At 39.9% G+C, this 57,671-nt stretch carries 48 protein-coding genes, 4 tRNA genes, 1 other RNA gene and 6 pseudogenes (2 of these 59 cut by a window edge); 25 read left to right on the top strand and 34 right to left on the bottom strand.

What is annotated here, in order from left to right:
- Window positions 1-716, bottom strand: partial view of a signal peptide peptidase SppA gene (sppA, locus tag AMD27_RS05080; RefSeq protein ID WP_067657201.1) — the 5' portion only. Its footprint begins 301 nt before the window's first position; 716 of the gene's 1,017 nt are visible here — the first part of the coding sequence; it begins with the start codon at window positions 714-716; its stop codon lies beyond the left edge, outside the window.
- A gap of 135 nt (window positions 717-851) precedes the next feature.
- Here sppA and AMD27_RS05075 point away from each other — a divergent pair, with 135 nt between their 5' ends.
- Window positions 852-1,817, top strand: a complete 966-nt coding sequence (locus tag AMD27_RS05075) for a lysophospholipid acyltransferase family protein (protein ID WP_067657198.1) — start codon at window positions 852-854, stop codon at window positions 1,815-1,817.
- Here the strand turns inward: AMD27_RS05075 and AMD27_RS05070 are convergent.
- Window positions 1,806-4,301, bottom strand: coding sequence for a DNA internalization-related competence protein ComEC/Rec2 (locus AMD27_RS05070; RefSeq protein WP_081405924.1), 2,496 nt, complete (start codon window positions 4,299-4,301; stop codon window positions 1,806-1,808). The two genes, AMD27_RS05075 and AMD27_RS05070, sit on opposite strands and share 12 nt — an antisense overlap.
- 240 nt (window positions 4,302-4,541) lie before the next feature.
- On the opposite strand from AMD27_RS05070, the pseudogene AMD27_RS18410 reads away from it, so the two are divergent.
- From AMD27_RS18410 to AMD27_RS05040, 7 genes and pseudogenes are all read left to right on the top strand, one after another.
- Window positions 4,542-4,706: pseudogene (locus AMD27_RS18410) on the top strand (type III restriction endonuclease subunit R); the annotation flags it as partial.
- A 132-nt stretch (window positions 4,707-4,838) separates the two neighbouring features.
- On the top strand, window positions 4,839-7,679 hold the full coding sequence (locus AMD27_RS05065) for a type VI secretion system Vgr family protein (RefSeq protein ID WP_067657195.1): 2,841 nt from the start codon (window positions 4,839-4,841) through the stop codon (window positions 7,677-7,679).
- A gap of 8 nt (window positions 7,680-7,687) precedes the next feature.
- Window positions 7,688-9,190 carry a hypothetical protein gene (locus AMD27_RS05060; RefSeq protein WP_067657192.1) on the top strand — a complete coding sequence of 501 codons (1,503 nt, stop codon included), beginning with the start codon at window positions 7,688-7,690 and terminating at the stop codon, window positions 9,188-9,190.
- A complete protein-coding gene (locus AMD27_RS05055) occupies window positions 9,187-10,341 on the top strand; it encodes a hypothetical protein (protein ID WP_067657189.1) in 1,155 nt (384 codons plus the stop codon). The genes AMD27_RS05060 and AMD27_RS05055 overlap by 4 nt, the downstream gene beginning before the upstream one ends.
- Before the next feature lie 142 nt (window positions 10,342-10,483).
- Window positions 10,484-11,194 carry a hypothetical protein gene (locus AMD27_RS05050; protein ID WP_067657186.1) on the top strand — a complete coding sequence of 237 codons (711 nt, stop codon included), beginning with the start codon at window positions 10,484-10,486 and terminating at the stop codon, window positions 11,192-11,194.
- Between the two features lie 7 nt (window positions 11,195-11,201).
- The gene (locus AMD27_RS05045; RefSeq protein ID WP_067657183.1) at window positions 11,202-12,149 is read left to right on the top strand and encodes an IS5 family transposase; all 948 of its coding nucleotides are present in this window, start codon (window positions 11,202-11,204) and stop codon (window positions 12,147-12,149) included.
- Between the two features lie 39 nt (window positions 12,150-12,188).
- Window positions 12,189-12,701: a hypothetical protein gene (locus AMD27_RS05040; RefSeq protein ID WP_067657180.1), complete on the top strand. Its 513-nt coding sequence runs from the start codon at window positions 12,189-12,191 to the stop codon at window positions 12,699-12,701.
- A 147-nt stretch (window positions 12,702-12,848) separates the two neighbouring features.
- Here AMD27_RS05040 and AMD27_RS18010 read toward each other — a convergent pair.
- The 5 genes and pseudogenes from AMD27_RS18010 to AMD27_RS05015 form a co-directional block, all read right to left on the bottom strand.
- Window positions 12,849-12,974 (bottom strand): annotated as a pseudogene (locus AMD27_RS18010) (transposase); the annotation flags it as partial.
- A 163-nt stretch (window positions 12,975-13,137) separates the two neighbouring features.
- A pseudogene (locus tag AMD27_RS05030) lies at window positions 13,138-14,084 on the bottom strand (IS5 family transposase).
- Window positions 14,085-14,151: 67 nt separating this feature from the next.
- Window positions 14,152-14,903, bottom strand: a protein-coding gene (locus AMD27_RS05025) for an IS5 family transposase (RefSeq protein WP_416202805.1) whose coding sequence is annotated in 2 segments (ribosomal slippage) — window positions 14,152-14,690 and window positions 14,690-14,903 — 753 coding nt in all. Because the reading frame shifts where the segments join, the coding sequence is not laid out codon by codon here.
- Between the two features lie 234 nt (window positions 14,904-15,137).
- On the bottom strand, window positions 15,138-15,815 hold the full coding sequence (gene lolD / locus AMD27_RS05020) for a lipoprotein-releasing ABC transporter ATP-binding protein LolD (RefSeq protein ID WP_067657174.1): 678 nt from the start codon (window positions 15,813-15,815) through the stop codon (window positions 15,138-15,140).
- On the bottom strand, window positions 15,808-17,043 hold the full coding sequence (locus AMD27_RS05015) for a lipoprotein-releasing ABC transporter permease subunit (RefSeq protein ID WP_067657171.1): 1,236 nt from the start codon (window positions 17,041-17,043) through the stop codon (window positions 15,808-15,810). The genes lolD and AMD27_RS05015 overlap by 8 nt, the downstream gene beginning before the upstream one ends.
- A 23-nt stretch (window positions 17,044-17,066) precedes the next feature.
- Here AMD27_RS05015 and AMD27_RS05010 point away from each other — a divergent pair, with 23 nt between their 5' ends.
- Both AMD27_RS05010 and AMD27_RS05005 read left to right on the top strand, forming a co-directional pair.
- Window positions 17,067-17,648: a PilZ domain-containing protein gene (locus tag AMD27_RS05010; protein ID WP_067657168.1), complete on the top strand. Its 582-nt coding sequence runs from the start codon at window positions 17,067-17,069 to the stop codon at window positions 17,646-17,648.
- Between the two features lie 179 nt (window positions 17,649-17,827).
- Complete coding sequence (locus tag AMD27_RS05005) at window positions 17,828-18,775, top strand: IS30 family transposase (RefSeq protein ID WP_067656902.1); 948 nt, start codon at window positions 17,828-17,830, stop codon at window positions 18,773-18,775.
- Here the strand turns inward: AMD27_RS05005 and AMD27_RS05000 are convergent.
- Both AMD27_RS05000 and AMD27_RS04995 read right to left on the bottom strand, forming a co-directional pair.
- Window positions 18,772-19,638 carry a DMT family transporter gene (locus AMD27_RS05000; RefSeq protein ID WP_067657165.1) on the bottom strand — a complete coding sequence of 289 codons (867 nt, stop codon included), beginning with the start codon at window positions 19,636-19,638 and terminating at the stop codon, window positions 18,772-18,774. The genes AMD27_RS05005 and AMD27_RS05000 overlap by 4 nt on opposite strands.
- Window positions 19,639-19,655: 17 nt before the next feature.
- Entirely contained in the window at window positions 19,656-20,123 is a 468-nt protein-coding gene (locus tag AMD27_RS04995) for a YaiI/YqxD family protein (protein WP_067657162.1), read from the bottom strand.
- A 539-nt stretch (window positions 20,124-20,662) separates the two neighbouring features.
- Here AMD27_RS04995 and AMD27_RS04990 point away from each other — a divergent pair.
- The 6 genes from AMD27_RS04990 to AMD27_RS04965 all read left to right on the top strand — a co-directional run bounded on the left by AMD27_RS04990 (window position 20,663) and on the right by AMD27_RS04965 (window position 24,929).
- Window positions 20,663-20,738, top strand: a tRNA-Glu gene (locus tag AMD27_RS04990).
- A 110-nt stretch (window positions 20,739-20,848) separates the two neighbouring features.
- Window positions 20,849-22,261 (top strand): amino acid permease, encoded by a 1,413-nt coding sequence (locus AMD27_RS04985; RefSeq protein WP_067657159.1) that lies wholly within the window; start codon window positions 20,849-20,851, stop codon window positions 22,259-22,261.
- A 593-nt stretch (window positions 22,262-22,854) separates the two neighbouring features.
- Window positions 22,855-22,930: transfer RNA gene (locus tag AMD27_RS04980), tRNA-Glu, on the top strand.
- Window positions 22,931-22,956: 26 nt separating this feature from the next.
- Window positions 22,957-23,032 (top strand) — tRNA-Glu (locus tag AMD27_RS04975).
- A gap of 47 nt (window positions 23,033-23,079) precedes the next feature.
- Window positions 23,080-23,155 (top strand) — tRNA-Glu (locus tag AMD27_RS04970).
- A 505-nt stretch (window positions 23,156-23,660) separates the two neighbouring features.
- Complete coding sequence (locus tag AMD27_RS04965; protein WP_171254776.1) at window positions 23,661-24,929, top strand: iron-containing redox enzyme family protein; 1,269 nt, start codon at window positions 23,661-23,663, stop codon at window positions 24,927-24,929.
- 91 nt (window positions 24,930-25,020) lie between these two features.
- Here AMD27_RS04965 and AMD27_RS04960 read toward each other — a convergent pair whose 3' ends face one another.
- The 7 genes from AMD27_RS04960 to AMD27_RS04930 all read right to left on the bottom strand — a co-directional run bounded on the left by AMD27_RS04960 (window position 25,021) and on the right by AMD27_RS04930 (window position 36,024).
- Entirely contained in the window at window positions 25,021-25,617 is a 597-nt protein-coding gene (locus tag AMD27_RS04960) for a YiiX family permuted papain-like enzyme (RefSeq protein ID WP_067657157.1), read from the bottom strand.
- A gap of 121 nt (window positions 25,618-25,738) precedes the next feature.
- The gene (locus tag AMD27_RS04955; RefSeq protein WP_067657155.1) at window positions 25,739-26,983 is read right to left on the bottom strand and encodes an NADH:flavin oxidoreductase/NADH oxidase family protein; all 1,245 of its coding nucleotides are present in this window, start codon (window positions 26,981-26,983) and stop codon (window positions 25,739-25,741) included.
- Window positions 26,984-27,090: 107 nt separating this feature from the next.
- Window positions 27,091-28,704: an ABC transporter ATP-binding protein gene (locus tag AMD27_RS04950; RefSeq protein WP_067657152.1), complete on the bottom strand. Its 1,614-nt coding sequence runs from the start codon at window positions 28,702-28,704 to the stop codon at window positions 27,091-27,093.
- Window positions 28,679-29,692 carry an ABC transporter permease gene (locus AMD27_RS04945; RefSeq protein WP_067657149.1) on the bottom strand — a complete coding sequence of 338 codons (1,014 nt, stop codon included), beginning with the start codon at window positions 29,690-29,692 and terminating at the stop codon, window positions 28,679-28,681. The genes AMD27_RS04950 and AMD27_RS04945 overlap by 26 nt, the downstream gene beginning before the upstream one ends.
- Window positions 29,692-30,771: a microcin C ABC transporter permease YejB gene (locus AMD27_RS04940; protein WP_067657146.1), complete on the bottom strand. Its 1,080-nt coding sequence runs from the start codon at window positions 30,769-30,771 to the stop codon at window positions 29,692-29,694. The genes AMD27_RS04945 and AMD27_RS04940 overlap by 1 nt, the downstream gene beginning before the upstream one ends.
- 66 nt (window positions 30,772-30,837) lie before the next feature.
- Window positions 30,838-32,676 (bottom strand): extracellular solute-binding protein, encoded by a 1,839-nt coding sequence (locus tag AMD27_RS04935; RefSeq protein ID WP_067657143.1) that lies wholly within the window; start codon window positions 32,674-32,676, stop codon window positions 30,838-30,840.
- Window positions 32,677-32,709: 33 nt separating this feature from the next.
- Entirely contained in the window at window positions 32,710-36,024 is a 3,315-nt protein-coding gene (locus AMD27_RS04930) for a LysM peptidoglycan-binding domain-containing protein (protein ID WP_067657140.1), read from the bottom strand.
- Between the two features lie 216 nt (window positions 36,025-36,240).
- Here AMD27_RS04930 and dnaQ point away from each other — a divergent pair, with 216 nt between their 5' ends.
- The 3 genes from dnaQ to nudC all read left to right on the top strand — a co-directional run bounded on the left by dnaQ (window position 36,241) and on the right by nudC (window position 40,285).
- Complete coding sequence (dnaQ, locus tag AMD27_RS04925; protein ID WP_067657137.1) at window positions 36,241-37,758, top strand: DNA polymerase III subunit epsilon; 1,518 nt, start codon at window positions 36,241-36,243, stop codon at window positions 37,756-37,758.
- Between the two features lie 128 nt (window positions 37,759-37,886).
- Window positions 37,887-39,530: a chemotaxis protein gene (locus AMD27_RS04920; RefSeq protein ID WP_067657134.1), complete on the top strand. Its 1,644-nt coding sequence runs from the start codon at window positions 37,887-37,889 to the stop codon at window positions 39,528-39,530.
- Window positions 39,530-40,285, top strand: a complete 756-nt coding sequence (gene nudC, locus AMD27_RS04915) for an NAD(+) diphosphatase (protein ID WP_067657131.1) — start codon at window positions 39,530-39,532, stop codon at window positions 40,283-40,285. Before AMD27_RS04920 ends, nudC begins: the two co-directional genes overlap by 1 nt.
- A gap of 49 nt (window positions 40,286-40,334) precedes the next feature.
- Here the strand turns inward: nudC and AMD27_RS04910 are convergent, their stop codons facing one another.
- From AMD27_RS04910 to AMD27_RS04895, 4 genes are all read right to left on the bottom strand, one after another.
- The gene (locus tag AMD27_RS04910) at window positions 40,335-41,225 is read right to left on the bottom strand and encodes an alpha/beta hydrolase (RefSeq protein ID WP_067657128.1); all 891 of its coding nucleotides are present in this window, start codon (window positions 41,223-41,225) and stop codon (window positions 40,335-40,337) included.
- A complete protein-coding gene (locus AMD27_RS04905; protein WP_067657125.1) occupies window positions 41,206-41,925 on the bottom strand; it encodes a BON domain-containing protein in 720 nt (239 codons plus the stop codon). Before AMD27_RS04905 ends, AMD27_RS04910 begins: the two co-directional genes overlap by 20 nt.
- A 60-nt stretch (window positions 41,926-41,985) precedes the next feature.
- Complete coding sequence (locus tag AMD27_RS04900; protein WP_067657122.1) at window positions 41,986-42,414, bottom strand: YraN family protein; 429 nt, start codon at window positions 42,412-42,414, stop codon at window positions 41,986-41,988.
- Between the two features lie 126 nt (window positions 42,415-42,540).
- Window positions 42,541-43,470, bottom strand: a complete 930-nt coding sequence (locus AMD27_RS04895) for a penicillin-binding protein activator (RefSeq protein ID WP_416202804.1) — start codon at window positions 43,468-43,470, stop codon at window positions 42,541-42,543.
- A 23-nt stretch (window positions 43,471-43,493) separates the two neighbouring features.
- Between AMD27_RS04895 and rsmI the strand changes: the two genes are divergently transcribed.
- On the top strand, window positions 43,494-44,333 hold the full coding sequence (gene rsmI / locus AMD27_RS04890) for a 16S rRNA (cytidine(1402)-2'-O)-methyltransferase (protein WP_067657119.1): 840 nt from the start codon (window positions 43,494-43,496) through the stop codon (window positions 44,331-44,333).
- Between the two features lie 113 nt (window positions 44,334-44,446).
- On the opposite strand, the gene AMD27_RS04885 is transcribed toward rsmI, so the two are convergent.
- The 8 genes and pseudogenes from AMD27_RS04885 to AMD27_RS04855 all read right to left on the bottom strand — a co-directional run bounded on the left by AMD27_RS04885 (window position 44,447) and on the right by AMD27_RS04855 (window position 49,665).
- The gene (locus AMD27_RS04885; protein ID WP_067657116.1) at window positions 44,447-44,695 is read right to left on the bottom strand and encodes a hypothetical protein; all 249 of its coding nucleotides are present in this window, start codon (window positions 44,693-44,695) and stop codon (window positions 44,447-44,449) included.
- Between the two features lie 170 nt (window positions 44,696-44,865).
- Window positions 44,866-46,095, bottom strand: a complete 1,230-nt coding sequence (locus tag AMD27_RS04880; RefSeq protein WP_416202812.1) for an FAD-dependent monooxygenase — start codon at window positions 46,093-46,095, stop codon at window positions 44,866-44,868.
- Window positions 46,096-46,112: 17 nt separating this feature from the next.
- The gene (gene ubiH, locus AMD27_RS04875; protein WP_067657109.1) at window positions 46,113-47,321 is read right to left on the bottom strand and encodes a 2-octaprenyl-6-methoxyphenyl hydroxylase; all 1,209 of its coding nucleotides are present in this window, start codon (window positions 47,319-47,321) and stop codon (window positions 46,113-46,115) included.
- A 444-nt stretch (window positions 47,322-47,765) separates the two neighbouring features.
- Window positions 47,766-47,930: pseudogene (locus tag AMD27_RS18005) on the bottom strand (hydroxyisourate hydrolase); the annotation flags it as partial.
- A gap of 18 nt (window positions 47,931-47,948) precedes the next feature.
- Window positions 47,949-48,497: an IS630 family transposase gene (locus tag AMD27_RS18000; RefSeq protein WP_081405914.1), complete on the bottom strand. Its 549-nt coding sequence runs from the start codon at window positions 48,495-48,497 to the stop codon at window positions 47,949-47,951.
- Window positions 48,494-48,868: an IS630 transposase-related protein gene (locus tag AMD27_RS04865; protein WP_067655598.1), complete on the bottom strand. Its 375-nt coding sequence runs from the start codon at window positions 48,866-48,868 to the stop codon at window positions 48,494-48,496. Before AMD27_RS04865 ends, AMD27_RS18000 begins: the two co-directional genes overlap by 4 nt.
- A 50-nt stretch (window positions 48,869-48,918) precedes the next feature.
- Window positions 48,919-49,110: pseudogene (locus tag AMD27_RS19270) on the bottom strand (hydroxyisourate hydrolase); the annotation flags it as partial.
- Between the two features lie 75 nt (window positions 49,111-49,185).
- Complete coding sequence (locus AMD27_RS04855; RefSeq protein WP_067657106.1) at window positions 49,186-49,665, bottom strand: GlcG/HbpS family heme-binding protein; 480 nt, start codon at window positions 49,663-49,665, stop codon at window positions 49,186-49,188.
- Window positions 49,666-49,784: 119 nt separating this feature from the next.
- On the opposite strand from AMD27_RS04855, the gene AMD27_RS04850 reads away from it, so the two are divergent.
- Window positions 49,785-50,456: a heavy metal response regulator transcription factor gene (locus tag AMD27_RS04850; RefSeq protein WP_067662786.1), complete on the top strand. Its 672-nt coding sequence runs from the start codon at window positions 49,785-49,787 to the stop codon at window positions 50,454-50,456.
- Entirely contained in the window at window positions 50,453-51,847 is a 1,395-nt protein-coding gene (locus AMD27_RS04845) for a heavy metal sensor histidine kinase (RefSeq protein WP_067657104.1), read from the top strand. The genes AMD27_RS04850 and AMD27_RS04845 overlap by 4 nt, the downstream gene beginning before the upstream one ends.
- Before the next feature lie 548 nt (window positions 51,848-52,395).
- On the opposite strand, the gene pepP is transcribed toward AMD27_RS04845, so the two are convergent.
- Window positions 52,396-53,712: a Xaa-Pro aminopeptidase gene (gene pepP, locus AMD27_RS04840; protein ID WP_067657101.1), complete on the bottom strand. Its 1,317-nt coding sequence runs from the start codon at window positions 53,710-53,712 to the stop codon at window positions 52,396-52,398.
- Window positions 53,713-53,795: 83 nt separating this feature from the next.
- Window positions 53,796-54,416: a UPF0149 family protein gene (locus tag AMD27_RS04835; RefSeq protein ID WP_067657097.1), complete on the bottom strand. Its 621-nt coding sequence runs from the start codon at window positions 54,414-54,416 to the stop codon at window positions 53,796-53,798.
- Window positions 54,417-54,481: 65 nt separating this feature from the next.
- Between AMD27_RS04835 and AMD27_RS04830 the strand changes: the two genes are divergently transcribed.
- The 3 genes from AMD27_RS04830 (at window position 54,482) to ssrS (ending at window position 55,605) form a co-directional block, all read left to right on the top strand.
- Window positions 54,482-55,033: a hypothetical protein gene (locus AMD27_RS04830; RefSeq protein ID WP_067657094.1), complete on the top strand. Its 552-nt coding sequence runs from the start codon at window positions 54,482-54,484 to the stop codon at window positions 55,031-55,033.
- Between the two features lie 2 nt (window positions 55,034-55,035).
- Window positions 55,036-55,320, top strand: coding sequence for a cell division protein ZapA (locus AMD27_RS04825; RefSeq protein ID WP_067657091.1), 285 nt, complete (start codon window positions 55,036-55,038; stop codon window positions 55,318-55,320).
- Window positions 55,321-55,421: 101 nt separating this feature from the next.
- Window positions 55,422-55,605, top strand: a non-coding RNA gene (ssrS, locus tag AMD27_RS04820) — 6S RNA.
- 61 nt (window positions 55,606-55,666) lie between these two features.
- Here the strand turns inward: ssrS and AMD27_RS19050 are convergent.
- The 4 genes and pseudogenes from AMD27_RS19050 to AMD27_RS17995 all read right to left on the bottom strand — a co-directional run.
- Window positions 55,667-55,915: a hypothetical protein gene (locus AMD27_RS19050; RefSeq protein ID WP_228140710.1), complete on the bottom strand. Its 249-nt coding sequence runs from the start codon at window positions 55,913-55,915 to the stop codon at window positions 55,667-55,669.
- A 69-nt stretch (window positions 55,916-55,984) separates the two neighbouring features.
- Window positions 55,985-56,242, bottom strand: coding sequence for a 3-hydroxyacyl-CoA dehydrogenase NAD-binding domain-containing protein (locus AMD27_RS19045; protein WP_228140709.1), 258 nt, complete (start codon window positions 56,240-56,242; stop codon window positions 55,985-55,987).
- A gap of 439 nt (window positions 56,243-56,681) precedes the next feature.
- Window positions 56,682-57,467, bottom strand: coding sequence for a 3-hydroxybutyrate dehydrogenase (locus AMD27_RS04810; RefSeq protein WP_067657088.1), 786 nt, complete (start codon window positions 57,465-57,467; stop codon window positions 56,682-56,684).
- Window positions 57,468-57,482: 15 nt separating this feature from the next.
- Window positions 57,483-57,671, bottom strand: a pseudogene (locus AMD27_RS17995) (GntP family permease) (its annotated part continues 6 nt past the right edge of the window); the annotation flags it as partial.

Genomic DNA, 57,671 nt, shown 5'->3' with positions numbered 1-57,671 from the left:
TGCACATTATCAAGCACACCTTGTACATGCGCTTGTTGCGCCGCATCAACCGGTTGCGTCATAGACAGTAAGGCTTTGTTATCGCCTGAGGTCATGGTGCGATCTTCAACCCCGAGTTTTTGCATCAAACCATTGACGCCATAGTTCGGCATAATCACTCCAATTGAGCCCACAAGGCTTGATGGATTGACAATGATTTCATCGGCCGCCGAGGCGATATAATAGGCCCCTGATGCACCTGTATCGCCAATCACCGCATAGAGCTTTTTATCGGTGTGGGCTTTTTTTAAATATTGAATTTCTTGCCAAATTTCATCTGACTGCACCGGTGAACCGCCGGGTGAGTTAATGTTGAGTACCACAGCCTTACTTTGTTTATTTTCAAAAGCTTTTTTCAAAGACTTGATGGTGTCAGCACTATTCACACTTTGCTCATCTGCAGCAATGGTCCCTACAATATCAACCATTGCCAAATGCGAACCTGACGTTGAACTTGTATCTACAGCAGTGCTTTGACAGCCTTTATACATCATGATGATGATAAATAATAAATAGCCGAAGGTTAAAAATTTAAAAAAGATACCCCAGCGACGGGCACGGCGTTGCTCATCAACTGAAGCGAGTACCGCTTTTTCTAAAATCTGCCATTCTTGACCAGAAGGCTTTTGATTTTGATTGGTGTTTTCATTTTGTGGTTGAGGTGGCCAATCGGACATACATACCATCCAAATTAATTTTTAAGGGGTCATTATATACAGGGAAATGCATGAAACTGTCTAATCTAAACGATTTAACATATAATATTTTAACATGAGCACTTACTTTGAACTGACTAAAGATTTTGACTGAAGATGCCTGAAAATCAAAACTCAACAACAACTAAACTTCTAAATTTCTTTAGTCGACGCCCGATTCGCTTTTCTCGCTTCTTTGCGCGTGCGCTTGCGGTCGTCATTAATACGTTAAAAATAACTAAAACTTCTCAAAATATGAGCTTGAATGTGGACATTTGTTTACCGCATTTAAATCAAACCCAAAAACACGCGATCGTTCAGGCTGCTGTGCGTAACGAACTTCAATCCTATATGGAGTTTTTTAGTATTTGGGGCAGCTCAAATGAGCAAAATATTGGTCGTGTAAAACACGTGTTTGGCGCGGAACATTTCCATCAAGCAATGAATGAGAATAAAGGGATTATTCTGCTTGCACCGCATTTTGGTACGTGGGAAATCATGAATGCATGGTTTTCCCAGTACACCAAAATGACCATTATGTATAAGCCAATTAAAAATCCTGAGGCAGATCAGTTTGTCCGTCAAGCGCGTAGCCGCGAACAAGCCACTTTAGTGCCTACAGATGAGTCCGGTATACGTCAGATTTTTAAAGCGTTAAAAATGGGTGGAACGACGGTTATTTTACCCGATCACACCCCCAAACACACAAGCGAACTAATTGATTATTTTGGACTGCCTTTGGCGTCAAGTAATCTGAGCGCAAAATTGATCCAAAAAACCAAAGCCAAAGCACTTTTGATCTATGCAATTCGCAATGAAACAGAAGACTTTAACATCCATATTAAAGCTGTAGATGATACTATTTATAACGGCACAGCTACAGAGGGAACTTTGGTCATTCACCGTGCCATTGAAGATTTAATTCAGCGCTATCCACAGCATGCGCACTGGAGTTATAAGCGCTTTAGAGCCCATCCAGATTTACATGATATTTATGATATTCCCAAAGACCTAGCTTTGGATAAAATTCAAATGGTACGTGAAAACTCGCTTCACTTAGCCACGTCTGCTTCAGCGCCTTAACCACTGCCGAGTTTCACGAAAAACTCTGTGCCTCATTTCACGGTCCTGACCCATTTCGAATAAAATACTGCCCTGATCAATAGTCGTTTCAAGCGGAATCGAAAGTGCTTTTAAACGCTCAATGACAATCGGATGTGGATGATGATAGCGGTTTTCATAGCCTGCTGATGCAATCGCAAGTTTAGGCTGTAAGCGCTTTAAAAAGCCAAACGATGAGCTGTGTTGACTGCCATGATGCCCCAATATAAGCACATCGACTTTTAAGTCTGGATAACGCTGTAGCAATTGAAACTCTGTTTCCCAGCCAGCATCGCCCATAATCAGAAAATTCTGATAATCCTTGGCTTTAGGCACTTGAATATACAGCACACAAGACCGTTCATTTTGTTGACCTTCGACAAAATTCAGATCATCTTTCTGTGGTGATAAAACCTCAATTTTAATGCCATCCTCTTGCCATGTTTGCCCTGCATAACAATACTCAAAAGGTGTGCTGTTAAATTTTTGATCTTGCTCATTGGAATATACCTGTTGAATGGCAATGTCCTGCTGCACAGCCTCAAATGCGCCTGCATGATCTTGATCCAAATGGGTCAAATAAATGCGATCTAACCGTGATATGCCCTGCCCAAATAAATACGGCAAAATAATTTGTCGCCCCACACTAAACTTGGTTTCATCATAATATCCACCGACATCAATCATGATATTTTGACTGGGCAATTGCATGAATATGGCTTGACCCTGCCCCACATCCAAAACCGTGAAGCGAAACTCAGGTTGTTTTTGCAAACCCAAAATCACCGCGACAATACAGATAACAGCCCAACTCTTTGGGAAAACACCACGAGGTAAAAAGACAATAACGATTGCAATGGCGATCAAAGCAATCATCATTGGACTCAGTGCAAGCCAAGATAATTGAGGATTAAATACAGTCTGCAAGAATCCTAGACAGCCGAGCAAGAAACTAAGCACAGCGTCTGCCGAATGAAAGAAAATTAGCCCCAGCGGGTCAGTGAATACACTCAAACATGCACCCAGCACTTCCAAGGGTACAATGACTACACCAATCAAAGGAATGGCGATGAGATTGACCAGTGGTGAGATCCATGAAACTTGTTGAAAAATCAATGCGACTAAAGGAAAGAGCGCGATAAAAATTTTCCACTGTGAATCAAACAGTACTTTCAAAAACACAATAGTTTTCGATTTCCAAGTGACAATGCCAGATTGATCCGAATCTGGATCTGAGATTTGCGCTGTTTTCTGAGTTTGGGTAGGGTTCTGGGTTTGAATCGTTTGATATACCCGAATCAAAATAAAACACGCCCCATAAGACAGCCAAAATGCCGCGGACAGAATGCTAAACGGATCTAGCCAGAGCAATAAACTTGCACTCAAAAGTAAGAGCTTTAAAGCATGAACTTTCTGCTTCAGCAGAATTACAGCACTGATGATCAGCACTGTTAAGCATGTACGCATTGCTGGGATTTCAAAACCCACAAAAGCGGTATAAGACATAACACAAAGTAGAAATGGCATAACCAAAAAATAAGGTCGTGGAATTTTTAGAAAAACATGAGGAATCAATTTTGTAACGAGTATATTCAACACAAAACAGAAAAGTAGTGCAAAAATTAAAACATGCGGTCCTGAAATGGCAAGCAAATGCGATATGCCCAATATTTTAAATTGTTCTTTGATCGTATCTGAAAGTAGACTTTCATCTCCAGTCAATAGTGCCAAGAGTAAGCCTTTATGCTTTAGCGGTTGACGTTCAATGTACTGTCTAAAGCCCAAACGTTTTTTTTCAGCATACAGTTTTAAACGTGCAGTCCAACCAGATTGTTGTTGAATAAAGGACTGCAATCCCAGTTCCTGAACTTCAAACGCAGACACGACTTGCAGTGACTGCACTTGGACAGTGCCCATAATATTGTGTTGTAATAGCCACTTTTCTTGATCAAATACACTTTTTACCGCATAACTATGCGCAGGTTTAATCACACCTGTGAGCTGGTAATAGTGACCCAATTTGAGAAATTCAGACTGCATCTCAGGTTTTAAATAAAGTATGACATCATAAGGCACAGCACCTGCCTTAATAATGGTCGCTCTTTGCTTGGTCAGCGAATTTGCATCTGATGAATTACTTTCATCTAAACGGTCTATGTAAACTACCGCAGACACATCTGCTCGCGCCATAATTCTTTGCGCTAAGCGTTGATCTAGAGCATTTTGTGCAAAATATTGCCCCATATAAAACGTGCTTAAGCCCAACAGCGTTAAACGAAAAAATCTGAAAAAGAGGTTTTGAGTGAATTTGATGTTAAATCTAAAATGACTCAATAAGGTAAAAACTAGAAAAATAAGTGTAAATGCCTCAATCCACGGCGCAATATTAAGAAGTGTGGTTGGAATCACTTTACCCAGTGTACTGATTCCAATGATCCATCCCATAAGAAGGACATATGCATTCATAACGTTCTTATTTTTTTATTCTTATCAAAACAATTAAAGCCCATTTTATTTAGTGAAAAACATATAAAACATCAAAATTATAGACTTTAATTATTCTTATCAGAGGTTTATAGGAATGTAGTTGTTTTATAAGTATATAAAATAGCTTAAAAAGCTGATTGTAACAACTGCAATCCGCTATATTCACTTAAAGCTCTGATAGAACTTTTTGAATTGCTGCAATGAAATCAGACTGAAATGATGTTAATTGATCACCTCACTCAAAATGATGTGTTAGCTGCTGCGCAGTTATATGAACCACCATTTAATCAGATCCACTATGAAGGAATTGATGGCGTGTTTAATGATGGAGATGCGGACAACATATTTGGGGTTATTGAAATGTTTAACCAAAATGTAGCTTAATTGCATGGATCAATCCAATTTTAAAATCTAAAGAAAGTCACAGGGTGTCGCATGTATACAATTATCCATAGTGACTTAAAACCGTGTTTGATATAATTAAATACAGATTGAATAATCACTACAAAGAATAATATGGCTATAAATATTTATGATGCCCTTGAGCAATTTGGATTGACCGCACAAAAACGTGCGATCCATGTCCAATTTTCAAATTCAGCGCTAAATGATAAAGTCTATTTACAGCGCATTGATGGTACACATCAGCTGAATGATGGTGTTCATTTACAACTGATTTGCCTTGCAACCGATGCCACCATTTCTTTAAAAAATTTCATTGGCTCGCAAGTTGCCGTTGATATCGTCACAGATAAATCACAACTGACACGTACCACAGGCATCGTGACCAAAGCTGATGTAGGTGCAAGCGATGGCTCACTTACTATTTACAGATTAACTGTAGAAGACCCAACTACTCTGTTTAAGCACCGCCGCAACAGCCGTGTCTTCATGAGTAAGACTTCCATTGAAGTTGTGGAAATATTATTTAAAGAATGGGTATCCAAAAGCCCATTGCTTGCCTCTAGCCTAACTTTAGACAAAAGTGGATTAAGCAAGACTTATGATGTGCGTCCTTTCATTATGCAAAGTAATGAAACTGACTACGAGTTTATAAAACGTCTGTTAGCTTCCGAAGGCATAACTACCCTGATTGATGAAGCGAATAAATTTGTTTCAAGTTCTTCTGAACAAATACAAGCGCAAAAGCTACGCTTGATTGATAACAATGCCCAATACCAAGCATTAGACCGTAGAAGCATTCGTTTTCATCGTAGCAGTGCTACAGAACGACAAGACAGCGTTACGGCTTTTACAGCTTTACGTTCTATACAACCGACTGCTGTACATGTACAAAGATGGCAAGCAGATGTTTTAGAGCAAGATGAAGGTGCAGGATCAGTAGTCACTAAACATCAGCATTCAAATAACCAAGATGTTGCGAGTTTAGGCCTAGAACAAGCCTTTCATGTCAGCCCTGCATGGATACAAGACCTTAAAGGTGAAGATGGTGCAACTAAATCTAGTAAAAACCAAATTGAAAAGCTGAATGAAAACTTAAGTCTTTATTTTAATTCTCAAGCCAAACACTTTAAAGCGACGTCAACGGTACGTGATGCGCATGTGGGTTATTGGTTTGAACTTATTGAACATCCAGAAATTGATCAACATTCTGGTTCAGATAAAGAATTCTTAATCACCTCAAAAATATTTTATAACCAGAACAATTTACCTAAAGATTTGACGGATCAAGTCACAGCATTGCTTCAACACAGTCATTGGCAGTTAAATCACATCACCACGAATAACACGGACGAACGACAAGCCAATCAACTGGTTTTACAGCGTCGCAGTATTGATATTTTACCGTCATATAACCCATTGCAAGACCGCCCGATGACTCACCCTCAACGTGCCAAAGTGGTTGGGGTTGATGGAGAAGAAATCCATGTGGATGAATGGGGACGCATTAAAGTTCGATTTCTCTTCACACGCAATGAAGACCACAGCCATGATGGTGGTGCAGGTTCTAATAACAACGATACCGACTCAGCTTGGGTAGATGTACTCACCCCTTGGGCTGGTGAAGGTTATGGCGCACGATTCTTGCCACGTATAGGTGAGATTGTCGTGATTGACTTCTTTGATGGAAATATTGACCGACCATACGTCGTTGGTCGGATTCATGAAGCGCATCGTAGTCCAACGAAGTTTGATAAAAAAGGACAACTGCCTGATACCAAGAAGCTGTCAGGGATTCGCTCAAAAGAAGTCCAAGGCGAAGGTTTTGGGCAACTTCGTTTTGATGATACAACTGGACAAATCTCAACCCAACTGCAAAGTAGTCATGCTACAACTCAGCTGAATCTAGGTAACCTTAGCCATCCTAAAGAAACAGACAGCAGTGATGGTCGTGGTGAAGGTTTTGAGTTGCGTACTGATCAATGGGGCGCACTCAGAGCGAAACAAGGGTTACTGCTTTCGACTTATAAACAAGACAATGCATCAGGTAACCATTTAGATGCACCTGAAACCAAATCGCAACTTGAATCCAGTTTAAATAATTCAAAAGCACTCAGTGAAGTGGCGAAGAACCAACAGACTGACCCTTTAGAAGTACTGGATAACCTGAAGCAATTCATTGAGCAGATTGAGCAAACCAGTAAAACCAAAGCAAAAGCTTTTAAACAAGCGATTATGGTTTTAGCATCATCGCATTCGATTGCACTTACAACCAATGAAGATGTACATCTATCCGCAGATGGTCATATCAGCCATAGTGCTGGTGATAGCATTAATTTGAGTACACAAAAGAGTTTCGTTGCTCATGCGCAAAGTAAAATCAGTTTATTTGCAGCGCAGGAAGGTGCAAGGCTGTTTGCTGGTAAAGGTAAGATTGAAATACAGGCTCAAAGCGATGGTGCTGATTTAATTGCTCAAAAAGGGATTCAGATCATTTCGACGGAAGATACGGTTTATATTACCAGCCCTAAAGAAATTATTTTGACTGCTGATGGCTCCCAATTAAAGATCAATGGATCTGGTATTTTTCCTACCACGGGTGGGAAGTTTGAAAGTAAGGCGGGCCAGCATAAGTTTGTAGGTGGATGTAAAACAAATTATGTTTTACCACATTTACCTATTACTGAAATCAAAAAAGACGATTTAGTTCTAGAATATTTACATAGTGATGGCTCACCTGTAAAAGGCGCTGATTTTGAAGTTTTGCTTTCAGATGGAAGTCGAAGAAAAGGTAAATTGGACGATAAAGGTAAAGCTGTTGTTAAAGCGGTTCCAGCTGGTAGAGCCAAAATTCAATATGGAGAAGATCAGTCTGTAGATGATTTTCCTCCTCATGAAATTGATGATTGGTTTCACCAAAAAGAATTAGAAACATCCAAAAAAAATGAAAATTAGAGAATAAAATGTCAACAGAAAATCAAGCCTTTTGGAACAAAATTGCTAGCAGATCTAATGATGTCCAACAGCAATTTTGGTATGGCGCAGAAAAACTAGCACAGCATATTCAAGATAGTCCTGCCAACTATCTTACATACAGAGAGTACAATACTAGTAAGCCTGACCCAAACATGCCTTGGTGGGAAAAAATATTCTTTTACCAAGGTCAGGCTGCGATTGATAAGAGTGTATCTCAACACAATATGGTTGTAGCTGTAATTGATAAAAGTAGCTGGATATGGGGAATGTTAAAGGGTGATTTCAATAAAAATCCTACGATGTCACAAATCATTGTAAGTGGCTTAATCAGTATGATTCCTGTGGTTGATCAAGTTTGTGATGTTAGAGACTTGATAGCTAACCTAATAAATTTGTCAAAAGAAAATGGGAAAACACCGGACAAGTATGAAGCTCTCGCTCTCACTGCATTTGGAGTTATTCCTGAAATTGGTTCTGCAGTTAAAACAATTGTCAAAGCCGTAAGATCAAAGGAAGTAAATAAATTAAAAATTTTTAAACTGATGGAAGGCTTCGAGAGTGCCTTCAAAAAGCTAAAAATAAAAAGCCCTTGGAACAATGCCCCAGAAGCATGGCTCAGATCTAAACCATGGCAAAAAATGGGTCAAACTGCACTAAATGCCTTAAATAAATGTATTGACCAGTTAGTCGGAGCTATTAATCGTTTCATCAATAAAGTTCGCGGTAGTTTGAAATCGGCTTTGGAAAAATTCAAAACTGAGATTACCAACGTAAAGAATGCGATAAAGAAATACGTTAGCGATATCTGCAATGATATTCAGAGAAAATTTCAGGAATTACTACCTCAGCCTCAATTGGGTATGGCTGGTGCGAATGGCTCAAATATTCCTACTGGTAGATATGATGTAAATGTTCAATCTGGAAAGTCTACGTCAACGACTCATAACCAAAAAGAAAAGACACCCGAAAAAGACAAACCGCCCAAAGATAAGAAAGATCATGATCCATGTAAGCTTACTCCTTATGGTTGGAATGTATGCAATCCATTAGGTAAAGCAGGTCATCATGTTGTACCTGATAGAGCTTTTAGACTTGGTAAAAGGAAAAATGATAGAAAACCTATTCCAAATACTATTACTGAGGCGGAAGGATTAGCGATATGTGCATCAAAAACGGGCTCTCCAAGTGAACATAAAAGAATACATAATTATTATGATCCAAGAGAAAGAGTAATTGGTTTAAATCATAAACCACAATTTACCTCTACATTGATAGAGCTAGAGCTCTTAGGCTCTGCAGCAGTGAGCTTTGTTTTAAAATGCCATAAGATGAATATTATGCAACAATTAAGAACATATCATTTAAGCAAAGGAATGGGCCCTGATTTTCTAGTAAGAGCAGACCCTACAGGGAAAAAAGAAATTGATATGTCAAATGTTGGTAAAGATTATAAACCACCAAATACAGACTCTAAAGGTAAAAAGTTATGAGTAAACATTCAAGTGTGACATATAAAACAGGCTGTGCAATTTCTGAAGATATGTATTATATGGCTTCGACTCTTGATGCAGTATCAGAATACGGTTTTACACGAATGTTTATGTATGATCACATTGATATAAAATGGTATTACCATGATTTAGATTTCACAGTTGTACAAGTCTGCCTTGATGATGTGACAACATTTGAAGAAAAATTTGTGTATTCTTTAGGCGAAGATGGTGAGGTTGAAAAATTTGATGGAGTTGATGGTTTACATGATTTCATTCCAAATTCTGGTTTAAATGCTGATTGGAGTGATGGTTTAGGGTATTTAAATTCAATAAAATTAATTGGTAAAGATTTATATGCATGTGGTGGGTCTGGCCAAATATATAAAAAAATTGGATCAAATAAGTGGGCTTCGATAAATATAGAAATAGAAAAACAAAAGCCAGAAGAGGCTGATGAATTATTTTCAACACTTCCTGATTTTCCTGATGCTCTAAATGTTGAAATATATGACATAAATGGATTCTCTGAAAATGATTTATACATTGTTGGTCAAAGTTTTGATGAAGGATTAGTAGCACATTATAATGGTGTAACATGGTCAGTTATGCCAAAGTTTACACCAGCTGCTTTACTATCAATATCTCTGTTTAATAAAGATATTATAATATGTGGTGATCATGGAAGTTTAATTATTGGAAATATCAAAGATGGATTTAACAGATTAACCTCAAAAGGCATTGAATATGGATTCAATAGCGCTGCTTTCTATAATGATAGTTTATATATTGCCTCTCAAAAGTACTTATATACCCTAAAAGATGGTGTTTATTCCAAAGTTAAAATAAGAGCAGACATAGATGACCAAGGCTTTCATAAAGTTGAAGTTAAAGGTAAGATTTTATGGGTTCTTACCTTAAAATTTATACTAAGACTTGATGGTTCAAATTGGAGCATAATTGATAATCCATCCAATATTGAACTCAATAAAATCAATAGCGTTAAGTCAAATGAAATATGCCCACAGCAAGGTTACTGGTTTACTGTGGCTCAAGAAAATTCAAGGCAATACTTTAAACAAGGTGACATCTTCCCACATCTGAAGAGTGATTGGGGCGATGTTTATTGGCAGTTTGATGGTGAAGATTAATTTATTAATAATTTGGTAGTGCTAAAAACCAACGTGTAACAATTCATTTATATATTTTAATATCAATAACTTATTATTTTTATCACGTCGTATTCATGCACTACCAATAATTTTTTGGTAATAGGTTTATGGTAAATAAGGCATGTCTGAAATATCTCCAGTAACATTTAAAAGCGCATGCCTGATTTCTGATAATATTGTTTATCTAAGCGCTTCTTTAGATAATTTGGATGATGATTCTGAATATTCAAGATGTATTTTATTTAATTATAACGAAGGTTTAAAAAATGGATGGTACTACCATGACTTAGAGTTTGATGTCGTTTCAGTTTGCTATAATAATGAAGAAAATAAAAAAATTTATTCGATGAGTAATGAAGGTCATTTAGAAGAATTTGATGGTGTAGATGGAAAATTATCTTTTATTGAAGGTTCAGGTTTAAATGAGGATTGGAGCTTAGGAAAAGGTTACTTATTTAAAATAAAATCAATTAATAACGAAATTTTTGCAACTGGATATGATAGCCAAATATTTAGATATAATTCTAATAAATGGATATCATTCAATAATGGATTAATCACTGGTCTTCACAGTACAATTGATTTTTCTAATATTGAATCAACAAAAGAAGAACAAGATATTTCGGTTATTGATATTTGTGGGAGACATTCTGGTGAGTTTTTTTGCGTGGGCCGAATTGGTGAATCAGGTCTAATTGCTCATTATGATGGAAACCAATGGAATTCTCTGGATAGGAAAACTCCTGCAACATTGTATTCATTACTAAGATTAAAGACTGGTGAAAGGCTTTGTTGCACAAACCTACCATTAGATGCTTATTCATCAATATAATTTCTAAATGAATAAGCCAACACCTAAAATCTATCGGACAACCAATTGGTCTTCCTATAATCGAGCCTTAATCAACCGAGGAAATATCTCCATTTGGTTTGATCCTAACACTCAATGGTATGCTCAGCCAAAAGGTAAACAAGGTCGAAATCAAACATATTCCGATACAGCTATTCAATGCTGCTTAATGATCAAATCCTTATTTCGACTCTCTTTACGTATGGTCACAGGCTTTGTCCAAAGCCTCATTAAACTTTGTAGATTAGGCTGGACCGCACCAGATTACTCTACCCTCTGCAGAAGACAAAAGCACATTGATATTGCGGTTAGTTACCAAAAGAGCCGTGATGGACTGCATCTACTTATAGACTCCACTGGCTTAAAGTTTCTAGGTGAGGGTGAATGGAAACGTAAGAAACATCAGCCTGAATACCGTCGTCAATGGCGCAAACTTCATATTGGTATAGACGCTAAAACCCTACAAATACGGGCTGTACAACTCACTACAAATGATGTCAGTGATTCACAAGTATTAGAAGATTTACTTGCTCAAATTCCCTTGGATGAGCAAATTGATTCTGTCTGTACAGATGGTGCTTATGATACAAAGCACTGCCGACAAGTCATTTTAGATCGAGATGCACATGCGGTAATACCACCAAGGAAAAATGCAAAGCCTTGGAAAGATCAGCAAGCGATGTCTATAGAGCGGAATGAGTTATTGAAAACAATCAATCTTGCGAAGCAGTGCTTCTCAGGAAGATCCCTTTGGAAAAAGTGGTCTGGTTATCATCGTCGAAGTTTGGTTGAAACCAAGATGCATTGCATCAAATTATTAGGCGATAAATTAACTGCAAGGAGTTTCCCTAGTCAGGTGAATGAGATTCATGCACGCGTAGCAGTCTTAAATAAATTCACAGAGCTAGGTCGCCCTCATACCCATGTTGCCACTTAAATTTGGCTCAATTAGGGTAGCTCTGCCTTTCAAACCTTTGTGCAACAAAACCCTGGTGAAATATTAACTTCAGGTACTCAGGGAAATTTATTATTGATTAAAGAAGATAATTCAATTCAAAGGTTAACTGATTTGAAATTTTCTTCCGATTTTTATTCACTCGCAAAATTTGATGGTGATGTCTATATAGGGTCTTCTGAAGGTATATACATATATAGTAACCACAAACTGAATAAAATTAATATCAGTAGTCAAATTGATGAAAATCTTGTTTTCAAATTAGAGGCAGCCCAATCCTATCTATGGGCTTTTACCAATAAATTTATTCTACGTTTTGATGGTGTGAAATGGGAAATAATTAATCATCCAGATAATCATGAAAATGACGAGGCGTTCTTTTCAATCAAAGCAGGCGAAAAATGCCCTCAAAAAGGTTATTGGTTTACCGTCGCGAAAGAGAACTCGCGTCAATACTTTAAACAAGGAGACACACTCCCTAATGTGAAAAGTGATTGGGGTGATGTGCATTGGCAGTTTGATGGTGAAGAATAACAGCCATACCTTGTTTAATAACCACCTTTATGATGTGGTTATTTCAATTGATTGCTCCTATTATCAAAAAATCACAAAGCTAAAAATTGTACTTGGATCACTATATTCTGTGATGTTGGGATGCTGTGGATCATAACGTTTAATTCAGGCATACAGAACTATGTATGGTATTTCCAAACGTGCAGCAACTTCGGCCACACTATGACTTTTCTCAGTGACTTGTTTTAATGCCTCAATTTTGAATTCTTCAGCATATCTTTTGTTATTGCTCATAAACACCTCATTAATTAGCTATTTTATCTAGCTAAAGAATGTCTACAAAATCGGTGGCTATTCAATCATTTCAAGGTAGAGCAACAAGATAGACACCAGATAATGTTAAGTGACTTTGTTGCATAAAGGTGTGAAAGATAAATCTATCCTAGGCCAATCAAATTTAAGTGGCAACATGGGTATGAGGGCGACCTAATTCCGTGAATTTATTTAAGACTGCTATGCGTGCATGAATCTCATTCACCTGACTAGGGAAACTCCTTGCCGTTAATTTATCGCCTAATAATTTGATGCAATGCATCTTGGTTTCCACCAAACTTCGACGATGATAACCAGACCACTTTTTCCAAAGGGATCTTCCTGAGAAGCACTGCTTCGCAAGATTGATTGTTTTCAATAACTCATTCCGCTCTATAGACATCGCTTGCTGATCTTTCCAAGGCTTTGCATTTTTCCTTGGTGGTATTACCGCATGTGCATCTCGATCTAAAATGACTTGTCGGCAGTGCTTTGTATCATAAGCACCATCTGTACAGACAGAATCAATTTGCTCATCCAAGGGAATTTGAGCAAGTAAATCTTCTAATACTTGTGAATCACTGACATCATTTGTAGTGAGTTGTACAGCCCGTATTTGTAGGGTTTTAGCGTCTATACCAATATGCAGTTTGCGCCATTGACGACGGTATTCAGGCTGATGTTTCTTACGTTTCCATTCACCCTCACCTAAAAATTTCAGACCAGTGGAATCCACGAGTAGATGCAGCCCATCGCTACTTTTTTGGTAGCTAATGCAATATCAATATGCTTTTGTCTTTTACAAAGCGTGGTGTAATCTGGCGCTGTCCAATCTAATCCGCAAAGTTTAATCAGACTTTGAACAAAACCTGTAACCATGCGTAAAGAGAGTCGAAATAGAGATTGTATCATTAAGCAGCATTGAATAGCTGTATAGGAGTAGGTTTAATTTCGACCTTGCTTGCCTTGTGATTGTGCATACCATTGAGTGCTAGGATCAAACCAAAAAGAGATATTTCCTCGGTTGATTAAGGTCCGATTATAGGAAGACCAATTGGTTGTACGATAAATTTTAGGCGTAGGCTTGTTCATTCAGAAATTATATTGCTGAATGAACATCTAATGGTAGAGTTGTGCAACAAAGCCCTAGGGTCTGTCCTCATTTGGATTTACACCAAATGAATGAGCAAGCCAAAAATAACATTGATTTGTAATTACGAGCTAACTTTTCAAAACGAGTGGCAATACTCCGGAAATGTTTTAAGCGAGCAAACGCATTTTCAACGAGATGTCTTAATCCATAAAGATAATGATCAAATTCAACGTTTACTTTCTTACTATTAGATTTTCTTGGAATGATCGGAATCATATGATGATTTCGAGCAACTTCCCGGATATTCTCTGAATCATAGCCTTTGTCTGCAATCAAATACTCTGCTTCACCCACCAATTCAATTAATTGGCTTGCAACTTGACTGTCGTGGACTTCACCGCCAGTGATTTCAAAATCAATCGGATATCCACTCGCATCGACGGCAAGGTGAATTTTTGTAGTCGCTCCACCTCTTGATTTTCCAATTGCGCTTTCTTCACCATGCCGAGCTCCACTTGCATGCTGATGCGCGCGGATATAGCTTCCGTCAATGAATACCCATTCTTTATCCAATACGCCTCGTAATTTAAAAACAAATTCTCCCAGAGCCCTTTGTTCGCCCAACGATTAAACCGGTTGTAAGCCGTTTGCCATGGGCAAAGATCTTCAGGAACATCACGCCAAGGAGCACCAGTGCGAAGCTTCCATAGGATGGCTTCCATAATATTCTTACTATTACGTGAACGATAACAGCCATAAAATTGCATAGTTTGTTGGATTTGATTCCAAATTTCGTCTGTGATGACTCTACGTGACATGATCTGAAGCTTAATTCTAGACAACGAGTTAAGCTATTTTAATAGAATGAAACTGATGAGTGAAATATATACTTCAAATGAGGACACGCCCTAGTAATATCATTATCTGGATTCATTAAATTAAATAAAAAACCTCCACTGATGGAGGTTTTTTTATATATTTTATATAGTTTCAAGTACTAGTAATAATTTGCATGAGCTTTAAAAGGTTATCGATCGGATTCTAAAGCCAGTTTAGACCCAAAGACCATCTTGCATATGTAAGATACGATCGGCAGATTTTGCCAATTGCTCATCATGCGTTACGATCAGCATGGCCATGTTAAACTCATTGCGTAAATCTGAGAGCAATTCAAAAATCGTCATTGCCGTTTTACGGTCTAAGTTGCCTGTTGGTTCATCTGCCATCATCAGTTTCGGCTGAGCCACCAAAGCACGTGCCAACGCTACACGTTGCCGCTCACCGCCAGATAACTCACCGGGTTTATGCGTCATACGATGCGAAAGCCCCACACGCTCAAGCAAATACTCTGCACGTGCTTTGGCCTGTTTAAATTCAGCATCTTTACGCAACATTAACGGCATCGCGATATTTTCAAGTGCCGTGAACTCAGGCAACAAATGATGGAATTGATAAACAAAACCCAAATGTTCATTACGCAAATAACCACGCGCAGCTTCACTTAAAGTATCGAATCGCTGACCATTTAACAGCACCATGCCTTGTGTTGGACGGTCTAAACCACCCAACACGTGTAGCAAAGTACTTTTACCTGAGCCGCTTGAACCCACAATCGACACAAATTCACCTTGTTTGACTTGCAAATCCAAGCCTTTAATCACTTCAACCGTCGATTTACCATCGGTAAAATGCTTATGAATATTTTTCGCCTCTAACACCACATTACTCATAACGAAGTGCCTCCGCAGGTTGAATTTTGGCTGCACGAAGTGCTGGGTAAATGGTGGCCAAGAAACTTAATATTAAGGACAAGCTGACAATGGTGACCACATCTTGCCATTTTAAATGTGACGGCAAGTAGTTAATGAAATACGCATCAAATAAGTTGAGCCCCAAAGTCGTATTCAGCCAACCCATAAATCCACTGATACTGGTGGCAAAAATAATCCCTAAAGCTGCACCTGCCAAGGTTCCGACCACACCAATCACAGTGCCTTGCACCATAAAGATTTTGGTAATGGTGGCAGGTGAAGCACCCAATGTCCGTAAAATTGCAATATCAGACTTTTTGTCTGTCACCACCATGACCAGCGAAGATACGATATTAAATGCTGCGACCAAGACAATGAGAAACAGTAATAAGCTCACCATGGCCTTTTCCATTTGAATCGCGCTGAACAAATTCCCATGGGTATAGGTCCAGTTTGAAGCGTAGAAATTACCGGGAAGATCACGGACTACGTCATCTGCCACTTCAGGCGCAAGGAAAATATCGTCTAACTTCATACGAATCCCCTGTGCGCCGTCGGGCAAACGAAGTAAGGTTGAAGCATCATTCAAAGCGATGTAACCCATCATTGAATCCACTTCTGCACCTATACTAAAGATACCCACAATTTTAAAACGCTTAAAACGCGGTACGACACCCGCAGGCGAAGGCGTCGCTTCAGGTAAAACCAAAGTCACACTGTCATTGAGACTTAAACCCAATGCATCAGTCATTTGCTTACCTAAAACAATACCAAATTCGCCTTTTTTCAAGGCATTGACATCACCTTGAACCATGTGATCTTGAATAATAGATACATTTTTTTCATATTCAGGTTCTATGCCTGAAACCATAATACCAGCGACTTGTCCTTGCGCTGTCAGCATGCCTTGTAATTGTGTAAATGGCGCAACACCAGCCACATGTTCATGCTGATCAATTTTCTTGGCAAGCTCTGGCCAATCTGTTAAAATTTGTGTTGAAGAAACAGTAGCTTGAGGTATCATACCCAAGACTCGGTTTTTCAACTCACGATCGAAACCATTCATCACAGATAAAACTGTAATAAGAACAGCGACCCCTAAAGTCAAACCGATCATGGATACTAAAGCGATAAAAGAAATAAAGTGATTACTCCGCCGTGCGCGAGTGTATCTCAACCCTATATACAGCGAGATCGGTTTAAACATACCATCTAGTCCGAGGTGTTTTAATGGAAGCTCTACAGCATCAAAATGGCGAAAATGAAAGACGCGTCATGTCTCGTATCGATGCTGCCTTAAGAATAAATTATCAGATTATCTCTGAAGAAGTCGCACTGAATGATCCATACGATTCTAATTTCGTTTTACCACGCTATTTTCTCTTACTTGCAGAATTAGATCAATTTGATCATGCGTTTACATACGAATTAGAACAATTAAATCAAAAAGATCAACAAATTGCTCGAATCTTATCCTTATTCAATCAAAAATTAAACCTTATTACCGGTTCTCTTTACGATTCTATTGTACAAACCATGTTACCTATTCCAGATCAGGTCAATTTATCTGAGACAGGCTTGAGTTTTTATACCGAACAAGAAATACCCGATCATTCTTATATTCATATTACTCTCAGTCATCCTGGAAACTTCTTTCATATCGCAGTGACTGCACATGTGGTCTATAGCCGTGAGGAAGAAAATGGACGTTTCCGGACTGGCGCTTACTTTGTGACCTTACACCCACAAGACCGCGTCAAACTAGCAAATGCAGTAGCGTCAAACTTAGGTCATTCAGAATATACTGATTGATCAAGATTGGGATTTGATTCTTCTTGATCAAGAATCGGATTTAATTTTTTGAGCGAGTTTTCGGCTCGCTTTTAAATCTTCTTAGATTCTCAAACGAAGTGCAACAGAGATTAATTTTAGGTAGGAAGTAAAATGAGATAGCATTCTGCTTCCAGACCGACCAAAGTCAAAGTTGCATCATGAACTATACTCATCTTACCCAAGAAGAAAGATATCAGATTTATACATTACTACGCGAAGGTTTTTCTACGCGTCATATTGCCCTCAGATTGGCTCGTGCTCCCTCTACAATTTGTAGAGAGATCAAACGTAATCGTAATAGAAATGGCTACTTTGCTAAACATGCTCATAAACTGGCTAAAAGACGCCATATCTCGAATCATAGAACTGTAAGTTCCTCCCTATTGCAACAGATCGAAAGCTATCTTGCTTTGCAATGGAGTCCCGAACAAATCGCTTCTCACGTAGCTATCAGTATGCATTCAATCTATCGATATATTCAGCAAGATAAACTCAAAGGAGGCAGTCTTTATCTTCATTTACGTTTTAGAAATCAACGAAAAAGAAAGTATGGACAACCAGAAACTCGTGGGATGCTCAGTAACCGTAAAAGCATTCACGATAGGCCACACATCATTGAGAAGCGATCACGTTTTGGTGATTTAGAAATAGATACGATTGTGGGCAAAAATCAGCAGCAGTCTTTAGTTTCAATTGTAGATAGGAAAACAGGCTATCTTTGGTTAAAGAAATGTAGCACTCGCAAGAGTCAGGCGGTTTGTGAAGCCACTGTTGACTTGCTGGCTCCAATCAAAGAGAAGTTAAAGACGATTACTGCTGATAATGGCAAGGAATTTAGCCTACATGAACAAATCGCGAATGAACTGGAAATAGAATTCTACTTTGCAGATCCTTACAGTGCATGGCAGAGAGGCACAAATGAGAATACGAATGGTCTGATCAGGCAATACATCAGAAAAGGAAGTGATCTAAATAACTACACGGATGAATATATTTCAGAGATTACTAAGCGTTTGAATCATCGCCCAAGAAAAAGACTCGGATTTAAAAGTCCGAGTCAGGTATTACTCCAAGAACATGGTGTTGCACTTCAAGTGCTAATCTAAGCTTTATAAAAGTAGATAAATAAACCCAATAACAAAATGGCAGCGCCCAACATGACGAACAAACTCAACTGTTCTTGGTTCAGCCAAGCACCAATCAAAATTGCAATCATAGGCGTCATCACAGTAGTTAAAGACAGCGTGGTGGCTTTAATGTTACGGACCAGTTTAAAATAACAAAACATCGCAATCAATGATGCCATAACCACTGTATATGTCAGTGCCAAAAGTGATTTTAAGCTTGGCATCTCCGTCGGTGCATGAGACCAAATAAAAGGCAATAAACAGACTGCAATGAAGGTCGACACCAAGATTGAACCGGTCGCCTGTGCAACAGGTTCAATGTCTGCATTGACATGCTTTACCCAAAAAATGGACAGTGCATAAGAAAAAACGCTTAATAGCATCAACCCAATCCCAATCGGATGCACATGCTGATTTCCACCCGCCAAGCAAATGATGGCAAGACCCGTCACCGCAATGAGCATGCCCAACCACTGCAAGCGATGCAGATGCAAACCAAAAGCAAACTGACCAATTAAGCCTGCCATAATTGGGGCAAGCCCAAACATCAGTGCAATCATACCTGAACTTAAATACTGCGTTGCCAAATAGGTAAAAAGCTGTGATCCAATTAAACTAAATGCGCCCGCCACATAACTATGGATTGCTTGAGTACTTATGGGAAATTTGGATTTAAAAACCAAAAGTAGCAATACAGCCAACGGTAATGCAATAAAAAACCGCAAAACCAATGCCCACATCATATGTAAGTCTGCAACGCTCCATACGATTGCAAGTGGCGTCGTTGACCAAATAAAAACCAATAAGGCATAGATTCCCACGATATTTGATTTGGACAACATGATGATCTCGGCTTGTATTACGCTGTTTTACGCTTTTGTTTTAAAATAGTTTGATCTAAGGCATTTGAAAATTCACGCTTGTCCCGATCTGAAATAGGCGCAGGTCCACCTGTTTGAACTCCTGCACCTCTTAGGGTATCCATAAAGTCACGTAAATGCAGTCGTGCTTTAATGTTAGAGATAGTCCAAATTTCACCACGTGGATTAATCGCGATACCGCCTTTTTCAATCACTTGTGCTGCCAATGGAATATCTTGCGTCATGACAATGTCATGCTCTTTCATGCGCTCAATAATTTCTTTATCGGCTTGATCCGCGCCTTGCATCACTTGAATCGAATTTATTCTAACTGAAGGTGGAATGCCAACATTTTGATTCGCGACAAAAGTCACTTCAAGCTTATAACGATCTGATGCACGTAAAATCACTTCACGTAGAATTTTAGGTAATGCATCTGCATCTACCCAAAGTTTAAAAGGAAGCACAAATTTATCTCAATAATTTTAGTAAGAATAGTCTAACAAATGACTGAGCCAGTGCGCGCACTATTTATGCTTAGTTTTGGATATTTTAATAGGGTTCATCCGCATGCATTTTCAGCCTACTCATTTCAGTGTTTGCAATATTTTTTTTGGTGTCAGATCGAACATTATATTTCGTTCATACATTAAATATTCTTCATTTATGGATCTGAATGAGTATCAAAAATATCCTCTGCCTCTTAGGATGAGACAGTAATTTCACAAAACGATAAGAAAATTTTTCATTAAAAGTTTATCACTTGCGACCTTTGGTATCTCCTCTCCTCTCCTCTCCTCTCAGGAAAGCGAATTTCCATCATGAGTCTAGTGTTGATCATCATTAATAAAAGAAGGCTACCAAATCGAATGTCATCAGATCAATTTGCAGCCTTGATTTAACAGTAAAGTCAATTTGCTCACTCTATAGCCGAATGACTCATTTATTTTTAAATCTATTTTGACATCAATCTCTCAAATCTATATGATGGCGATCACCTCAAAACGTCCCTATCGTCTAGAGGCCTAGGACATCGCCCTTTCACGGCGGTAACCGGGGTTCGAATCCCCGTAGGGACGCCAATTTTAAGCTATACGCTTATATCGCATCCAATAATTACTATTATTCGATTGCAGTATTGTTGTTTTTAACTACAATATCGCCCTTCACACTTTATTTATTTTCTATCTATATGCACTCATCTCCGAATGATGCTTCGCATCAGGGCAATTCTGCGCCTTTAAAACGCGCTATGAGTACTCGACATCTGGTGATGATTTCGCTTGGCGGCGCAATCGGAACTGGCCTATTTTTAGGGTCGGGTGAAGTCATTGCACAAACGGGGCCAGTTGGTGCCATAATTTCTTATTTTTTAGGCGGGATTATTGCTTATATGGTCATGCTCTGCTTAGGCGAGCTTGCCGTACATATGCCTGAATCCGGTTCTTTTGGGGCTTATGCTAAGCGCTATATTGGTCCTGGAACAGGCTATACCATTACTTGGTTATACTGGCTGACGTGGTCTGTCACACTCGGTACTGAGTTCACAGCTGCCGCACTACTCATGCAAGAGTGGTTTCCAGACATCTCTATGTGGATTTGGACCATTATCTTTGGTGTGTTCGTATTTAGTTTAAATATGATTTCGACACGCTGGTTTGCCGAGTCTGAATTTTGGCTTGCTTTGGTTAAAGTGATCACAGTCGTCGCCTTTATCCTATTGGGTTTATTGGCAATTTTGGGGGTCATCGGCTATCAAGGCTATGAATCAGCACCGCTGTTTAGCAACCTGACCTCACACGGCTGGTTTCCTGAAGGCATTTTCCCAATCTTTGCCACCATGTTGATTGTGAACTTTGCCTTCTCAGGAACAGAGTTGATTGGTGTGGCTGCTGGCGAAACCAAAGATCCTGCGAAAAATGTACCTAAAGCGATTAATACAGCGATTTTTCGTTTATTGATTTTCTTTGTGGGTACTATTGTTGTCGTCACCTCTCTTTTACCACACCAAGAGGCAGGCTTGGCGGCTGAAGGTGTCAGTAGCAGTCCATTTGTGACCGTGTTCCAGCATATTGGTATTCCATATGCAGAAGACATTATTCGCTTTGTGATTATTACCGCACTACTCTCTGCTGCAAACTCAGGCTTATTTGCAGCCTCACGCATGATGTGGTCGCTGTCTTATAACAAGCAGTTGCCTGCGGTATTTTCGAAAGTCAATTCACGCGGCATCCCGTACATTGCGGTGATGGTCACCATGATTGGTGCAATGCCAGGTTTACTTTCAGAGCAGTTTGCACCTGAGACCATCTTTACCAATTTATTGGGTATTGCTGCCTTCACCATGGTGGTGGTCTGGATGAGTATTTGCTTAAGCCAATACAACTTCCGTCGCCAATGGTATAAACAAGGCAAGACTGCTAAAGATTTAGGCTTTGCTGCACCGCTGTTTCCTATTGTGCCGATCCTTGGCTTTATCTTCTGCTTTATCACCTGTTTGAGTATGGTGTTTGATCCAACGATGCGGATTAGCTTCTTCGGGTGTTTACTGTTTATTGCAGGTTGTTACTTGAGTTACTATGTTTTCTATCGAAAGCAAAACTAACGGATAAAAAGAGTGGTCATTGACTGCTCTTTTTTTTACTCTAAAGTTGACAATAACAACGACAACGATCATGAATAATTGCTTACTGCCTATGATTCAAATGATGAATTCACTGAGCTATTTTAGATAAAGATATGAGCTGATGTTGCAATGGTCTATTTTTAAGATGGTTCATCGCCATATTCCAATGATTCTTTACCAAGACACTAAGCATCTGTCATTCCTCAATCTCAACCCAGTTCAAGTTTGTTTCAAGAATATGGTCAAATCAGCACATGATCATACACATAGCAACAAGCGTGCGTAAAATATCCAAGCCTAATTTTTCATTCATGGCGATTGAACACAAAACTGTTCATCTGTGAATAAGTCACTTTAACTATACATTTGAAATTTGTCTTTAATTATCGAGATGCGTATTTCCTCAATCCTGAAGAAATGCATCCAAGCATTAGCGTTAAAATGTCTAATTTAAAAGCATATTTTCAAAATATGATCTGTTTTTATTCACTTGATTGCAATTTTCTAGATTAGCCCTGAAAAAGGTTTGACACATCTGCATATCCGCCCTAATATACGCCCACCTCTGAAACGTCCCTATCGTCTAGAGGCCTAGGACATCGCCCTTTCACGGCGGTAACCGGGGTTCGAATCCCCGTAGGGACGCCAATTTCAGAAGTATATATGTTTATTTAGTCCCTATCGTCTAGAGGCCTAGGACATCGCCCTTTCACGGCGGTAACCGGGGTTCGAATCCCCGTAGGGACGCCATTAAATTCCGAGATACTGGAATGGTTTAAATATATTTACTTCACACTGTCCCTATCGTCTAGAGGCCTAGGACATCGCCCTTTCACGGCGGTAACCGGGGTTCGAATCCCCGTAGGGACGCCATATTCAAGATGGCAACATCTTTAAGAAAAGCCCAAGCATTGTGACTTGGGCTTTTTTCATTTCAACAAAATGTACTTTCTAATGAATATTCATTAAATTCTAAATGCACAACATTCTAAATACACAGGATTAATCATTTATTTTTTATAAGATTTTGTATTCATACCTCACATAGACTGATTTAAAAATCCGTGCTTCAATTTCACTTCCACCCTATTCAGTTCAATGTGGTTACAAACGTTTAAAACTACCAGAAGATAAAAATTAATCTCTATCACAAACAGCACAAAATTTAAACACAAGCTGAATATTTGATGCTTAAGGTAGAAGCATAAGAATGCAAGGATAAGATTATGTTTATAAATACACAGTTTTGTTTACCTGCATCATTATTAAAATCAAAAGAATTGAATCTAAAAAATCCCAAACAACGTGTCATTTTTTTTCAAGATGCTTTTATTTCTCAGCATGAAAAAAAAATGAGGCGATTCGTCATTTAAATCACTTGGTAAGTCAACTTGACTCAAGCACTGATTTAAGTACTTTAGATTGGATAGATGATGTTACTCAAATCGAGCAGTATTGTTATACGCATTTACAGCGCACCTGTACAAAATTTCAAGATTATCTTGCACGGCGAAAACAACAGCAAGCTCGTGAATATTTCCCAACGGTATCCCATGCTTTTGAATTTTTGACCAAAGTTGCCCCTGTTAAGTTTGTTGATGGCGCATGGTTGTACGCTGTGCTTGAGCAAGCTGATCTGCACGCGCATCAAGATCTGATTTTGACTTATTTAGAGGAACTGGGCTTGGGGGATCCGCTCGCAAATCATGTCTGCATGTATCAAGATTTGCTGTGTCAGCACGGGCTAGAACAGGTTACCCAACCACTATCACCCATCTATTACGAACAGGCCGCTGTACAGCTTGCTTTAGCGCATGTTGGGGTAGACGATTTGGCTTGGGTGATTGGCTTTAACTTAGCTTATGAGCAACTACCCTTGCATCTTCTGATTAGTAATTACGAATTACAGGAATTAGGCATCGATCCGCAGTATTTTAATGTGCATATCACCATTGATAATCTGCACAATGGACATGCGAAGCGGTCAATCGATGCCTTTTATCAAGGGCTAAGCACTGCCAAAGATCAAGCTATTTATATAAAGAGAGTTAAACAGGGGTATCTGCTCAACGATATTGGAAAAAGCTCTAGCCAAATTATTGCTGAACTTGATCTTGAACAGTTTGTGCTTCGAGTCTTTCAAGACAAAGCCCGTATTGGACAGTTTATTCATAATGACAAATGTCAATTTGCAGGAAAAACCATCAACCAGTGGTTATCAGATCCAGATCAAATCCAAGACTTCTTAAATATTTTAATTGAAAAAAAATGTATTATTCAAAATGAAGCTGTAGAAAACAGTCGATTTTGGCAAATGATTGATCAGCCCAACGGTCGTATGTTTGGGGTGTTTAATGCAACCGAAAAACAAATCATCAAAGATTGGATCCAAGGTGCACGTTTAAGTACTCGACTTAAACCCACACACTTAGAGCATTCAACGGCTCAGACCTCTAAGCAATTGAAGACAAATGAAGATGTATTCGAACTAGGTCAGTTAAAAAAATCGATTCAACAGTCGAATGATCTAAAACACCAACTCAGCTTACTCAAGCCCTATTTGGCGCCAAATTTACATGCGACAGCTACAGGTCTATGGGCCACCCAGCATTACACTCGACTTTTATTTCCTGCACATCGCATTTAAGCAATCAAAAAGCCCAAGACTTTTGCTTGGGCTTTTTTTTAAATAACGATCTGCATTAAAATGCGATAACCTGCCTTCGCATAAATTTTATTTAATGGACCACTTTCAAAAGTTTCGATCTAAAGATGGCTTCAGGGGCAATGACCGTTTCATTTAACGGCACTTGATTGCCATAACGCTGTTTCATTAATTTTTTTACTTGTGGCGCGGACAAATCAAAGTGTTGAAGTTTTTGCAGCGGTGCCAGTTGAATATTGAGTGCCTCGTAATAGGCTTTCCAGACAATCTCAGAACAATAAATCGCATCATTGCCCCAACCAAAATAAAGATCATAAGGCTTGGTTAAATGCTTTTCTGCCGACTGAACCAAGCGCTGCTGTTGTTGTACTGATAAGCGCTTGTGATAACGCTTAACCACATAAGCCTGGTTAAGCCCGCGCCCAATCCACTGCTTTAACGGTGTGTATTGAACAGGTTGAATGGCCTCTAACACATAAAACTGATGATTCTTCTGTACGATCATGCCCATGTGACTATAGGCAGAGTGCGTCGCTTTTTGAATCACGATACTTTGCGCAGATTTAGAGGTATGAAAAATGATGTCGCCTGTTTGAAAATCTTTGGCAAGCAAATGTGACGAAAACAAGTAACTCAAAATCAGAGGAAGTAATCGATTTATAATCTTCATTGTTCAAATCGCCATCTTATTTTTATTCTCTTTTCTTATATGCTATTAAATGGTTTGAGATGAGGATCAGAATCTTCATTGAATTGATCCCCACATTTTAAAACTTAAGCATTTTCAAAATTTAAGCACTTTTACGCGAATTCACTTTACCTTGAATAATCGCTTTAATATTGCCTTTGGCATAGTTTAAAAATACCTTAAAAGGTGAAAGTTTTGGATTGGGGGCTTTACCTTCACCAATGGCTTTGAACTGCGCCGCATACCATATAATTTCCATGATCGCCATTTTATCGACAAAAGGAATACCGGTTTTAATGGGATTGACCGCATATCGAACATCGTAGCCTGCAATCAAACGATCGGTTAAATCGGTTTCAACCGCGAGGGGTCGTGCCAGTCCGATAAAGTCACAGGCTCCACTTTCAAGCGCATCGTTCATGCCCTTTACGGTACGAAAACCACCTGTTACCATCAGTTTACAGTTCACTTCTTTACGAATATTTTCTGCAAAATCTAGAAAATAAGCTTCACGCGCAATCGTGCTTTGCTTGATGTGTTTGGACTTCGCTCCTGCCATTGCAGGGGCTTCATAACTACCACCCGAAATTTCAATCAGGTCAATTCCCGCCTGATCAATGGCTTTGAAAACAGAAATGACTTCTTGCTCAGTAATACCACCCTTTTGGAAATCAGCCGAGTTGAGTTTGACTGAAATAATAAAATGATCGGATGTTGCTGCGCGTACTGCTTTATAAATTTCAAGTAAGAAGCGCGTGCGATTTTCAATCGATCCGCCCCATTGGTCTTGACGTTTATTGGTCAGTGGCGATAAAAATTCGCTAATGAGGTAACCATGGGCACCATGCAGTTGTACCCCTTCAAAACCAGCCTTTTCACAAATGGCTGCCGAGGTGGCAAAGCGCTGGATAATATCTAAAATTTCATCTTCATGCAGTTCACGCGGGGTTGCGAATGTGGTGGCAAGCATCGGACTAAACGCTACAGCTGATGGCGCAACCGTTTCTCGGTTTAAACCTTTGGGACACTGACGACCCGGATGAGACAATTGAATTAATTGCACCATACCGTATTTCTTTCCAATCTCCGCCCATTGCTTTAACTCCGCTAAATCGCGTTCAGTTTCAAGCACCACCACGCCCGGTTCATTCTTGGCACGATAGTCCACCATCACGTTGCCGGTAATTGCACAGCCTAGTCCACCTTTGGCCCAAGCCTCATATAAACCCAAATGTAGGTGATTGGGTTCACCTGCTGTATTGGCCAGAGCTTCACTCATTGCGCCTTTAATAATACGATTTTTAAATACGGTATTACGGATTTGAATCTGCTGTGCAATTTGACTCATGAAAATGATCTCTTATTTTATTAATACGGCATGAAGATGAGTAATCCTGAGCACTCAGTGTAAAATTGACAATGCTTAATGTCAAATTAACCCTGTGACCTCTGCGCTCAGTATTGACTGGCTTCAATCAAGGCTTTGGTATAATCGTGCTGTGGGGCGTTAAATAAATTTTCTGTGTCTTGAAATTCGATTAACTCCGCATTTCTGAGCACCAAAACTTTTTGGCATAACGCTCTAACCACTTGCAAATCATGACTGATGAATAAATAACTTATCTCCTCATCGCGCTGTAATTGACGCAGCAGTTGTACAATCGCGCGTTGAGTACTTCGGTCTAATGCTGACGTCGGTTCATCCAAAATCATGAGTTTCGGTCGTAAAATTAACGCGCGCGCCAGTGCCACACGTTGACGTTGCCCACCTGAAAGCTCATGTGGATAACGCGCTGCAAATACAACAGGCAACTCCACTTTGATCAGCGCTTCATCTATACGCTGTTTCATCTCTTGCTGTGAAATTTTTCGAAGCCCTAAGCCCTCTCCGATGATTTGTGCCACATTCATGCGTGGATTCAGACTACTAAATGGATCTTGAAAAACCATTTGAAAATCACTGCGTAAGGGTCGCAGTTTTGATTCATTTAAACAGTTTAAATCATTGCCCAGCAAAATAATTTTTCCATCACTTTGAATGAGTCGTGCCAATGCAAGCGCCAAGGAGGTTTTACCTGAACCACTTTCCCCCACAACACCAACCGATTCACCTTGATGAAGATTGAAATCTAAAGGTGCGACCGCAGTAAAATACTCCCGAACCCGATTAAACAGTCCAGTCTTGATCGGAAACTTGACCGAGACTTGATTGACCTCTAACAGTGTTTTTTGGTCTATAGTGATCTTATTGGCAACACCAAAGTCATGATCCAGTAAATGCTGGGTATACGCAGATTTCGGATTAAGGAAAAGCGCATTCACATCACCCTGTTCAACTACCTCACCTTGCTTCATGACCACAACATGATCGGCATAGCGTCTAACCAAATTCAAATCATGACTGATTAAAATCATGGCCATATTTCGTTTCTGAATTAAACGTTTTAATAGAGTCAAGACTTGGGCTTGTAAGGTAACATCTAAGGCCGTGGTCGGTTCATCCGCAATCAGCACATCAGGATCAAGTGCCAATGCCGCAGCAATCATCACACGTTGGCGCTGTCCCCCAGAAAGTTCATGTGGGTAACGCTTAAGTTTATCCTCAGCTTGTTGGATGCCGACATCTTGGAGTAATTGAAGGATGCGTTGCTGGACATCTTGCTTTGAATGGCCTTGCAAAAGAAGTGCTTCACCTATAATTTTTTCAACGCGATGCAGCGGATTCAATGCGGTCATCGGTTCTTGAAAAATCATGGCAATTTTCTGACCACGGATTTGACGCAGTTGCATGTCACTCAACTTAAGCAAATCTTGCTGTTGAAAGATGGCTTGACCTTGCACCTTTAAAGTGTCAGGTAATAAACCCAAGAGTGCCAAACTACTGATTGATTTTCCTGAACCGCTTTCACCGACAATGGCCAAAGTTTGACCGGCATCTAAGTCAAAGCTTAAATCCTCAACCAAAATCTGTTCAGTTGACTGAATTTTGAGCTTCTCAACATGCAGTAATGGCACTCGCTGATCCTGATTCTGAGTTTCATGCTTAATGGCGTCTGGGATCGAATGCATCGCGTGTCGCCTCCCCAATATAAATGAGTAATGATAAGACCAGTGCCAAAGTAAAAAAGCCTGATAACGCCAACCACGGTGCAGTTAAATTATTTTTACCTTGCAGCAACAACTCGCCCAAAGATGCAGCGTCAGGAGGCAAGCCATAACCTAGAAAATCCAGTGCCGTCAGTGCGGTAATATTCGCAGTCAACATAAAAGGCAGTTGTGATAAGGTCGAGCTCATGGCATTGGGTAAAATATGCCGAAACATGATAGTACTGTCTTTGACACCCAGTGCCCGTGCTGCGCGCACATAATCAAGATTTCTGGCCCTTAAAAACTCAGCGCGAATTAGTCCGACCAGCGCTGTCCAACCAAACAACAGCATAATCAAAAATAACCAATAGACGCTCGGTGTAAACATGCTGACCAAAATCATCACCATGAACAGCATGGGTAAACCGCCCCACACATCCAAGATTCGCTGACCTATTAAGTCAATCCAACCGCCGTAATAGCCTTGTAGCGCACCCACCACGATGCCAATTACTGACGCAAACAAGGTTAAAGCCAATCCAAACAGTAACGACACTCTTAACCCATATAAAACCCGAGCCATGACATCACGACCTTGGTCATCTGTACCCAGCCAATTTTGTCGTGTGGGTGGAGATGGAACAGGTTCGGCCAATTCAAAATTTGGGGTTTGGTAGGAATATTTAATCATGGGCCATACTGACCAGCCTTTGTCATCAATCATGGCTTTGACAGCGGGGTCTTTGTAATCAGTTTCAGTTTCAAACACCCCACCAAAAGTGGTTTCGGGATAGGCTTTAAAGACGGGGAAATACAAATGTTGCTCATATTTGACTACTAATGGTTTTTCATTGGCAATCAGCTCTGAGCACAGTGCCACCACAAAAATCAGCATGAATAAAATAAAACAGACAAAACCCAATTTATTGTTTTTAAAGCGTCGAATACGCGCCTGCATGATCGGAGACATTATTTTGCTCCTCGCGCATCGAAGTTTATTCGCGGATCTATGATTTGATAAAGTACATCGCTAATCAAACGTAAAACCAGACCCAACAAGGTAAAAATAAATAAGGTTCCAAAAATCACTGGATAATCCCGTTGCTGAATCGCGTCAAAACCCAATAAACCTAAGCCATCCAAATTGAAAATAATTTCAATAAATAGATTTCCCACAAAGAAAATACCCACTAATGCTTCGGGCAAACCCGCAATCACAATCAGCATGGCATTTCGAAACACATGCCCATACAGTACCCGATTTTCACTGAGCCCTTTGGCACGTGCAGCAAGCACGTACTGTTTATTCATCTCTTCCATAAAGGAATATTTGGTCAAATAGGTCAGACTGGCAAAACCACCCAGCACAATCGCAAGCAAGGGCAATGCCATATGCCAAAAGTAGTCTTTGATTTTGTCAACAAAGTTTAAACTGGCGAAGTTTTCAGAGAACAATCCTTGTAGCGGAAACCATTGAAAATAAGAACCACCTGCAAAGAACACGATCAATAAAATTGCAAAGACAAATGAGGGTACCGCATAGCCTATGGCCAAGAGCAGTGAAGTCGATTTATCGAAGAACATGCCGTGCTGTTTGGCTTTTTTAATCCCCAGCGGAATCGAGACCCAATAAATCAACAAGGTGCTCCAAAGTCCCAGTGAAATCGTCACGGGCATTTTTTCCCAAAGCAGCTGGGTCACAGGTTTGTCTTTAAAAAAGCTCGTGCCAAAATCAAAACTCAAATATCCCTTGAGCATGATCCAAAAGCGCACATGCGCGGGTTGGTCAAAACCATATTGGGCTTCAATTTTTGCGACCATCTCTTCACTTAAACCGCGTGCGCCTTGGTACTTGCCGGCTTGGGCAGAAGCAGAGGCTATTTCCCCGCTCCCTGTAGCAGCACCCACACCTTGAAAAGATTCAGCTTGCTGAATGGCTTGCTCAACAGGGCCGCCTGGCGCCAATTGAATCACCACGAAATTGATCAACAAAATCAGAAATAAGGTGGGAATAATCAGCAGTAAGCGCTTGAGAATGTATAGGCCCATATCTACAAAATTCCTTTTGGCAGTAGATTTATTTTTGTCTGACGTTATCTTTATCTTAAGTACAGATTATTTTAAATACTGTGCAACTTTTTGAGCTTGTTGTGGATTGACCCACCAATAATCTAATCCTAACGAAAGTCTAGGCTTAAGAGCAGGTTGTTGATACATATTCCAATACGCAAACCAATCTTGATCATTGCCATAGGTCAGAATTTGATAATATCCCGCGCGAAGCAAGCGATCCAAAACCTTGGTTCTGATGATCAGCTGCTCACGATTCGTTGCTCGAATCAGCTTTTGAATGGCATCATCTATGACAGGATCTTTAATCCCAGAAAAATTATAATTACCCACTTCATCTGCGGCCTGACTACTCCACATTTGCGCCTGTTCATTGCCTGGGGTTAAAGACTGTGGCATTACTAATGTGGTCATATCAAAGTCCGAACGGCGCATACGCTCCATATATTGCGGTACATCGACCTGACGAATATTAACCGTAATACCCAGTTTTTTTAAGTTTCGAATATAAGGCATTAATGTGCGCTGCAAACCATCTTGATGAATCAGAAATTCAATCTTAATGGGTTTGTTTTTGTGATCGACCAATACACCATTTTGATATTTAAAACCTGCTCTTAATAAAATAGCACGTGCAGACAATAAGCTTTGACGGTTAAATCCACTGGCATCAGATTTTGGATAGCGCCAGTTCGCAAGCACCCCTTGGCGCTGGGTCTGATTTAACTTGGGTAAATACGATTTTAATATTGCTAGCTCCGCCACACTGGGTGGACCTTTAGCTTCGAGTTCACTGAATTGAAAATGGCTTTGCAGTCTTTGACGCTGTCCATAAAATAAAGCTTTATTTAACCATTCAAAATCATAAGCATAGGTCAATGCTTGCCGAAAATGAATATTATTAAACGGTGCTCTACGTGTATTAAAAACAAAACTTTGCGTGGGTGCTGGGTTTTCAGTTTTAGAAATATATTTTTTAACCATGTCAGCTTTGATCGCAGGAAAGTCATATTCAGTGACCCATGTTCTAGCTTTATTTTCTTGATGCAAGGTGTACTGGCCTGACTTAAAGCCTTCAAAAGCTATATCTAAATTTCGATAATATACATATTTGATGGTGTTGAAATTATAGCGTCCACGGTTCACGGCTAAATCTTTGCCCCAATAATGTGGATTTCGCTTGTAACGAATACTGCGCCCTGCATCAATCTGATCAATGACATACGGTCCTGAGCCCAAGATCGGTTGCATGGTCACTTTTGTAAAATCTTTATTGTGCCAATCTGCCTTAGAGTAAATCGGCATCTGCGCCAAAATCAAAGGCATTTCGGCATTGTTGTCTGACTTAAAACTCATTTTGACATCAAACTTAGACAGCACTTCTATTTTGTCTAAATCTGACAAATACATCTGTAACCCAGGATTACTTTTGCTCAGATAGGTGTCAAAGGTGAATTTGACATCATGCGCTGTAAGCGGCGTGCCATTACTAAATTTGGCTTTTGGGTTGAGATGAAAAATAACATAACGGGTCTGATTAGGATCAAAGCTGACTTTTTCAGCCAGTAAAGGATACATGACACTGGGTTCATCCAATGAACTGTCCATTAAGGTATCAAACAGATAATTTGAGCCTTCAACAGCACTGCCTTTACCATTCATACTATTGAGATTGTCAAAGGTGCCATTTCCAGCAGAACTAATCATGCCACCTTTGGGAGCTTGGACATTGGCATAGGGCATAGATTTGGCATAGGCATATTTGGGTGTGGTATGAATCGCAATATACGGCGTGGTTTCAACTTTGGCTAAAACCCCACCACTCATCATCCACATCCCCAGCACAAAACCACATGATTTTGCATACGCAAATTGATCCTGCATCTCTTATGCCTATTCCTTTGTTGCTTATGCAAACTACAGATTTGGAACTTTGATCGTATCACCTATTTTCAATGGCGCATTCGGTTTTAGATCATTCATATCTGCCAATTGGTTGCTGTCTATCCCATAACGACTGGCTAAACGAATCAGAGAGTCACCACTTTTGACACGGTACTCACTAATGGTTTTTGGCACGCGAATCGTTTGACCGCGCTGTAAGCCTGAACGTGGCGTGAGATCATTTAAATCTGCCAGTTCTTTCACACTTAAACCCAAACGAGATGCAATCACATTTAAAGAATCTCCCGCTTTAACCGTGTAAGCTTCTGTATTTTTAGTACCGATACTTTTCACAGATGAAGTCGAGCTCGAAGTGTCTTTTACTCTATCTTTGCTAAGTTCACCATCAATTTTTAAGCGTTGTCCTACACGTATACCTGCGGTACGCGACAAATCATTCAGCTCTGCAAGATAACTCAATTGCAATTTGTATTTGCGTGCAACACTGGCAAGCGTTTCGCCTGACGCCACCACATGAATGTCTGACACTGAGTTAGCGGTTTGCGCTGTATCTTTAACCGAATCTTTAACTGAATATTTGACGGGGTTCGATGCTTTTACTTCAGATTCACCTGAAAGCTTGAGCTTCTGACCCACAAACAAACCTGCAGAGGTACTTAAACCATTCAAACTTGCGATTTCATTCACCGACAAATTGTATTTTCCTGCCACGGCATTCAAGCTATCACCAGACTGTACGGTATAAATACTCGGTGTAGTTACGCCAGCCGGAATTTGAATACTCTGCCCCATGATTAAACCTTTATTGACTGACAATGCATTCAGTTCAGCCAGTTCGCTCAAGGTCATTTTAGACTTCATTGCGATGCTATATAGCGTATCACCACGTTCGACTTTATAGCTTTCGGTTTTAATGTCACTCTTTGCTTTGCTGATGCTTGCGGCAGCTTTGAGTGTTTGAGGAGAGTCATCAACCTTGGTATTTATTTCTGCAAATGGAACATTGATTCTTTGCCCCACCATTAAAAAACTGTCCGATTTTAGTTCGGGCGTTAAAGCTGCCAATTCTTGATTGGACAGCGCATAACGATCTGCAATGAGCTTCAAATACTCACCACGTTTCACAGTATACACTTTGGTTTTAATTTTAGCGGTTGTCTTGGTTTCTGCTTTTTTCTCAGAATTTTTAGCACCTGTGTCAATCAAAGATAACTTTTGACCGACAAACAAATTACTGTTGGTGCTTAAATTATTCATCTCTGCCAGTTGTTGAATCGAGAGATTAAACTGATCCGCGACACCGCTTAAACTGTCATTCGGCTTGACCAGATAAGTAGTCTGCTTTAGATCAGGCTGTTTGTTTTCAATCTTTTTATCTGCAACAGGTTTTGCATCATACAAATATAAGCTTGTGCCCACAAAAAGCGTTGAGTTTGGATCAACCTGATTCCACTTCGCGATATCACGCCAGTTCAAGCCATTTTTGATGGCAATTACAGCCAGTGTGTCGCCGGGTAATATCAGATAAGTACTACGTTTACCTTTCGGTGGCACAACCACCACTTCACTTTCTGTCTTAGAAAATGATTTATCTTTGTTACGCTGCGCTTCATCTGATGATACTGAAGTGTTATCTGCAACCGACTTTGGATAAGCAAAGCCAACTTTAACCTCTTGACCTTTTTGCGATGCTACCGACTGACTGGTTTGAATAGCAGTCAGTTTGATTTTACCATCGAGCGGATCGACGATTTCTGTGCCTTGTGGTGCTAGAGCAGTAATTTCTCTGACCACCTCTTCTTTTTCAGCTTGAGTCGCTTCCGGCTCAGTCACACTATTTAGTGATTTTTGCGCGGTTAGCGTCTCTTCTGGAGTCAAACTGGCTAAAACTTGGGCACGCTCTTGCTCAGTAAGTTTAGGCTCTGTGGTTATAGGCTTCACATTGACAGCAGGCGTTACTGCGACAGGAATACGCGGTGCGCTTGGTACAGCAGCAGAAGAAGCAAATGCGGCTAATGCATTTGAACCGACGGGAGTTCTGCCTTTATTTGTCGTACTTGATGTTGTATTTGGCTGTGTGACCGCTGCTTGAAGTGCTGCAGTACTTGGTTTAACTGTAGTCGTTGTATTTTTTGAGTTATTTAACGCGGGAGGCGTAGTGGTAAGTACCCTTGGCGCGGTATAACTTGGTGTAGTTGAACTGGTTAAAGGACTTGATGTATTACTTGACGAACCTGAAGACGTTGTACCACCTGCCCAATAGCTACTAGAGCTCGGTTTTAAGGCTTTAATTTTTGCATCTACGGTTGGATTTAAATCCGCAGGAATCAAAATACGTAATGGGCTTTGTGCATCGACCACTTCACCTCGATGCCCAGGATTCAACTGATAAAGCTCAGCACGACTCAAACCTGTAATCGAGGCAATTTGATTTAAAGACGCACCTACCGGTACAGAAATTTCTCTAAAATGCGGACGGTTGGCAATTGGCGGTAAATTGACCCCATATTTTTGCGGAGATTTAATAATTTGTGCAACAGCCAAGAACCGGGGCACATAATTCATGGTTTCTTGTGGAAGTTTCAAAGACCAATAATCAGTCGGCAAACCCGCCGCTTTGTTACGGTTAATCGCCTGTTGAATACGTCCTGGCCCCGCATTATATGCTGCAAGTGCCAGCTCCCACGAACCAAACTGATTATATAAACTGCCCAAGAACTCATAGGCTGCACGCGTCGACTCGACCACATCACGGCGCCCGTCATAAAGACTGGTTTGTCTTAAACCATAAATTTTACCCGTGCTTGGAATAAACTGCCACATCCCTGCCGCAGCTGCGGTACTAGTCGCTGCTGGATCGTATGAGCTTTCAATGACAGGCAGCAGTGCAATTTCCGTTGGCATGCCACGGCGTTCAGCTTCTTTTACCGTATGATACAAATAACGCGATGCACGCGCACTTAAACGATCCAAATATGGCTGACGAGTAATGAACCAACTGCGCTGTGCTTCAATACGCGGATCCCACTTGGTTTCATCCATTTTAAAACCAACCGTCATCCGCTTCCAGACATCACCATGCTTTAAAATAAGCAGACGATCCCCTTCAACTGCGCGCATATCTGTTGCAGAAAGCAAATCTTCCAAAGAATCTAAACTGTTGGCATCGAGCATACCCAGTTGCTTAGAATTTTGGGTTTTGGCTGAAGACGGCGTAGAGGTACACCCCGTAGTCAAACCGATTCCCGCCACAGCAGAAGTGATTACAGATAATTTAAATAAAAAAGATGCAGATGGCTGCCACACTGCTGTGGTTGGTTTAAACATACAAATTCCGAACAACGTATAATAGATTTATTTTATAAAAGACATTCTAGAGGAGAGTCCCATCGAGACAAGCCTCTAAATGAGTAGTATTTGCATATAAATGTTACAAGAAATTAAAAAAAATCGAGTTATAGCACTGATATTACCGATTTGCGTATACAATAAATTCTTAGAACTTGTTGTTCAACTTTAATTTAAATTTTATTGGTTCAAACTATGTCGCAAATTACGCTTTATGTAGATGGTGCATGCCGTGGAAACCCGGGTTTAGGCGGTTGGGGTGCATATGTCATTACAGAAAATGGCGAGCATAAGTTATTTGGTGGAGAACCCAACACCACCAATAATCGAATGGAGTTGAGTGCAGCCATTGAAGGGATCGCCTTTTGCCCCATCGATGCCAAAATTGTCATTTGGACTGATTCTATTTATGTGAAACGCGGTATTACCGAGTGGATTCAAGGCTGGAAAAAGAAAAACTGGAAAGACGTTAAAAACCCTGATCTTTGGAAAAAGCTCGATGCCACCTGTCAAAACCGTGAAATTGAATGGAATTGGATTAAAGGTCATTCTGGACATCCGGGCAATGAAATGGCAGATCACCTTGCCAATTTAGGCGCAGATCAAACTGCTGAACGTCTTAAAACTGGTGAAACTCACATTCAAGCTGCTGCTACAGCAAAAATCACACAAGATGCTAAAAAAAAAGTAGATAAAGACTGGCTACTCGACGACCCTTTCGGTTTTGATCTGATGGAGGAGACTGAAGAGCTGGGCATTGAAGTAGAAGTAGAAAATAGCGAGCCAGATACTTCAGTTGAATCCGCAATCAACAATGCATCATTAGCGACTGAAGCCGTTATAACAAATTCAATGAATAATGAAGTTCAAATGACGAATGAGGTTGTTATTGATCAAGACCATTTAGCGTCAGAGAATTCAGCGTCAGAGCATTCTACTGAAAATCAGCTTGAGCAGAGTGCGGATCATCTCGTTAATCAGCACCCACACATTGTCATTACACCCGCAAAATTAAAACTGCAAGGTCCGCGTCAACTGATTTTAGATACAGAAACCACAGGTTTTTATTATCAAGACAGTGACCGCATCATTGAAGTGGGTGCGCTGGAAATGATCAACCGTAAACTGACGGGAAGCTCCATTCATATTTATATCAACCCGAAAAAACCAGTCGGTGATTCTGAAAATGTGCATGGTATTTCAGATGACTTCCTAAAAGATAAACCGGTCTATGCTGAAATTGCAGATGTGCTTTTTGATTATCTAAAAGGTGCGGAAATCATTGCGCATAACGCCAGCTTTGATATGAACTTCTTAGACATGGAGTTTAAACGTGCAGGCTATAAAGCACTCTCTGACGTCTGTACAGTCACTGATACCCTCGCTATGGCCAAAGCCAAACATCCGGGTCAGAAAAACTCACTCGATGCATTGGTTCGACGTTATGAAGTACCTCAGCGCGATCGTACCTTCCATGGTGCTTTACTCGATGCCGAAATTTTAGCAGACGTCTATCTATTCATGACCGGTGGTCAAGTTTCATTTGACATGGATGCCTTGTCCTCTCATCAAAATGAAAACCGATCTACGCGTCAAAAAATCGAGATTGATTTGCCCGTTATTTGGGCATCCCAAGAAGAGCTTGAACAACATGAGAACTGGGTCAAACAATATCAAGAAAAAAAAGGTGAGCCTTGTCTTTTTGCAAAATAAATCGCTGTTTCATTTTGATATTTTTTGTAAAGACAGATCAGTTCAGTTATATTGAATTATACAAAAAATGAGCCTCTCTTTGAGGGGCTAGATCGGAACATTTATAGACCTAGGAAAGGTGCAGATCAATGTCTTACCAAACCTCAATTCATTTCGACCCTACGGCACTTTTAATCATAAAAAAAGAAGTTGATAACTCAATACAACAAGTAGAAACAGCAGTCAGTAGCTTAGTTGAAGACCAGAGTTTACCGTTTGGCATAGATGATACTTTAATTCAATTTGAACAATGCGCCCAAGTGTTGTTACTCATTGATATGCCACAGTTATCTCAACTGATTCAATACTGTGCAGATATCATGCGCAAAATCATGCAAAATCCTGAGCATATTGTCACTCAAGATGTCGTCGCTTTAAGTGAAGGCACGACCATGCTTAAACGCTATATTGAATTTATTTGCTTACGTGAAGTGCGTGTGCCACAGTTTTTATTAGACACCTTAAATAATCTTGAAATTGCACTGGGCAAACCGTTGACTCAAGAAGGTCAAGCCATTGTATCTTCGCTTGAATGTATCGAACCAACGTTCAACATTCCTGCCGCGCCTGAACTTGAAAAATCGATTTATATACATAAGCTGTATAAAATTTGCCTCAATAAATTACTCAATCAGAATGAAACAGTGCTTGATTTGCAAGGGATCAAACTGGTTGGCACCTATATGTCTAACCTTGCACAAAATACCCCAAGCCAGCAATATTGGAGTTTGGTGCACGTCGCATTTAATCAAATTGAACGTTTGGCGCTGAGTGATACTCGCCTGAGAACATTGATTGGCGTTGAATCGAATATTGCACAGTTCTTTGAAGCACTCGAGAGCTTCAGCGCACCCATGATTGATCTTGCCAATGTTTTAGGCGTATGTATCAGTCAAGAGGATGCGATTTCACAGCATATTCGTGAACAACTCAATATCGGTGAAGACATCTTGACCGATACTCAATTGCAAATTTTCAGTCGTCATTTGTTCGGACCTGATTTTGAAACTGTACATGCAGTGAGCAAGCTCATTACTGAGGAAATGACTCAAATTCGTAATGATATTGAGTTCAACTACAAAAATATGTCCCTGGAAAAAACCGCTGAACTTAAAGACAAATTATTTAATTTGGCCAATGTCTTCAAAGTGATGAACCTGAATGAAGCTTATGTTGAGTTAAAATTACAAGCGGAAAATTTATCTCAAGACAATATGCAAAATAACCCGCAGTTTGCACAGCAACTGATGAACAGTATTTTGTCTGCCATGAACTCAATTGGGATTTTGGAACGGAATTTTACATCCAGTCGCCTACAACTGCGCGTCAACAATATGCAAATTTCGCTTGATCGTTTAGATGAAGCACATGAAGTATTACTGAGTGAAACCAAAGCATTGGTTGAGCTGAGCAGTCAAACTTTAGTTGAGTATTTGCAAGACCCTCAAGCGACCAGTTTAGAAGGCTTACCGGCACAATTAAAAGAAATCAGTGGCGCGCTGTTGTTCTTAAATGCCAAAGACGGTCAAGTGGCACTCCTGAATAGTCAGGCTTTCTTAAATGTTGAGATCAGTAAAGAGCGCCGCCTAAACAAACAACAGGTTGAAAAATTACTGGATGTTTTAGCCAGCGCAGAAATGCTGATTGAAAATTTACAAAACAAACAGCCAATTTTAAAATCGATGTTTGATATCGCACTCAACAGCAGCCAAGACCTTAAAGCGATTGCATAATGACTGAACTATCACTGGCTTATATTTTCAAACAACAGCAACTTTTGGTCGATGAACACTTTCAACTTCCGCAAGTTGAAAAGTTAAACAGTGATATAAGTTTTTATTCAAGCGATCAAGTGATAGCTCGTGATCTACATATCGAAGAAGCCATTCCAGAGGGTTATCAACTGGTACCTATTCGACAGCTGATTTCTCAGTGGTCACGGGTTCAGTTTGAACAAGCCAGTCGCGCGGTTCAGCTCTTAGAATGGCGCCGTAATCATAAGTTCTGCAGTCACTGCGGTACAGAAACAGAGGCACATGCATCCCAATATGCGATGATTTGTCCAGCATGTAATTATCATCAATACCCACGTGTTCAGCCTTGCGTCATCACCATAATTACACGTGGCAAGGATGAGATCCTACTCGCCAAGAATGCAAAGAATCAATCTAAAATGTACGGTCTGATTGCAGGTTTTGTCGAAGTGGGTGAAACGCTGGAACAAGCAGTTGAGCGCGAGACCATGGAAGAAATTGGTTTAAATCTGACCAATATTCAATATTTGGCCAGTCAACCGTGGCCCTTCCCGAGCAATCTGATGATCGCCTTTAAAGCCGAGTACGCTTCAGGTGATATTGTGCTTCAACAGGATGAAATCAGCGATGCCCAATTCTTTAAATTTGATGCGCTGCCTGAAATTCCTTTTGCAGGCAGTATTGCGCATGCCATGATTCAACATGTGATTCACAACACACCTATGCCAGATTAAGAATTGATTGACAGTCTTGCAGGATATTTGTTGTCGTAAACAAATATTTCTAATCCTGCATTGAGCGCTCTAAAGCATTTAAAATCTGTTGGCGTGTTTCATAAAAACGACTAAATAAGCTCGATACACTGCCCATAATCGTAATATGTCCAGTGTTTGGAATATTGATCACTTCACAATGATTGCCCTGCGAATGCAACTGCGCGCATAAATCTAAGCTATTGCTGTGTTTTACAATTTGGTCATTTTCAGCAATCAGTAAATAATGCTGGATATGATTTTTTTCAACAAAATAATAAGGCATGACCTGATCATAGGGAATCAATTGATCAAATGCATGTTGTGCCAAAGGATCATCTTTATAATCAAAGTGATAAGGACCAGAAATCCCTATTATTGTTCTAATATTTTGTTTCAGCTTTAACTGGTACACACTTGGATGATAAATCAGAGAAGCGATATTAAATGCCCCTGCTGAATGCCCCATAAGTGCAATTTTATCTGTAGAGATACCCAGTTTTGCTTGGTGTTGTTCCAAGAAATCCAGTGCTTCAGCCAAGTCATCGACATAGCGCGGAAAGATAAACTCAGGTGCCAAATGATAATTCAGTACAGCCACATCATAACCATAGCGGCTAAAGGCTTCACCGACAAACACATAGGTATCTTTGTCACCACGACTCCAAGCACCGCCATGTACAAATAAGATCAAACCCTTAGTGCCTTCTTGATTGGAGACATACAGATCTAAACGTTGGCGCGGTTTGATCCCGTAGGCGAGATTCTTCTGCACACTATAGCCTTTTTTGGGGGTTAAACCATTAATCGCATACCCACCGAGGTTATAAGGTCTAAAGACTTTCAATTGACTTTGTAATCGTGTAAATCTGTTGCTTAGATGCTGTCGTGCACCTTGCATTTTATTGCTGAATTGTGGCATTTGGCTCTGGATTATCCGTATCAATGGCTACAGGAGTTTCATCAGTAGGAAGGTTACCATTCGCATTTCCATTACCCACCATTGGGCTGCTAAATGAAGACGGCTGAACACCAAGCTGGGTATTTTGCTGTTCCACGTTATCGATTAAGGTCACAATTTTGGTGACATTGCCCACTTTTTGGAGCACATCATTTAAGTCATTTTCTTCGGCATTGTTTAAACGCCCCATGACATACAATACGCCATCTTCCGTATGCACCAGCAGTTTACTGTCAGACACCACCGGCGCTTTCATAATTAAACCGCGCGTGTTGGCAGTCGTGGTTGCGTCTTGCATAATTGCGCCATAACCAATTTGTGGACCGATCGTGATGTAGTTATGAATGGTTTTCACATCACTCATCGCACGCACATTGTCTTCAGCCAACTGTTTTAAGTGCGCGTCAGGGACTTGCCCGGTCAGCAAAACATTACTGTGAAAACTATTGACGTTGACACGAGACTGTTTAAAACGCGCATCCAATTTATATAAGTTAATTTTTGCTGTGCGTTCAATGGAAGAGTCAATAAATACTTGACCGAGTGAGCGTACACCACTGGAAACTCCAACAGGTTCTGCACCCGTTCCACTGGAAATAAAACTTGCACAGCCCGACAGGCTTGCGACACACATCATCGTTATTACAATACGGCTCAACACGCAGTAAGTCTCCTCATGAAACTCAATATTCTTTACTTTTAAAAGGCTTAGGAAGAATCTTTACAGATTAATCAAGTCTGCATCTATTGTAAATGCATTTTCAATCCACTGCTGATCATACTGCATATTGGAAAAATTATGCTGTAGATTTTTTGCAATTTCTTGTTGAAAATCAAAACAAATTACATCAAAACGATAATAGAAACTTTCAAAGTCTACGTGATCTTGTATATATTGCAGGGCAGTTTTATAGATTTTCAATTGTTTACGTGGCGTCACCACCTCAAACGCTTGTCCCCACTCGGTTGCTGAACGGGCTTTGACTTCGACAAAAATAATCTCTTGCGCTTGTACCGCAATCACATCAATTTCACCAAAACGTGAATGAAAGTTTTGGGCCACCACAGTAAACCCAGCCGCCTGAATCATTTGGCAGGCTTGCTCTTCAGCCCATTGACCCAAAGCCTGAGTGTGTGATTGTGCTGGCATCCGTTGCTCTCACTGTTGATGGTTAATGGCTGATGATTGCTTGGTCGAGTGTTTATTTATTTTAAAGCAGTCAGATCGTGGTCTTTAGCGGGGCACGACTGGTGAGGTCATGTCACCCTTCAACTTTTATAATATGCTTAACCCGCTGCGCTTTTTTTCAAAACATTGGGGCATCCGCTCTACTCGATTGCTGCTGATATTGATCTTTCCTGTACGACCACTAAAGCTTACATTTTTAACTTTCGGGTTGAGTACAAATTGTTCTGCAATATGCCAAGCATCGCCACCGAACGCATAAAGTCGTTGATATGGCATTGTGGTTGGATTGTTTTGATAAACACTAACCACATCATTCCACTGCCCCAAATAGACCGCAGGCACGTCGCAGAATTTTAAACCGTTTGGAATCGGCTGACTGTCTTCGATTGAAATGGCTTGTGCATACATCGAGTGCGAGGGTTTGTTTTTCAGTTTATTTAGCCATGCATTTCCGCCCAAAAGCAGCACCCCTTGTTTATTTTTTAGACGTGGGATGGCACCTACAATCGAAACATTGCCTTGGAATTTTTTATATAGGGCGTTAACAAAATTCAGTGAATCATTTTCTGTGCCCGGCTCTCGAAGCACAAAAATATCCTGAATTTGATCTTTTTTAAGCACACCAAGCAGCGCGGTCGCATCCTCATCTTTAGATAGACTGTATTGCCAAACATTAGCATGTTGTTGACTGACTTCGTTTAACGCCAAAACAGGAATTTTAGGATTTTCTAAAATTAAACGCTCTACTTCATTACGTGCCAAAGGCCCAATCACCATCTGTGTGGTTTTAGTCACATGGGTTTTTAAAAGACTTTTGATGTTTTTCTGATCTGAATTGACAAATTTCAACTGAATATTGGCTTTTGAGGCCTGATGCGCTGCATCAATACCCAGTTTAATGCTGTTGCCTGCTCGCGCCATAGGCCCAGATTCAGGTAAAATAACCAATACTTCTGCGTGGGCGTGGAATATGCTTCCGATCAAGCCAGCGCAAATCATCCCTTTTATGAAATTCAATTTATCCACCATGGAGAAAACCTATGAGTGCTCAGTTATTTGTTGTAGCGACCCCAATTGGGCACTTAGACGATATGACTTTTCGTGCTATTGATGTTTTAAAGTCAGTTTCTATCATTGCAGCAGAAGACACACGTCAATCTGCGCTTTTATTAAAACACTATAATATCTCAACTCCATTGACTGCGTGCCACGATCACAATGAAAGTAACAAAATTGATATAATTATTGAAAAACTTAAAAATGGTGACAATGTTGCCCTTGTGAGCGATGCAGGCACCCCTTTAATTTCAGACCCTGGTTTTAAATTGGTTCGAGCTGCACAAGAGCATGGTATTCGTGTAATCCCTGTGCCGGGTGCATGTGCAGCCATTGCAGCACTTAGTTCAGTCGGTTTACCGAGTGACCATTTTAGTTTTGAAGGTTTCTTGTCTTCTAAGCAATCACAGCGTTTGATTCAACTGGAGAAACTCAAATCGCGTACCCACACCATGATTATCTATGAAGCGCCGCATCGTATTTTAGATTCAGTGACAGATATGGCAAATGTCTTTGGTGCAGATCGCGCCGTGGGTTTTGCCCGTGAAATCACCAAGACTTTTGAAACCATCAAAAAAATGACTTTGGGTGAACTAAAAAGCTTTATCGAAAGTGATCGCAATCAGCAAAAAGGCGAAATTGTTTTGGTCATTGCGGGTGTGACTGAAGAAAAAGACATGGCGCAAGAAGAGTTAGACAAGTTATTACTTCGTTTGCTTGAAGATTTATCTGTGAAAGCTGCATCACAATTGGCAGCCGACTTAACAGGTATTAAGAAAAAAGTGGCCTATCAACGTGCTTTAGAACTGACCGACAAAGTTTAAAGCCCAAATAATGTATAGCTTAACTGAATTAATCTGAATTGATCTGATCAACTCTTTTGCACAGATTCAAAAAAACACCACGTTTTCGCGTGGTGTTTTTTATGCTCAAATCCTTAATCTCGGGCACTTTCATCTGGCGGTACTTCTTTAATCTGTCCACCACGCGCTAAAAATGCAGCAATTTCATCTTCTAAAGCTTGACGCTGTTTTAATTTCGCTGTGATCGTTAACGTTTCTGCTTCAGCAACATCGGCATCAGACACGGTTGAATCGCTGACAGTCGCGCCTTTTTCAGCAGCTTGTGACTCATCATCATCAACAACGCTATCTTCATTATCATCGAAATCATTTGAATCTGTCATGTTAAACTCCCCATCAATGACATGAAAAATAACCCATTAAAATAAGGTCTGATTTAATGAGAAATGTAGCAAGCTCTTTGTTTTAAAACTAGAGTGTAGCGCCCTCAAAAAGTATCTTTTTTAATCAAATTGGTAAAAAAGTATTAATGTTTGATTGAAAATTAACAGATTCAACCACTATGTGCATATCGGGTGTTTTTCAAAACAGCTAAACCATTGGCTTGTTGCATAAATCTCGATTTAAGCAGTGGTTGATTTTCCACCTGCTTTAAACCTGCATTTCTTGCCCAAACCACAGGGAAAAGCTCACTCGTTTCCAGCCAACCAATGGCAGACATACTATGCATCATGGCTTCATTTTGAATTTTGCGTTGATGTTCATAACGCTTTAAGGTCTGCGCATTTGCCCACACCCCACGCTCAAGATCGTGCAATAAAACATCACACAAAATGGCAGCATCTAAACACCCAATATTCACCCCTTGTCCTGCAAGCGGATGAATCACATGCGCCGCATCGCCAATCAGCGCTAGACCTTCTGTAACATAGCGCTGAGCGGCACGTGCTTTAAGCGGGAATTTTGCCCTCGGTGTTGCAGCCACCACTTCTCCCAACATGTGATGACTTTCACGCGTTAATAACGCTGTAAACTCAGCATCATCCAAATTGGCATATTCTTCAGCATAGTCATCTGGCAATGTCCAAACAATCGACTGCCAATGTCCATCTTGAGCCTGATCTAGGCTTGCCATGGGTAAATAGGCCAAAGGACCTGTGGGTAGAAAGATTTGTCTTGCCACATGCTTATGTGGCTGAGTCGTTTGAATCGCACAAGTTAAACCAGCTTGTTTGTAATCCAGTACATCAACATCAATATACGCTTGCTCACGGACAAATGAATTTGCCCCATCTGCACCAATTAACAGCTTGGTTTTTAATGTTGTTCCATCTGCAAGCTTAACAATCCAACAGTTCACCGCTTTTTCAACGCGAATCACTTTGACCTGTGTTCGATAATCTTTCACAACCATCAGCATGTGCTGCTGAATGGCTAAGTTCAAAATACTTGGTTCCACCATCGAACCGAGACACTGCTCTGCGCTGGGTGCAGTTTTTGATTCCTGACCAAAATTGATTTCACCGTAGCCATTTTTATTCCACACTTGCATGCCTGTATAAGGCATCTGGCGTGCAATTTTTTCCCAAACATTGACTTTCTTCAGCAAATGAATGGTTGCTTGGCTTAAGGCCAATACGCGCGGATTGGTCGCTTTTAAAACAGCTGATTCATCTAAAATAGGAGCAGCATCTAACACCATTGCTTGTACGCCACCTTGTGCCAATAACAGTGCCGTCAAACCACCCACCAAACCACCGCCAATGATGATGACTTCTTTCATTTGTTCTAATTCGTCTGTCATGATTTGAGCCCCATTGCATAGTTTGCAATCAAAGGTTTGATGCCTGGAATATTTTCAAAACACATCAAGCCAGTATTACGTATGACTTTTAAAAATGGGTTTTGATTACTAAAACCACGAACCACCGAATCACAGAATTTAATCACGCGCTGTTGATCTTTTAAGCGTGCTTTTTCATAGGCTTGGAGAATCTCTTTTTCACCTAAGTCAGCACCTTTTGCACGTTGATCAGCCAAGTAACGTACCAATACATGCGCATCACGCATACATAAGTTAAAACCCTGACCCGCAACAGGATGAATGGTATGTGCAGCATTGCCCATCAGCACCACACGTCCAATGGCTTGTTTTTCTGCTAAAACCTGCGACAGTGGAAAACTAAATCGTTTGCCTGTTTTTTGGAATTTACCTGCACGATCACCATAGGTTTCTTGCAAGGCATCTAAGAAATGTTGGTCATTTTCTTCACCGAGCCATTCACTTTGAGTTCCTTTAGGCACTGGCCAAACCACTGAACGGCGGTATTCACCAGGTAATGGTAAAAGTGCAAGCGGTCCTAATGGACTAAAACGTTCAAAACCGACATGTTCATGTGGCTTTGAAGTTTGAACAGTGGTCACAATCGCGACTTGATCATAATCGTGTTCTGATGCACCGATACCCAGCGCTTTACGACAAAAAGAATCTCGACCATCGGCGGCGATTACCAATTTGGTTTGTAATTCGAGCTTTTGACCCTCTCGAACGGCTTCAATGAATGCGAAATCTTCATTTTGAGTCAGCGATGTGACTTGTACACCATCAATGAGTTCTATTTGAGATTGTTTTTGAACTTCTGCAAGCAGTACTCGACCGAGCCAAGCATTTTCAATCACTTGTCCAAAACTTTCGACTTTTTCTTGCACAGCTTTTAGACGTGCCTTACCAAAACTGCCTTGTTCGGTAATATTCACTTCTAAAATGGGTGTTGCATGCCGTTGTAATGCATCCCACAGTCCAAGTTCTTGATAAATTTGTACTGTACGGCGAGACAACGCGCTGTTTCTTGCATCGAAAGTCGAATGGTAAGGTGCAAGATGTTCATCATCATAATCTGGGTATTTGATCGCTTCGAGGAGTTTCACTTGAATATTAGTTTTACTGAGCATCAGTGCCAAACTGAGTCCAACCATTCCACCGCCAACGATGATGACCTCTTGTTGCATGCTTACTTCCTTATCTGTTGTATTCGATTCTAGCTGTCGAAATACTGAAAACCTGTATTGGTTTTATCTTACATCAAGGCTTGGATTTTTTATAATGGATTCGTGAAAGCAACATCACTTGTTCATTACTGTGGGATTTCAATCATAAGAATCTGCAATGCATATGAGATATTTTTTAAAGAACTAATCATATAGAACGCTAAAAAATACAATGCACACAATTCACACAATTCACACAATTCACACAATTCACACAATTAATGAAAAACTGGCTTAAATATTCAAGCTACGTTATTGATCAGTGATTAATAAGTTACTGAGTAGAAGAGAGATCAAACAAAAGACCATATGAGCCATACTGTTTAACAGTATTGATTTGAAGAAGCTTTAACTGATCAAGGTTAAAGCTTCTATTTGTTGAGTTTATTTTAGCTTGTTTTTAGCTTAGTTACCTCGATAGGTCGAATAGCCATAAGGACTGATCAATAAAGGAATATGGTAATGCTTCACCGAACCATCGGTTTGAAAAATGACTGGCACTTCTGGAAAGAAAGACGTTTGATTATTTTGCTTAAACCAGTCTCCGGTCTTAAAGGTGACTTTATATAGCTGGATTTAAATTTTAAGCTACATTGCCTTCAAGCCTAAATCGAGCGCTTCTTCTATGTTTTTGTCAAAACGGACAGCGATACTTTTAACTTTGGATTTTAGCACTGACCATGCTTTTTCAATTGGATTTAAATCTGGACTGTAAGCAGGCAAGTACATGATTCTACAGTTAAAGTCTTTGGCTAGTTTTTTGATATCTCCGTTCTTATGAATCGAAGCGTTATCTAGAATCAGCAGATGTCTTTTGGTCTTATCTTGATTATCTTTGGTTAAATTTTCAAGTAGATATCTCAACCATCCCGTGAACATTGCTCGATCGCATGAACCTTGAAAAATCAAAGGGTAAAGGAACTGATACGCTGAATTAGACCTCACAGCACTGATGATACTTAATCTTTTACCATGACCACCCAATTTTAAAGCAGCGCAACGACTGCCTAGTTTAGACCAACCATATTGCGCTGTATCTGTGGTGTTTATCCCAGACTCATCAATATAAAGAATCTGATCTTCCCCAAACGCCTCTTTCCATTGCGGAAGAAACCAGTTGAATACAGCCCTTGTTATTTTGTCGGCTTGCTTATAGAGAAAACTCTTTTTTTACGTGTCCAACCAAGTCTATGAATGGCTTTTAACAGGGTTGAGTAAAGGATTGGATACCCAAACTTTTGTTCAAATAAAGGGATGAGATCTTTCACTTGAGAAAATTCAGTAGTTTCAATAAAGTGTTTGAAAGCATCCATATCCTTGATTTTAGTGGGTCGACCTGCATTGATTTTAGGCTGTTTCAATTCTCCAGTGGTGTTTTGAAGAAGAATCCAATCATCCAAAGTGGTTCTAGATATTTTAAAGGTTTTACATGTATATGATTTGTGATTATTTTCTTCATAAAACTGCATGACTTTTTCACGTAAATCCACTGAATATACTTTAGGCATGATCTTGAACAAATTAATTTTTTATCATTGTATCCCAAAATAAGATTGCAGCTATATATCTTGTTATCAAAACTTCGATTTTCTGGAAATAATGCGGTTACACGACCTTGCTCATTGGTTTCAGCTTCTGCAATCTGTGTCCACTTGCCATTGTTTTGCTCTTCTAAGGTCACTTTGACTTCAACTGAAGGTAATCCATTTTCTAAGTTAAGCACATGTACGCTTAAAGGGTTTTGCGCCATGACGCCACTTGAAATCAATACACTACCCGCGAATAAAAACAACTTGTTCATATAATCATCCTGCATGAAATTGAATTAGATTTGTTTGAGTGTGATTTCCACACCGTGTTGTGCACATTGATCATCCTGAATTGAACCGCCTGCCCCCGCTACACCAACCGCACCAAGGAGCTGAGTTTTATAAACAACGGGTACCCCGCCGCCTAAAAGTAATAATTCAGGTATGCTGGTTAAATTCTGTGAATCAACATTATTTTGCGCATTGCGCATAAATTGTAAGGTGCTAACTTTGCTTGAATATGCAGTAAAAGCTTTCCTTTGCGCTGCAATTAAATTATGTATACCCACGGTTTCATGCCGTTGACTTGCCAGCACATTGCCTCCCTGATCAAGAACCACCACAGCGGCAGGTTTTGCACTTTCGGTGCAAGTTTGCATAACATTTATGGCCAGTTGATTGGCAAGCTTCAAATCCATGACATAGCCAGTTTTAGGCGCGCCATAGCTCATAGAACTCAATAAAACAATAGGAACACAGAGCAATTTTTTAATCATTTCGGTGATGCCAAATGAAAAGTTAACTTAGCTTAGCGAAGATAAGGTCCTGATTGCATGACAATAAGATTACGGATTGGTAATGTGAAAAACGGATAGATTCATATACTATGATGTGGATGCAGATACTTATTATTGAAGATGAAACCAAAATTGCTGAATTTCTAGCAAAAGGATTAAATGAGTCTGGTTATTTATCCAGTATTGCTCATGATGGATTAACCGCATTAACCTTGCTACAAAAAAAGAAATTTGATCTGGTGATTCTGGATGTCATGTTACCTGAAATTGACGGTTGGCAAGTGCTCAAGACCTTAAGGACTTTTTCTCAAACGCCGGTACTCATGCTAACTGCGAAAGATCATGTGTTAGATCGGGTCAAAGGCTTAGAACTGGGCGCAGATGATTATTTAATTAAGCCCTTTTCTTATATTGAATTACTCGCCAGGGTAAAAAGCCTATTGAGACGTAGCGTAAAAGCCGAGTCTGAATATTATCAAGTTGATGATTTAATTTTAGACCGACTTGAACGCACGGTATATCGAAACCAACAAAAAATTGAACTCAGCACGAAAGAATTTTCACTTTTACACGTGTTAATGCAGTATCAAGGTGAACTACTCACCCGCTCGCAAATTGCCTCGGAAGTGTGGAACATTAATTTTGATACCGATACCAATGTGGTCGATGTCGCGATTCGACGTTTACGTGCCAAAATTGATGACCATTTTCAGCCCAAATTAATTCATACTGTTCGGGGTATGGGTTATCGCTTAAGCCTCAATAAATGAACAATAGCTTAAGGCATCTGAGTTTAACCGCACGTTTAAGTATGGCCTTCAGCATGATTTGTTGTGCTGTATTTTTGGGTATTGGCCTGCTTTCTTATCACAACATGCAGCACCTGTTGGCCAAACAACGTGATCAGAACTTAACTGCACGTGTTGAACGCATCGAAATATTTTTACATGATCAAGAAAGTTTTCAAATTCTGGTTCAACATCCTCGGCTTTATGAAAATATGCTGGGAAAAGAAGATAATCTTTTAATCTTAAGAAATCAGCAACAGACTTTAATTGAAATTAATCCACTGAACGTCCATATTCCTGCTATGGCCGAATCAAAAAACATGAGCTTTGTCGATAATCAATTGGAATTTGCCACCACCCGTTTAGCTTATAAAACTGTGGTTTTTAATCAGCAATATTATCAACTCATTGCCGGAACACAACTGGACGAAGCCCAAGCGACTTTAGATCAATATTTATGGAAATTAATTCTCTATAGCGTATTGGGAATCATCATGGCAAGCCTACTCGGTCGTTGGGTGGGTGGCTATTTACTCAAATCTTTAAATCAGTTGATTGCACAAACCTACCAAATTCAGGGTAGTCAATCCCATCAGCGTATTGAAGCGCAGAGCACTAGCGTTGAAGTGGAAAAACTCCGTTCAGCCATGAATGCGATGTTGGAAAAAATTCAGATTAATTATGATCAATTGGCCCGTTTTTCTGAAGATATTGCCCATGAATTAAGAACCCCTTTAAACAACTTAATCGGGCAAACACAAATCATGCTCATGCAATCTCGGTCACAGCAGGAATTGGAACAGCTTTTGTATTCTCATCTGGAGGAATATGAACGGCTCAGCAAGATGATAGACAACATGTTGTTCATCGCTCGTTCAGAGCACAGTGATTATTTGATCGAAAAACAAAATATTGACTTAGCGAGTCTGATTCTAGAGTTGGTCCACTACTTTGAATTCTTGGCTGAAGACAAGAACATGGCATTTATTTTAGCCTTAGAAACAGGCGTTCAAATCTATGCCAATACTGATTTATTAAAACGCGCGTTGTCCAACCTGATGATCAATGCGATTGATTATGGATTGGAAGATCAGGACATTGTGATTTCAACCAAATCTACAGGACATCATGTCGAGATTGAAGTATTAACGAAAAATATTTTTATTGATGACAAACATTTGAATCATGTCTTTGATCGTTTTTATCAAATTGATAGTAGTCGACATCACAAAGCAAAAACAGGAGGGTTAGGACTATCAATCGTGAGATCTATCATGATGTTACATCGTGCAGAGGCCAGTGCTTATAACAGCCCTCAAGGCATTGTGTTTAGATTAAAGATGAATAGTTTAGAGAATTTTGAAAAATTATAAAATAATATTGGATAGGGCAAATTTTTTAAATTATCTAAAACTAACATCATGCGTGTGCTGCGAACACGAGTTTTTTAAAAATAAAAGCTTCACATTTTTCATAAGCTTTGCCTCTGTCTCTAACCAATGCACACCTACAAACATGATGTTTTTTAAATAGTTTTTCCATTTTTTTTGATAAATTTGAATATAATCAAGTCAATGTTAAAGTTTTTGAAATTTTTCAACCCCATCCTCTACAATGTCTGCAAACACGGTTTAGCATAACCCCATGCTGTGCTTTGTACGCCCTAGCGTACATGGATTCAAGCCTTTTGCGACTACCGCAAAGAACAGCCATTGCCTATGATGAGGACATAGAGAGCAGGATGCTCCAGATAATAATAAGAAAAGACAGCAATGGAGAATGCAGGTACGACAGGAGTTATACCGTAGCATCAAATATGTAAAAAAGCCCAACAGGATGTTGGGCTTTTTTATGGACTGAATTTATGGCTCTAATCACTTAACAACGGATTATTTAAGCCGCTTTTTTATTCCATAAATGCTTAAGGAGCCATCAGCGCTTCAATATCTTCAATAGTTTTGACCACATTTTTGGTGAGAACTAGCGGCCCTTGTTTAGTCGCAACAATATCATCTTCGATACGAATACCAATACCACGCCATTTTACATCAACCGTTTCATCATCAGGGGCGATATACAAACCCGGTTCAACCGTTACAACCATACCTTCTTCATAAGTTCGCCATTCACCATTTTGCTTATAAGCACCCACGTCATGCACATCCATGCCCAGCCAATGCCCTGTCCCATGCATATAAAACTGACGGAAGCTTTCTTTTGCAATAATATCGTCAAGCTCACCTTGCATAATGCCTAAATCAAGCAAGCCTTGAACCAATATACGCACTGCAACATGGTGTGGTTCTTTGTATGAATTGCCAATACGAACCGCATCAATTGCAGCAATTTGAGCATCCAACACCACTTGATAGAGTGCTTTTTGTTCTGGACTAAATTTACCATTGACTGGAAAAGTCCGAGTAATATCTGAGGCATAAAACTCATATTCACATGCTGCATCAATCAAGACCAAGTCACCGTCTTTGAGCGGTTTATTGTTTTCCACATAATGTAAAATACACGCATTTTCACCACCGCCCACAATACTGTTATAAGACGGCACACAGCCATTTTTACCAAAAATATAATTCAGTTCAGCCTCTAAAGCATATTCCATCATATTGGATTTAACCGCTTTCATGGCCTGTGTATGCGCTTCAGCACTGATATTCGCTGCAATCTGCATGAGTGCAATTTCTTCTGCATCTTTATGCAAACGCATTTCATCTAAAATACGATCTAACTGAATCAACTGCGCCGGTGCAGCTGTGCCTTTACGGGATTCACCGTTTGCGTCCACAACCCACTTGGCAACACGCGCATCAAATTCCGCTCGGTGTCCAATCCGGTAAAATAATTTTTCTTTGTCTAATAGTTTTTCAAGTATTTCTTCGTCTAGAAGCTCGATGGCATAAGCTTCGTCAGCATCAAAGTCATCGACAGCGCCGTCAACACCTGCGCGGTAGCCATGCCAGATTTCCATTTCACGATCACGTTCACGGCAGAACAAACTATAGCTATATTCTTCGCCTGAACCAAAAGTTTCAATCACCGCGACCGCTTCAGGTTCTGCAAAACCAGTTAAATAATAGAAACTACTGTCCGCTCTATATTTATAGTCGGCGTCACGGTTACGCATTGCCACAGGGCTTGTTTCAATAATCGCAATACTGTTTGAACCGATCTGTTCTGCTAAACGATCACGGCGTTCCTGAAAATCAGCTTGAGTCAATTTCATATTTTTATACGGCTTCAATAAGATGAATAAGTGGATATTGATGCTTACACCTGAATGTAAACATCAAGCAACAGCAATTTGAATTAACTTGGGCGGTTTGGGGTAAACATTTCCACGACATTGGCGTCTGTATCAGCAACTTTCTTGTTTTTCACATGCTGAAGTAAAGTACTGTCCGCCACGCTAATTTTTGGGCGAGCCATGGATAAGCTTACTGGAATTAAACGTACAAACTCGTATAACTCTTGGTAGCTTATTTCACCCTCTTCATCATCGTCGGTATCCTCAAATTCTACCGCTGCAATATCTTGCAAATGTTGAATGAGTTCTGCTTCATCTGGGCGAATGTTACCAGATGCCAAACCAAAACCGAGTACCACGCCCGTGCACCAATCTGCCAAAGCTTGTACACGTTCTGAGAGTGAGTGTTCGTCATCTGGAAGCATGGGTAAATAATCTAACTCATCCTCAGACAATGCGTGGAAAACGTCCTCGGTCTCTTCAGCCAGTAAGTCGAGTGCTTCTTGTTCAAGTTGAGGCACAGTCAATGTCGATAAAATTTGTAACCATTCATCAGGTGTCGGTGCTTGCGTTACACAAACAATACCCGTAAGCAAACCATGTAACTCACTAGGGCTTGAAATTTCTTCAATAGCACTAAAATGATGGCTCCAGTCATTCCAACCTGAAATATCGTCTTGCATTCGTTTATCCAATCTCTATACTTCTGTATATATTACCTTTGATTGCGAAACTACGCGACCTCGTTATGTTAGAACAATTACAGCGTCTACAGGCGCATATCACGAAGCTACACACTCATCTGAGCGAAGTTGAGCGAAATAATCTGACTTTACTACAGCAAATAGACAGTAGTGAAGAGCAGCATCATGCACAAATTGTCCATAAAAATAGCATCATCACGCAAAAGCAAGATGAGCTAGAAACATTGAATGACCAGCACAGTCAGTTACAAGCTCAATTTAAGACTTTAAATACCGATGCGACCGCTTTAGCCGAACGCTACGGACGCTTAGAGAAAAGTTGTACGGATCTCAAAAATCGCTTTCAAGAAATTTTGGCTGAGCGCAACGAGCTGCGTATAGTTAAAGAAAAAATGCTGACCGAACAGCGCCAAGCTCAACAAGAAATTCAGGAGCTTAAGAGCGAACGCACGCGTCTAATCCAAAAAAATGAACATGCCAAAACCAAAGTTGAAGCGATTATTCAGCGTTTGGCTATTTTAGGTACAGAACAAGATCAGCATGCGCAAGAAATTCAGCAACTGGCACATCCTACCGAAATCAATGAGGAAGCTTAAAAATGTCTGAGTTAGCGACTGTAGAATTACGCCTGATTGAACAATCCTTTCGCCTGTCTACCACTGTAGATAAGAAAGCGGATTTAGAACGCGCGGGTGATTTGCTGAATGAGAAGTTTCAAGAGTTTCGCCGTAAAGCACCGAATGTTGAACATAATAAATTAGTGATTATGGTGGCACTTGAGCTCATGCAAGAGGTGTTAACTCTGAACAAATCCTTACAAGAATATGCACAGTGTGAACGTTTACTCAGCACTATTCTGGAAGACGTTGAAAAAGCAGTATAAAAACTGCTTTTTCTTTGAGCATTTAGAACTTTATATGTCTTAAAGCAGTCAATTAAGCGCAGTTGCCGTTTGCGTAATGGTTGAGATTGGTTATACTTATTCTAACTCTAGGGTGTTCGCCAGCGGGTCTATTCCCCTGCCGATACTAACACTTATGGATGTGTTCTGTATATTTAGAGTGTATGTCCACCTTCGTGTGGAAAACCCAGCAAGTATGCGTCACATCCACCTTGAACTCATCGGGTTCAGGGTAACGACACATGCAGCGGCACCTCCGGAGTCTTTATTTTTATAATTATAATCATCACGGCAAATTTAATTTTTCTCTCATTTTCAACCTATTAATTCATATTTTATTTCTTAAAAATTGTAGATTCCTGTTTCCAATTTTATCTAAAAATTTCTGTGTTTCTATATCCAGCTCATGAATTGTATTTTCAGATAGTTTGAATTCTTTTATATCAGCCCACCATTCAGTCTTAGGCCCTCCTAAATGATGCAACGCTGCTTTAAAACCATTGGTGTTTGCAAGCTGCATATTTGGATAAGCTTCAAAAATAGACCAAAATAATCTTGGAGTATTGCTGATAGCCATATCTAAATCCTCTGCGCTACATATACCCTGCGATACTCAATAAAATGCCTCTCTCCATCACCCAGATTGTCATCTATTTGCAACATAACCCTTAATCTCTTGATTAATGAGAATGGGTGTCTCCCCCCAATGATCGATAAAATTCATAAGCATCTTGAATACATTTTTTGAAGTCTGTTCATCACCCACAATCCCAACAAGGGGTAATAAATGTGGTGGGTTAAACGGATGCCCAAGTGGAATACGTTCAGCAAAGGCCCATGAGCTCTGGATGTCTGTAATTTCCAAGCCAAATGAACTGGATGCAATTATCATATCATCAGGCAAATACCGTATCTTCAGGCAAAAATTTCGTGATTTGAAGATACAATTCTTATATCAAATCTCATCGTTTAGGACCATTTTCCTGTACGAAGTCCACCTCTCGAATGCTTGGAATTAACTCATTATAAAATTTTAAATAATTTTTCTATTTGCTGAGTGTGCCTACCCTTTTTATCAGCATTCAATTCTAGTCAGTCTGACAGATAGACCTTGATTCGAATCTTTAAATTAAATTCGGCTTCTAACGCTGGATCATATGCATTTACCTTAAAACCTTCATTTAGATAAAAAGCCGCCTAATTTTTAATCCTATTACACCACCACCCACGATGGCTATTTTCTTCACTTTTCTAATTTTATTCTTAAGTCTAATGAGGTTCTTTTATAAAAACATAGTTGGCTTATAACCACCTATTTTAAATCATTAAAATATAAAGGCTTGCTACTGCGCTGTGTATCCACCATCCATCACAACGGCCTGCCCAGTTACCACAGCAGCTTTATCGCTCGCTAGAAAAATAGCGTAGTCCGCTATTTCCTCTACGTTTAATAAACGTTTTTGTGGCACCATTGCCAAAATAATATCTTCTAAAGCGCTTTTTTCACTCACGTCTCTTGTTCGTGCTAAATCTGCAATTTGCCCACGTACCAAAGGTGTATCTACATAACCTGGACACAATGCATTTACTGTAATTCCATCTTGTGCGGATTCTAAAGCAGCAACTTTTGTTAAACCAATAACACCATGTTTAGCGCTGTTATAACCAGCCTTACCCGCGAATCCAATCAATCCATTAATCGAAGATAAATTGATAATACGGCCGAATTTTTGATTTTTCATGATTGGAAAAGCATGTTTTATTCCAATAAATGATCCGACTAGCATGACGTCAATTAATTTTTGGAAAGTTGTCGTCGGGAATTCCTCAATTACTGCAACATGCTGAAATCCTGCGTTATTTACCAAAATATCTAAACGTCCAAAAGTTTCATGAGTAAGCTTAATCGCTGCTTCATAAGCAGTTTCATCGGTTACGTCACAAGGTGCTGAAAGTGCATCAAAACCCTGAGCCTTTAAAGCCGCTACAGACTCCGCACATTTATCAACGTTTACATCCGAAATAGCGACTTTAGCCCCTTCTTGTGCAAACTTTTTTGCAATTTCAAGCCCAATACCGCTTGCTGAACCCGTGATAAATGCAACTTTTCCCTCTAAAACCAGACTCATTTTGTCTTCCTTTATTTATACACGCTTAAACCAAGTAAACGCTGCAATTGCAACAAATATCGTGATTATTCTAATAATTATAATTGCAAAGATGTCTTTGTAAGCCTGCTTATGTTTCAATCCTGTTACTACGAGTAAGGTAATGACTGCTCTATAATGCGGTAAAGTATCCATGCCTCCGAAGGCCATAGACACGATACGATG

The organism is Acinetobacter sp. TGL-Y2 (assembly GCF_001612555.1).
In the GTDB taxonomy this organism is placed as follows: domain Bacteria; phylum Pseudomonadota; class Gammaproteobacteria; order Pseudomonadales; family Moraxellaceae; genus Acinetobacter.
This window is presented reverse-complemented; position numbering and strand designations above follow the sequence as displayed.

What these genes read in the sequence shown, in the direction of transcription:
- AMD27_RS05075 (WP_067657198.1), top strand. Translation starts at nt 852, where the DNA reads ATGCCTGAAAATCAAAACTCAACAACAACTAAACTTCTAAATTTCTTT.
- AMD27_RS05070 (WP_081405924.1), bottom strand. Translation starts at nt 4,301, where the DNA reads ATGAATGCATATGTCCTTCTTATGGGATGGATCATTGGAATCAGTACA.
- AMD27_RS05065 (WP_067657195.1), top strand. Translation starts at nt 4,839, where the DNA reads ATGGCTATAAATATTTATGATGCCCTTGAGCAATTTGGATTGACCGCA.
- AMD27_RS05060 (WP_067657192.1), top strand. Translation starts at nt 7,688, where the DNA reads ATGTCAACAGAAAATCAAGCCTTTTGGAACAAAATTGCTAGCAGATCT.
- AMD27_RS05055 (WP_067657189.1), top strand. Translation starts at nt 9,187, where the DNA reads ATGAGTAAACATTCAAGTGTGACATATAAAACAGGCTGTGCAATTTCT.
- AMD27_RS05050 (WP_067657186.1), top strand. Translation starts at nt 10,484, where the DNA reads ATGTCTGAAATATCTCCAGTAACATTTAAAAGCGCATGCCTGATTTCT.
- AMD27_RS05045 (WP_067657183.1), top strand. Translation starts at nt 11,202, where the DNA reads ATGAATAAGCCAACACCTAAAATCTATCGGACAACCAATTGGTCTTCC.
- lolD (WP_067657174.1), bottom strand. Translation starts at nt 15,815, where the DNA reads ATGAGTAATGTGGTGTTAGAGGCGAAAAATATTCATAAGCATTTTACC.
- AMD27_RS05015 (WP_067657171.1), bottom strand. Translation starts at nt 17,043, where the DNA reads ATGTTTAAACCGATCTCGCTGTATATAGGGTTGAGATACACTCGCGCA.
- AMD27_RS05010 (WP_067657168.1), top strand. Translation starts at nt 17,067, where the DNA reads ATGGAAGCTCTACAGCATCAAAATGGCGAAAATGAAAGACGCGTCATG.
- AMD27_RS05005 (WP_067656902.1), top strand. Translation starts at nt 17,828, where the DNA reads ATGAACTATACTCATCTTACCCAAGAAGAAAGATATCAGATTTATACA.
- AMD27_RS05000 (WP_067657165.1), bottom strand. Translation starts at nt 19,638, where the DNA reads ATGTTGTCCAAATCAAATATCGTGGGAATCTATGCCTTATTGGTTTTT.
- AMD27_RS04985 (WP_067657159.1), top strand. Translation starts at nt 20,849, where the DNA reads ATGCACTCATCTCCGAATGATGCTTCGCATCAGGGCAATTCTGCGCCT.
- AMD27_RS04960 (WP_067657157.1), bottom strand. Translation starts at nt 25,617, where the DNA reads ATGAAGATTATAAATCGATTACTTCCTCTGATTTTGAGTTACTTGTTT.
- AMD27_RS04955 (WP_067657155.1), bottom strand. Translation starts at nt 26,983, where the DNA reads ATGAGTCAAATTGCACAGCAGATTCAAATCCGTAATACCGTATTTAAA.
- AMD27_RS04950 (WP_067657152.1), bottom strand. Translation starts at nt 28,704, where the DNA reads ATGCATTCGATCCCAGACGCCATTAAGCATGAAACTCAGAATCAGGAT.
- AMD27_RS04945 (WP_067657149.1), bottom strand. Translation starts at nt 29,692, where the DNA reads ATGTCTCCGATCATGCAGGCGCGTATTCGACGCTTTAAAAACAATAAA.
- AMD27_RS04940 (WP_067657146.1), bottom strand. Translation starts at nt 30,771, where the DNA reads ATGGGCCTATACATTCTCAAGCGCTTACTGCTGATTATTCCCACCTTA.
- AMD27_RS04935 (WP_067657143.1), bottom strand. Translation starts at nt 32,676, where the DNA reads ATGCAGGATCAATTTGCGTATGCAAAATCATGTGGTTTTGTGCTGGGG.
- AMD27_RS04930 (WP_067657140.1), bottom strand. Translation starts at nt 36,024, where the DNA reads ATGTTTAAACCAACCACAGCAGTGTGGCAGCCATCTGCATCTTTTTTA.
- dnaQ (WP_067657137.1), top strand. Translation starts at nt 36,241, where the DNA reads ATGTCGCAAATTACGCTTTATGTAGATGGTGCATGCCGTGGAAACCCG.
- AMD27_RS04920 (WP_067657134.1), top strand. Translation starts at nt 37,887, where the DNA reads ATGTCTTACCAAACCTCAATTCATTTCGACCCTACGGCACTTTTAATC.
- nudC (WP_067657131.1), top strand. Translation starts at nt 39,530, where the DNA reads ATGACTGAACTATCACTGGCTTATATTTTCAAACAACAGCAACTTTTG.
- AMD27_RS04910 (WP_067657128.1), bottom strand. Translation starts at nt 41,225, where the DNA reads ATGCCACAATTCAGCAATAAAATGCAAGGTGCACGACAGCATCTAAGC.
- AMD27_RS04900 (WP_067657122.1), bottom strand. Translation starts at nt 42,414, where the DNA reads ATGCCAGCACAATCACACACTCAGGCTTTGGGTCAATGGGCTGAAGAG.
- rsmI (WP_067657119.1), top strand. Translation starts at nt 43,494, where the DNA reads ATGAGTGCTCAGTTATTTGTTGTAGCGACCCCAATTGGGCACTTAGAC.
- AMD27_RS04885 (WP_067657116.1), bottom strand. Translation starts at nt 44,695, where the DNA reads ATGACAGATTCAAATGATTTCGATGATAATGAAGATAGCGTTGTTGAT.
- AMD27_RS04880 (WP_416202812.1), bottom strand. Translation starts at nt 46,095, where the DNA reads ATGAAAGAAGTCATCATCATTGGCGGTGGTTTGGTGGGTGGTTTGACG.
- ubiH (WP_067657109.1), bottom strand. Translation starts at nt 47,321, where the DNA reads ATGCAACAAGAGGTCATCATCGTTGGCGGTGGAATGGTTGGACTCAGT.
- AMD27_RS04865 (WP_067655598.1), bottom strand. Translation starts at nt 48,868, where the DNA reads ATGCCTAAAGTATATTCAGTGGATTTACGTGAAAAAGTCATGCAGTTT.
- AMD27_RS04855 (WP_067657106.1), bottom strand. Translation starts at nt 49,665, where the DNA reads ATGATTAAAAAATTGCTCTGTGTTCCTATTGTTTTATTGAGTTCTATG.
- AMD27_RS04850 (WP_067662786.1), top strand. Translation starts at nt 49,785, where the DNA reads ATGCAGATACTTATTATTGAAGATGAAACCAAAATTGCTGAATTTCTA.
- AMD27_RS04845 (WP_067657104.1), top strand. Translation starts at nt 50,453, where the DNA reads ATGAACAATAGCTTAAGGCATCTGAGTTTAACCGCACGTTTAAGTATG.
- pepP (WP_067657101.1), bottom strand. Translation starts at nt 53,712, where the DNA reads ATGAAATTGACTCAAGCTGATTTTCAGGAACGCCGTGATCGTTTAGCA.
- AMD27_RS04835 (WP_067657097.1), bottom strand. Translation starts at nt 54,416, where the DNA reads ATGCAAGACGATATTTCAGGTTGGAATGACTGGAGCCATCATTTTAGT.
- AMD27_RS04830 (WP_067657094.1), top strand. Translation starts at nt 54,482, where the DNA reads ATGTTAGAACAATTACAGCGTCTACAGGCGCATATCACGAAGCTACAC.
- AMD27_RS04825 (WP_067657091.1), top strand. Translation starts at nt 55,036, where the DNA reads ATGTCTGAGTTAGCGACTGTAGAATTACGCCTGATTGAACAATCCTTT.
- AMD27_RS19050 (WP_228140710.1), bottom strand. Translation starts at nt 55,915, where the DNA reads ATGGCTATCAGCAATACTCCAAGATTATTTTGGTCTATTTTTGAAGCT.
- AMD27_RS04810 (WP_067657088.1), bottom strand. Translation starts at nt 57,467, where the DNA reads ATGAGTCTGGTTTTAGAGGGAAAAGTTGCATTTATCACGGGTTCAGCA.